At 68.8% G+C, this 56595-nt stretch carries 49 protein-coding genes and 2 pseudogenes (1 of these 51 cut by a window edge); 23 read left to right on the forward strand and 28 right to left on the reverse strand.

The genetic code is table 11. The features are described 5' to 3' along the window. Positions 1-621: the 5' portion of a hydroxymethylglutaryl-CoA lyase gene (locus GT347_RS13170; RefSeq protein ID WP_160552436.1), read on the reverse strand. 384 nt of this gene lie to the left of the window's left edge; the window shows 621 of its 1005 coding nt (coding positions 1-621); the start codon lies at positions 619-621; the stop codon falls past the left edge of the window. Next, complete coding sequence (locus tag GT347_RS13175; protein WP_160552438.1) at positions 618-1823, reverse strand: CaiB/BaiF CoA transferase family protein; 1206 nt, start codon at positions 1821-1823, stop codon at positions 618-620. The genes GT347_RS13170 and GT347_RS13175 overlap by 4 nt, the downstream gene beginning before the upstream one ends. Positions 1824-1937: 114 nt before the next feature. On the opposite strand from GT347_RS13175, the gene GT347_RS13180 reads away from it, so the two are divergent. From GT347_RS13180 to GT347_RS13190, 3 genes are all read left to right on the forward strand, one after another. After that, on the forward strand, positions 1938-2828 hold the full coding sequence (locus GT347_RS13180; protein WP_160552440.1) for a LysR family transcriptional regulator: 891 nt from the start codon (positions 1938-1940) through the stop codon (positions 2826-2828). A 78-nt stretch (positions 2829-2906) separates the two neighbouring features. Beyond that, positions 2907-3185 carry a type II toxin-antitoxin system Y4mF family antitoxin gene (locus GT347_RS13185; protein ID WP_160552442.1) on the forward strand — a complete coding sequence of 93 codons (279 nt, stop codon included), beginning with the start codon at positions 2907-2909 and terminating at the stop codon, positions 3183-3185. Positions 3186-3404: 219 nt separating this feature from the next. Then, entirely contained in the window at positions 3405-3842 is a 438-nt protein-coding gene (locus tag GT347_RS13190) for a hypothetical protein (RefSeq protein ID WP_160552444.1), read from the forward strand. Positions 3843-3879: 37 nt separating this feature from the next. Here GT347_RS13190 and GT347_RS13195 read toward each other — a convergent pair whose 3' ends face one another. Continuing rightward, complete coding sequence (locus tag GT347_RS13195) at positions 3880-5013, reverse strand: metallophosphoesterase (protein WP_160552446.1); 1134 nt, start codon at positions 5011-5013, stop codon at positions 3880-3882. 166 nt (positions 5014-5179) lie between these two features. Between GT347_RS13195 and GT347_RS13200 the strand changes: the two genes are divergently transcribed. The 6 genes from GT347_RS13200 to GT347_RS13225 all read left to right on the forward strand — a co-directional run bounded on the left by GT347_RS13200 (position 5180) and on the right by GT347_RS13225 (position 15333). Next, the gene (locus GT347_RS13200) at positions 5180-6595 is read left to right on the forward strand and encodes an MFS transporter (RefSeq protein WP_160552448.1); all 1416 of its coding nucleotides are present in this window, start codon (positions 5180-5182) and stop codon (positions 6593-6595) included. 194 nt (positions 6596-6789) lie between these two features. Beyond that, positions 6790-8115, forward strand: coding sequence for an HlyD family secretion protein (locus tag GT347_RS13205; RefSeq protein ID WP_160552450.1), 1326 nt, complete (start codon positions 6790-6792; stop codon positions 8113-8115). Continuing rightward, positions 8112-9734, forward strand: coding sequence for a DHA2 family efflux MFS transporter permease subunit (locus GT347_RS13210; RefSeq protein ID WP_160552452.1), 1623 nt, complete (start codon positions 8112-8114; stop codon positions 9732-9734). The genes GT347_RS13205 and GT347_RS13210 overlap by 4 nt, the downstream gene beginning before the upstream one ends. Before the next feature lies 1 nt (position 9735). Beyond that, complete coding sequence (locus GT347_RS13215) at positions 9736-11244, forward strand: efflux transporter outer membrane subunit (RefSeq protein ID WP_160552454.1); 1509 nt, start codon at positions 9736-9738, stop codon at positions 11242-11244. A 63-nt stretch (positions 11245-11307) separates the two neighbouring features. Further along, positions 11308-13536, forward strand: a complete 2229-nt coding sequence (locus tag GT347_RS13220) for a heavy metal translocating P-type ATPase (protein ID WP_160552456.1) — start codon at positions 11308-11310, stop codon at positions 13534-13536. Between the two features lie 138 nt (positions 13537-13674). Continuing rightward, the gene (locus GT347_RS13225) at positions 13675-15333 is read left to right on the forward strand and encodes a methyl-accepting chemotaxis protein (protein WP_160552457.1); all 1659 of its coding nucleotides are present in this window, start codon (positions 13675-13677) and stop codon (positions 15331-15333) included. A gap of 6 nt (positions 15334-15339) precedes the next feature. Here the strand turns inward: GT347_RS13225 and GT347_RS13230 are convergent, their stop codons facing one another. Next, complete coding sequence (locus GT347_RS13230; protein WP_160552459.1) at positions 15340-16641, reverse strand: AsmA-like C-terminal region-containing protein; 1302 nt, start codon at positions 16639-16641, stop codon at positions 15340-15342. 205 nt (positions 16642-16846) lie between these two features. Between GT347_RS13230 and GT347_RS13235 the strand changes: the two genes are divergently transcribed. Together GT347_RS13235 and GT347_RS13240 are read left to right on the forward strand one after the other, a co-directional pair. Then, complete coding sequence (locus tag GT347_RS13235; RefSeq protein ID WP_160552461.1) at positions 16847-17788, forward strand: CysB family HTH-type transcriptional regulator; 942 nt, start codon at positions 16847-16849, stop codon at positions 17786-17788. Positions 17789-17918: 130 nt separating this feature from the next. Continuing rightward, positions 17919-19346, forward strand: coding sequence for an FAD-binding oxidoreductase (locus GT347_RS13240; RefSeq protein WP_160552462.1), 1428 nt, complete (start codon positions 17919-17921; stop codon positions 19344-19346). Here GT347_RS13240 and GT347_RS13245 read toward each other — a convergent pair. From GT347_RS13245 to GT347_RS13270, 6 genes are all read right to left on the reverse strand, one after another. Further along, the gene (locus GT347_RS13245; protein WP_229722864.1) at positions 19343-20116 is read right to left on the reverse strand and encodes a class I SAM-dependent methyltransferase; all 774 of its coding nucleotides are present in this window, start codon (positions 20114-20116) and stop codon (positions 19343-19345) included. The genes GT347_RS13240 and GT347_RS13245 overlap by 4 nt on opposite strands. A gap of 7 nt (positions 20117-20123) precedes the next feature. Further along, positions 20124-21929 (reverse strand): ATP-binding protein, encoded by a 1806-nt coding sequence (locus tag GT347_RS13250; protein WP_160552464.1) that lies wholly within the window; start codon positions 21927-21929, stop codon positions 20124-20126. Positions 21930-21990: 61 nt separating this feature from the next. Next, the gene (locus GT347_RS13255) at positions 21991-22599 is read right to left on the reverse strand and encodes a hypothetical protein (RefSeq protein WP_160552466.1); all 609 of its coding nucleotides are present in this window, start codon (positions 22597-22599) and stop codon (positions 21991-21993) included. Positions 22600-22824: 225 nt separating this feature from the next. Next, entirely contained in the window at positions 22825-23589 is a 765-nt protein-coding gene (locus tag GT347_RS13260; protein WP_160552468.1) for an EAL domain-containing protein, read from the reverse strand. 188 nt (positions 23590-23777) lie between these two features. Then, positions 23778-24155 (reverse strand): hypothetical protein, encoded by a 378-nt coding sequence (locus tag GT347_RS13265; protein WP_160552470.1) that lies wholly within the window; start codon positions 24153-24155, stop codon positions 23778-23780. 38 nt (positions 24156-24193) lie between these two features. Then, positions 24194-24370 (reverse strand): hypothetical protein, encoded by a 177-nt coding sequence (locus GT347_RS13270; protein ID WP_160552472.1) that lies wholly within the window; start codon positions 24368-24370, stop codon positions 24194-24196. Between the two features lie 402 nt (positions 24371-24772). Between GT347_RS13270 and GT347_RS13275 the strand changes: the two genes are divergently transcribed. Beyond that, entirely contained in the window at positions 24773-25432 is a 660-nt protein-coding gene (locus GT347_RS13275; protein WP_229722865.1) for a LytR/AlgR family response regulator transcription factor, read from the forward strand. 7 nt (positions 25433-25439) lie between these two features. Here GT347_RS13275 and GT347_RS13280 read toward each other — a convergent pair whose 3' ends face one another. The 10 genes and pseudogenes from GT347_RS13280 to GT347_RS13325 form a co-directional block, all read right to left on the reverse strand. Then, positions 25440-26378, reverse strand: a complete 939-nt coding sequence (locus GT347_RS13280; protein ID WP_160552476.1) for a ParB/RepB/Spo0J family partition protein — start codon at positions 26376-26378, stop codon at positions 25440-25442. A gap of 19 nt (positions 26379-26397) precedes the next feature. Next, the gene (locus GT347_RS13285; RefSeq protein ID WP_160552478.1) at positions 26398-26994 is read right to left on the reverse strand and encodes an RBBP9/YdeN family alpha/beta hydrolase; all 597 of its coding nucleotides are present in this window, start codon (positions 26992-26994) and stop codon (positions 26398-26400) included. Continuing rightward, a complete protein-coding gene (locus GT347_RS13290; protein ID WP_160552480.1) occupies positions 26991-27794 on the reverse strand; it encodes a ParA family protein in 804 nt (267 codons plus the stop codon). The genes GT347_RS13285 and GT347_RS13290 overlap by 4 nt, the downstream gene beginning before the upstream one ends. 71 nt (positions 27795-27865) lie before the next feature. Further along, positions 27866-28495: a 16S rRNA (guanine(527)-N(7))-methyltransferase RsmG gene (gene rsmG, locus GT347_RS13295; RefSeq protein WP_160552482.1), complete on the reverse strand. Its 630-nt coding sequence runs from the start codon at positions 28493-28495 to the stop codon at positions 27866-27868. A gap of 5 nt (positions 28496-28500) precedes the next feature. Further along, positions 28501-30467, reverse strand: a pseudogene (gene mnmG / locus GT347_RS13300) (tRNA uridine-5-carboxymethylaminomethyl(34) synthesis enzyme MnmG). After that, positions 30464-30934 (reverse strand): type II toxin-antitoxin system VapC family toxin, encoded by a 471-nt coding sequence (locus GT347_RS13305; RefSeq protein ID WP_160552484.1) that lies wholly within the window; start codon positions 30932-30934, stop codon positions 30464-30466. The pseudogene mnmG and the gene GT347_RS13305 overlap by 4 nt, the downstream one beginning before the upstream one ends. Next, the gene (locus GT347_RS13310) at positions 30928-31173 is read right to left on the reverse strand and encodes a type II toxin-antitoxin system Phd/YefM family antitoxin (RefSeq protein ID WP_160552486.1); all 246 of its coding nucleotides are present in this window, start codon (positions 31171-31173) and stop codon (positions 30928-30930) included. Before GT347_RS13310 ends, GT347_RS13305 begins: the two co-directional genes overlap by 7 nt. Before the next feature lie 110 nt (positions 31174-31283). Next, positions 31284-32135 carry a transglutaminase-like domain-containing protein gene (locus tag GT347_RS13315; RefSeq protein ID WP_229722866.1) on the reverse strand — a complete coding sequence of 284 codons (852 nt, stop codon included), beginning with the start codon at positions 32133-32135 and terminating at the stop codon, positions 31284-31286. 108 nt (positions 32136-32243) lie between these two features. Beyond that, entirely contained in the window at positions 32244-32492 is a 249-nt protein-coding gene (locus GT347_RS13320; protein WP_160552488.1) for a hypothetical protein, read from the reverse strand. A gap of 13 nt (positions 32493-32505) precedes the next feature. Continuing rightward, a complete protein-coding gene (locus GT347_RS13325; protein ID WP_160555340.1) occupies positions 32506-32691 on the reverse strand; it encodes a DUF1328 domain-containing protein in 186 nt (61 codons plus the stop codon). Positions 32692-32952: 261 nt separating this feature from the next. Here GT347_RS13325 and gstA point away from each other — a divergent pair, with 261 nt between their 5' ends. Continuing rightward, on the forward strand, positions 32953-33579 hold the full coding sequence (gene gstA / locus GT347_RS13330) for a glutathione transferase GstA (protein ID WP_160552490.1): 627 nt from the start codon (positions 32953-32955) through the stop codon (positions 33577-33579). 7 nt (positions 33580-33586) lie between these two features. Here the strand turns inward: gstA and GT347_RS13335 are convergent, their stop codons facing one another. Then, positions 33587-35413, reverse strand: a complete 1827-nt coding sequence (locus tag GT347_RS13335) for an ABC transporter ATP-binding protein/permease (protein ID WP_160552492.1) — start codon at positions 35411-35413, stop codon at positions 33587-33589. A gap of 165 nt (positions 35414-35578) precedes the next feature. Here GT347_RS13335 and GT347_RS13340 point away from each other — a divergent pair, with 165 nt between their 5' ends. Beyond that, positions 35579-36703 (forward strand): alkene reductase, encoded by a 1125-nt coding sequence (locus GT347_RS13340; RefSeq protein ID WP_160552493.1) that lies wholly within the window; start codon positions 35579-35581, stop codon positions 36701-36703. Here the strand turns inward: GT347_RS13340 and GT347_RS13345 are convergent. The 4 genes from GT347_RS13345 to GT347_RS13360 form a co-directional block, all read right to left on the reverse strand. Further along, complete coding sequence (locus tag GT347_RS13345; protein ID WP_160552494.1) at positions 36682-39363, reverse strand: hypothetical protein; 2682 nt, start codon at positions 39361-39363, stop codon at positions 36682-36684. The two genes, GT347_RS13340 and GT347_RS13345, sit on opposite strands and share 22 nt — an antisense overlap. Then, the gene (locus GT347_RS13350) at positions 39353-39853 is read right to left on the reverse strand and encodes a hypothetical protein (protein WP_160552496.1); all 501 of its coding nucleotides are present in this window, start codon (positions 39851-39853) and stop codon (positions 39353-39355) included. Before GT347_RS13350 ends, GT347_RS13345 begins: the two co-directional genes overlap by 11 nt. Positions 39854-39939: 86 nt before the next feature. Then, the gene (locus GT347_RS13355; protein ID WP_407704155.1) at positions 39940-41406 is read right to left on the reverse strand and encodes a sensor histidine kinase; all 1467 of its coding nucleotides are present in this window, start codon (positions 41404-41406) and stop codon (positions 39940-39942) included. Next, complete coding sequence (locus tag GT347_RS13360; protein ID WP_160552498.1) at positions 41403-42110, reverse strand: response regulator transcription factor; 708 nt, start codon at positions 42108-42110, stop codon at positions 41403-41405. Before GT347_RS13360 ends, GT347_RS13355 begins: the two co-directional genes overlap by 4 nt. Before the next feature lie 145 nt (positions 42111-42255). Here GT347_RS13360 and GT347_RS13365 point away from each other — a divergent pair, with 145 nt between their 5' ends. Genes GT347_RS13365 through GT347_RS13380 form a run of 4 tightly spaced genes read left to right on the forward strand, consistent with a single transcriptional unit; the run spans position 42256 to position 48358 of the window. Further along, the gene (locus tag GT347_RS13365; protein WP_229722867.1) at positions 42256-43578 is read left to right on the forward strand and encodes a TolC family protein; all 1323 of its coding nucleotides are present in this window, start codon (positions 42256-42258) and stop codon (positions 43576-43578) included. Next, entirely contained in the window at positions 43575-44846 is a 1272-nt protein-coding gene (locus GT347_RS13370; RefSeq protein WP_229722868.1) for an efflux RND transporter periplasmic adaptor subunit, read from the forward strand. Before GT347_RS13365 ends, GT347_RS13370 begins: the two co-directional genes overlap by 4 nt. Before the next feature lie 3 nt (positions 44847-44849). Beyond that, the gene (locus GT347_RS13375; RefSeq protein WP_160552502.1) at positions 44850-47957 is read left to right on the forward strand and encodes an efflux RND transporter permease subunit; all 3108 of its coding nucleotides are present in this window, start codon (positions 44850-44852) and stop codon (positions 47955-47957) included. Between the two features lie 32 nt (positions 47958-47989). Continuing rightward, positions 47990-48358 (forward strand): hypothetical protein, encoded by a 369-nt coding sequence (locus GT347_RS13380; RefSeq protein WP_160552504.1) that lies wholly within the window; start codon positions 47990-47992, stop codon positions 48356-48358. Between the two features lie 13 nt (positions 48359-48371). Here GT347_RS13380 and GT347_RS13385 read toward each other — a convergent pair whose 3' ends face one another. Next, positions 48372-48518: a hypothetical protein gene (locus tag GT347_RS13385; RefSeq protein ID WP_160552506.1), complete on the reverse strand. Its 147-nt coding sequence runs from the start codon at positions 48516-48518 to the stop codon at positions 48372-48374. 603 nt (positions 48519-49121) lie between these two features. Between GT347_RS13385 and GT347_RS28070 the strand changes: the two are divergent. Beyond that, a pseudogene (locus tag GT347_RS28070) lies at positions 49122-49238 on the forward strand (PEP-CTERM sorting domain-containing protein); the annotation flags it as partial. 81 nt (positions 49239-49319) lie between these two features. On the opposite strand, the gene yghU reads toward GT347_RS28070, so the two are convergent. Then, positions 49320-50162, reverse strand: coding sequence for a glutathione-dependent disulfide-bond oxidoreductase (gene yghU / locus GT347_RS13395; RefSeq protein WP_160552508.1), 843 nt, complete (start codon positions 50160-50162; stop codon positions 49320-49322). 417 nt (positions 50163-50579) lie between these two features. Here yghU and GT347_RS13400 point away from each other — a divergent pair, with 417 nt between their 5' ends. Next, on the forward strand, positions 50580-51617 hold the full coding sequence (locus GT347_RS13400; RefSeq protein ID WP_229722870.1) for a LacI family DNA-binding transcriptional regulator: 1038 nt from the start codon (positions 50580-50582) through the stop codon (positions 51615-51617). Positions 51618-51648: 31 nt separating this feature from the next. Beyond that, positions 51649-52641 carry a LacI family DNA-binding transcriptional regulator gene (locus GT347_RS13405; RefSeq protein WP_160552510.1) on the forward strand — a complete coding sequence of 331 codons (993 nt, stop codon included), beginning with the start codon at positions 51649-51651 and terminating at the stop codon, positions 52639-52641. 21 nt (positions 52642-52662) lie between these two features. Here GT347_RS13405 and GT347_RS13410 read toward each other — a convergent pair whose 3' ends face one another. Continuing rightward, positions 52663-53367: a Crp/Fnr family transcriptional regulator gene (locus GT347_RS13410; protein ID WP_160552512.1), complete on the reverse strand. Its 705-nt coding sequence runs from the start codon at positions 53365-53367 to the stop codon at positions 52663-52665. A 143-nt stretch (positions 53368-53510) separates the two neighbouring features. Here GT347_RS13410 and GT347_RS13415 point away from each other — a divergent pair, with 143 nt between their 5' ends. After that, positions 53511-55457: an AMP-dependent synthetase/ligase gene (locus GT347_RS13415; protein WP_160552514.1), complete on the forward strand. Its 1947-nt coding sequence runs from the start codon at positions 53511-53513 to the stop codon at positions 55455-55457. A gap of 2 nt (positions 55458-55459) precedes the next feature. Then, positions 55460-56290 (forward strand): ABC transporter ATP-binding protein, encoded by an 831-nt coding sequence (locus GT347_RS13420; RefSeq protein ID WP_407704163.1) that lies wholly within the window; start codon positions 55460-55462, stop codon positions 56288-56290. Positions 56291-56595 lie beyond the last annotated feature (305 nt).

Here is a 56595-nt window from a genome sequence, read left to right on the forward strand (position 1 = left end):
AAAACGCTGGCGGAAGTCCGCGACCAGGGCTCGCACCTGGCTGGGATAGGCCATGCCGGTGGTGTCGCACAATGTGATGCCGGTGGCGCCCTGCTCCAGGAAACGGGCGGCCCAGCCGAGCACCACGTCCGCCGGCACATCGCCTTCCATCGGGCAGCCGAAGGCGCAGGACAGGGAGACGTTGACCGGCACCTTCGCCTGCCGCGCCATGGTGATCACTTCGCTCAGGGCCGCGAAGGATTGCTCGCGTGTCATGCGCAGGTTGGCGATGTTGTGGGTCTCGCTGGTCGAGATCACCAGGTTGAGTTCATCGGCCCGGGCTTCGATGGCGCGCTCGGCGCCGCGCTTGTTGGGCACCAGGCAGGTGTAGACCACGCCGGGCTGGCGGCGGATCTCGCGCAGCACGATCTCCGCGTCGCGCAGTGCGGGGATGGCCTGCGGCGAGACGAAGGCGGTGGCCTCGATCTTGGCCAGGCCCGCGTCGGAGAGCTGGTCGATCAGGGCGATCTTGTCCTCGGTCGGGATGAAGACGGACTCCATCTGGAAGCCGTCGCGTGTTCCCACTTCCTGCAGATACAGGCGTTTGCCAGCGCCGTCCCAGGCGTTCGTTTCGGGCGTCATGCGACCACTCCTTTTTCGCGCAGCAGCGCGATCTGTTGTTCGGTGAGGCCGGCTTCGCGCAGCACGGCGTCGGTGTCTTCGCCCAATCGCGGCGCGGCGGTGCGCAGACCGCCGGGCGTGGCGGAGAGCTTGGGGCAGATGCCCGGCACCGCGATGTCGTGGCCGTCGCGGGTGCGCTGGGTCAGCACCATGTCGCGGGCGCGGTAGTGCGGGTCTTCGGCGATGTCGCGGGCGGTGTAGACCTTGCCGGCCGGCACCTTGGCGGCGCCCAGCAGGTCCATCACTTCGGCGATGCTGCGCGAGGCGGTCCAGGCGCCGATGGCGGCATCGATCTCCCCGACCCGGGCGACGCGGCCGGCGTTGCTCTGCAGGTCGGCCGCGGTGGCCAGGTCGGGGCGGCCGATGGCCTCCATCAGGCGGCGGAAGATGCTGTCGCCGTTGCCGGCGATCAGCACGTAGCCGTCGCTGCATTTGTAGGCGTTAGAGGGCGCGATGCCCGGCAGTGCGCTGCCGGCGGCCTCGCGCACCGCACCGAAGGCGTCGTACTCGGGCAGCAGGCTTTCCATGCAGTTGAAGACGGCCTCGTGCAGGGCCACGTCGATCACCTGCCCCGCCCCGCCATGCACCTTGCGGTGGTAGAGCGCCATCAGCACGCCGAGCGCGCCATGCAGCGCGGCCAGGGTGTCGCCGATGGACACCCCCACCCGCACCGGCACCCGGCCCGGCTCGGCGGTGAGGTGGCGCAGCCCGCCCATGGCCTCGCCGATGACACCGAAGCCGGGCAGGTCGCGGTAGGGGCCGGTCTGGCCGTAGCCGGAGATGCGCAGCATCACCAGGCCGGGGTTCAGCGCCTGCAGCGTGTCCCAGCCCATGCCCCAGGCTTCGAGGGTGCCGGGGCGGAAGTTCTCGATCAGCACATCGGCCTCGGCGATCAGCTTGCGGGCCAGGTCCTGGCCGTCGGCGCTGCGCAGGTCGATGGCGATGGAGCGCTTGTTGCGCGACTGCACCTGCCACCAGACGGAGGTGCCGTCCTGCAGCAGGCGCCAGTTGCGCAGCGGGTCGCCGCTGCCGGGCGGCTCGATCTTGACGACCTCGGCGCCGAAGTCGGCCAGGGTCTTGGCACAGAAGGGGCCGGCGATGAGCTGGCCCATCTCCACCACCTTGAGGCCGGCGAGCGGGCCGGCCGTTGCGATATCCGCCATCGGGCAATGTCTCCTTGTAGGGGCGGCATCTTGCGCAGCGGGGCGTGCGCCGTAAATCGACCATTGGCGAGGCCGCCATCGCAATCGGCGAGGGCGATGCTTTAATGCCCGACCATGCGCATCGACCCGGTCTCGCTCAGGCTCTTCGTCGCGGTGATGGAGGAAGGCACCATCGCCGCCGCGGCCACACGCGAGCATCTGGCGCAGGCGGCGGTGAGCCGGCGCCTGTCGGAGCTGGAAGCAGCGCTCGGCGCCACCCTCTTCCTGCGCAGCAACCGCGGCACGCAGGCGACCGCGGCAGCCCATGCCCTGCTGGGACTGGCGCGTGGCGTGCTCCACGGCCTGGCGGACATCCAGGAGCAGATGGACGGTTTCGCGACCGGCCTGCGCGGCCATGTGCGGCTGTCGGCCAATATCTCCGCGATCACCCAGTTCCTGCCGCAGGACCTGCGCAGCTTCCTCGGCCATGCGCCGCAGGTGCAGGTGCATCTGCAGGAACACATCAGCACCCGGGTGGCGCGGGCGGTGGCCGACAGCACGGCCGATATCGGCATCCTCAATGCCGGCGACTACGGCCAGGACCTGGTGCAGCTGCCCTACCGGCAGGACGAGCTGGTGGTGGTGGCGCCGCGCGGCCATGCCCTGGCGCGGCGGCGTTCGCTGCGCTTCGCCGAAGTGCTGGGCCACGACATCGTCGGACTGCACCAGGGCAGCGCGATGAACGACCTGCTGCACCGCGGTGCGGCCGAAGCCGGCCTGCCGCTGCGCTTGCGCATGCAGGTCACCAGCTACGACGCGTTGTGCCTGATGGTGGATGCCGGCCTGGGCGTTGGTGTGCTGCCGCGCGGCAGCGCACGGCTCTATCTGCCGGCTCTGAAGATCGCTGCGGTGACACTGGCCGAGCCCTGGGCCACACGGCAGCTGATGCTGGCGGTGCGCTCGCTGGAGGCGCTGTCGTCGGCGGCACGCTCGCTGGTGGAACATCTACAGGCTCCGTCAGATTAATTACCGATCGGTCATTTATCTTGAAGAGCGCCGGATATGCGCGTAGAAATTACCGTTCGGTAACTTCGATGCTGCATCATGATCATTGCTTCCGAGAAATTACCGGACGGTAATTTTTTCAAGACGCCCGTTGCCACGCCCGTCCGTACCTCGGCTGAACTCGGCGCCCTGCTGCGCGAGCGCCGCAAGCTGCTGCAGCTCAAGCAGACCGATCTCGCCGGCATAGGCAACACGGGGAACCGTTTCATCGTGGACCTGGAGAACGGCAAACCCACGGTGCAGTTGCAGAAGGTGCTGGATGTGCTGGACCTGCTGGGCCTGGAAGTACTGGTGCGGCCGCGCAAGGGCAGTCTGTGAGCGCCACGAAATGGCGGCCGGACCGGCTGGACCTGTACCGCGAATCTGGCGCAGCGGCTCGCCAGGAACACGCGGTCCACCACGGCCAGGTTCGTTTCGCGCCTGGGGGCCCCTTCGCCCTAGTGCTTCGTGTCGGGCGGCGGCAAAGCTGCCTTCAAATAACGCCCGGCATGGCGCGAAAAAACACATGGCCAAAATCCATTCAGATGGAGTAATTCAATGGCAACTTATTTGAAGTTATTGAACCGCAGCAATTTTTCGTTTTCCGAGCCGATACTGTCCCTCGAAGTGAGCGGAGTGAATCTGCAGATTTCCGTCGGCAAATATGGGGGGAAGCCGGATATCCAGGGGCATATCCAGACCAAGTGGGAAAATCGCCCCATCGTCTACCGGTTCGAACTGAATTACCGAGGTGCGCTGCCAAAAACTGAAACACACGAGGCACTTGCCGGAAAGTTGAAACTCTCCGATGAAAATATCGCCATTCTCAAGGGGATCGCGCGTTTGCCGGTATGGAGGGTGGCGTCCGTTCCCCAACCGATTCAAGTGGAAACCAGGGACCTGGAACTGCAGACGGGGCAGACTCTTCGGCTGTGGCCATTCGAATCGACGCCTCTGCAACACCTGAATCTGGAGTTTGTGCTCCTGAACGAATGAATAAGGGCGCGGAACTGGAGTGTTCCGCGAAACCCCCTCAGCCCTTGACCAGCCGCAACAAAGTGATTTCCGAAGGCGCCAGAAAACGCTTGGGCGGCCCCCAGTAGCCGGTGCCCCGGCTCACGTAGACCCACATCTTCCCCAGCCGGTGCAGGCCGGCCACATAGGGCTGCTGGAAACGCACGAAATGGTTCCAGGGCCAGAACTGGCCGCCATGGGTATGGCCCGACAGCTGCAGGTCGAAACCGGCGGCCTCGGCCGGCTCGGCGCTGCGCGGCTGGTGCGCCAGCAGCACCCGGGCGGCGGCGGTCGCGGGGCTGCCGGCCATGGCGGCTTGAGCATCGCTGCGATGCGCGGGATCGAACTGGCCCGCGCTGTAATCGGCCACGCCGGCCAGCACCAGCGGGGCGCCGCCCTGGCGGTCCGGGATGCTGACATGGCTGTTGAGCAGCACCGTCATCCCGATGCGCCGCAGCTCGGCGATCCAGGCATGGGCGCCGGCGTAGTACTCGTGGTTGCCGGTGACGAAATAACTGCCGTGGCGCGACTTCAGGCCGGCCAGCGGCGCCACATGGGCCGACAGGGTCGGCACGCTGCCATCGACCAGGTCGCCGGTGATGGCCACCATGTCGGCATCCAGCGTGTTGACCCGGTCCACCATGGCCTGCACATAACCCTTGCGGATGGTCGGGCCCACATGCACGTCCGACAGCTGGGCGATGGTGAAGCCCTCGAAGCCGGCGGGCAGGCCGGCGATCGGCACGTCCACCCGCCGCACCCGGGCCAGGCTGCGGGCATTGAAGGTGCCCCAGGCGGTGACCAGGATGGCGATGAGCGGCACGGCCAGGGCCGAGTCGCGCTCGAAGCCGGGCAGGCGTTCGAGCATGGCGCTGTCGGCCAGGCTCCAGGCGGTGCCGGCCAGCAGGGCCAGGTCGCGCAGGAAGGTCAGCACGAAGAGCGAGGAGAACAACCCCATGGCAACCAGCGAGGCCACCTTCAGCACCCGGCTGTGCACGCTGCGCACGGCCATGGGCAGCAGCAGGGCCGACGCGACCAGCCACAGCGCCAGCAGGACGAAACCCGCCGGCGTGGACGACCAGAGCACCGGCAGCAGGCGCCAGGCTACGTAGCAATGGACCAGCAGGGAGATGAAGGGCAGTGGCAATCGCATGGTGGTCGGATGGGAGAGGGAAGAAGACGGCGGAAGCCGGCAATTGAGGCGACGAGTGTGATCTTTCAAGGCGAGGCCTGCCCTCGTCGATGGCGATGACCGGCAGGAAATGGCGGACAAGCGGACAATCCGGCGTTTTCCCCGCACGCCACCGCTTCTTTTGTCCATGCAGGCCAGTCCCCAAGCAACGACCGCACCCGACGGCCTTCCACCTCCCGAACGCCGACGCGCCATGCTGGTGATGATCCTGGGGATCAGCCTGGCGGTGCTGGACGGCACCATCGTCAACCTGGCCCTGCCCGCCATCGCACGCGACCTGCAGGCGCCGGCCGCGCATGCGGTGTGGGTGGTCAATGCCTACCAGGTGGCCTTGCTGGCGCTGCTGCTGCCCTGCGCCACGCTGGGCGATCTGGTGGGCTACAAGCGGGTCTACCTGGTCGGCATCGGTTTCTTCACCGCGGCATCGCTGGCCTGCACCGTGGCCGGCTCGCTGCCGGCCCTGGCCATCGCGCGCGGGCTGCAGGGCCTGGGCGCGGCGGGGCTGATGGGGGTGAATGCCGCGCTGGTGCGGCGCATCTATCCGCGCTCGATGCTGGGGCACGGCGTGGCGCTCAATTCGGTGGTGGTGGCGACGGCCTCGGTGGCCGGGCCCAGCGTGGCGGCCGCCATCCTTTCGGTGGCGGACTGGCCCTGGCTGTTCGCGCTGAACCTGCCGCTGGGCGCGCTGGTGCTGATCCTGGGACCGAAGGCCCTGCCGGCGAACGCGGCGCCGCCGACGGCCGGCGCACGCCTGTCGCCGCTGGACGTGGCCCTGAACGCGGCCATGTTCGCGCTGGTGGTGATGGGCGCCGATGCCCTGGGCGTGGCGGCCGGCGGCAAGGCCGGCAACCTGCTGCACGGCTTCCTGCTGCTGGCCGCCGGCGTGGCGGTCGGCGTGTTCTATGTGCGGCGGCAGCGCCACCAGGCCGTGCCGCTGTTTCCGGTGGACCTGCTGCGCATCCCTGTCTTCCGGCTGTCGATGTGCAGCTCGATCGGCGCCTTCTCCGCACAGATGCTGGCCTTCGTCTCCCTGCCCTTCCTGATGCTGGACGGCCTGGGCCGCAATGCAGGGCAGACCGGCCTGCTGATCAGTTGCTGGCCGCTGGCCACGGTGGTGGCGGCGCCGCTGGCCGGGCGGCTGATCGGGCGGGTGTCCGATGGTTTGCTGGGCGGCATCGGCATGGTGTGCATGGCGCTGGGGCTGCTGGCGATGACGCTGCTGCCGGCCGATCCCGGCAACCTGAACATCGCCTGGCGGCTGGCGATGTGCGGCTTCGGCTTCGGCCTGTTCCAGTCGCCCAACAACCACACCATCGTGACCTCGGCGCCCGCGCACCGCTCGGGCGGCGCCAGCGGCATGCTGGGCACCGCGCGCCTGACCGGGCAGACGCTGGGCGTGGTGCTGCTGGCCGGCGTGTTCAGCCTGTTCGATGCGCATAACGGCCACGGGCCGGTGGTGGGCCTGGCCCTGGCGGCTGGCTTCGCGACGGCGGCGGCGATCTTCAGCACGATGCGGGTGCGGCATCCGGTCAAGGGCCACTGACCGGGCGGGGATCGGTCGGGCGGCATCGCCGCAGTCCTACATCTGGGAGCGCTAGCACGGCACAGACAGGCGGCCGGGCAGCCGGCATTCTTGGCGGCTTATGCGTTCCTGGACGTCCGCCATGCAGCCCACGCCGATACCGGCCTCCCATCCGCCCGCGCGCCAGCGCAGCGCCCCCGAAACAGCGAGGCGCCATGGCTGAAGACCAGGACCAGGACACCGCATCCAACAACACCAAGAGCGGCGACCGAGATCCTCCAGCCCGCGAAGACGACAGCTCGTCCTCGCAGAAGGGCCAGGACGAGCAGGACGGCAAGAAGGACCAGGACGGCAAGGGTGGCGACGAGCCTGCCAAGCCCTCCCCGCTCAAGAACCCCAAGGTCCGCATCGGCCTGGCTGTCGTCGGCCTGATCTTGCTGGTGGTGGGCACCCTCTGGTTCATCCACTACTGGCGCCACGGGCGTTTCGTGCAGAAGACCAACGACGCCTATCTGCAGGCCGACCAGGTGGCGATCTCCTCCAAGGTGCCGGGCTATGTGGAAGAGGTCTACGTCAGCGACAACCAGACGGTGGACGTCGGCACGCCGCTGGTGCGCATCGACCCACGCGACACCCGTGCCCGTGCCGAGCAGGCACAGGCCCAGGTGGACCAGGGCCTGGCCTCCATGGCCCAGGCCGATGCGCAGATCGCCCAGCAGCGCTCGCAGGTGGCGGTGGCCGATGCGCAGCTGCAGGGCGCGGTCTCCAATCTGAAGCATGCGCAGGAAGAGGTCGACCGCTACCGGCCGCTGGTGGCCGAAGGCGCGCACAGCGCCGAGCAGCTCGACCGCCTGCTGCAGACCCGCGACCAGGCGGCCTCGCAGCTGGCGGCCAGCCGGGCGCAGCGGGAGTCCGCATTGCGCCAGGACGGCACCCTGCGCGCCCAGCGCCAGGTGGCGGCGGCGCAGGTGGAGCAGGCGCGTGCCCAGCAGCGCCAGACCGAGTCCGATCTGGCGTCGACCATCGTGCGCAGCAGCATCGCCGGGCGTGTGGGCGACCGCACGGTGCGGGTCGGCCAGTATGTGCAGCCGGCCACGCGCCTGATGTCGGTGGTGCCGATCGACCAGCTCTACCTGGTGGCCAACTTCAAGGAAACCCAGATCGGCCTGATGCGCATCGGCCAGTCGGCCGACATCCAGGTCGACGCCCTGCCCGGCAGCGTGCTGCACGGCGAGGTGCAGAGCTTCTCCCCCGGCACCGGCGCGCAGTTCGCGCTGCTGCCGCCGCAGAACGCCACCGGCAACTTCACGAAGGTGGTGCAGCGGGTGCCGGTGCGCATCCAGATCGATGCCGGCCCGGAGGCGCGGCGGGTGCTGCTGGCCGGCCTGTCGGCCACCGTCGAGGTCGATACGCTGGGCGCGAAGAAACAGCGCGAACGGGCCGAGGACGAATCCGACGACAGCAAGGACCGGCGCAAGGACACGCATGAGCAGGATGTGGAGCGCGACCGCCGGACGCAGCAGCCGGGACCCGGCAAATGAGCGCCGCGACGGCGGATGGCGGCGGCGCCGGCAAGGCTTCCGGCGATTCGAAGGCCAAGACATCTTCCGGCAAGGCCGATGCCGGCGCCTGGCTGGCGGTGGCGGCCGGCACCATCGGCTCCTTCATGGCGCTGCTGGACGTCTCCATCGTCAATGCCTCGCTGCCCACCATCCAGGGCGAGATCGGCGCCACCGGCACCGAGGGCACCTGGATCTCCACCGCCTACCTGGTCTCCGAGATCGTGATGATCGCGCTGGCCGGCTGGTTCCAGCGCATGCTGGGGCTGCGGCGTTTCCTGCTGGCGGCGACCATCCTGTTCATCGGCTTCTCGATGGTCTGCGGCCTGTCGTCCAGCCTGGCGCAGATGGTGATCGGCCGGGTCGGCCAGGGCTTCACCGGCGGGGCGATGATTCCCACCGCGATGACCATCGTCAGCACCCGGCTGCCGCCGAAACAGCAGCCGGTGGGCGTGGCGCTGTTCGGCATCACGGCGGTGCTGGGGCCGGTGATCGGGCCGCTGCTCGGTGGCTGGCTCACCGAGAACATCAGCTGGCACTACGCCTTCTTCCTGAACCTGCCGGTGAGCATCGTGCTGATCGCCCTGCTGGTCATCGGCCTGCCCGCGCAGAAAGGGCGGCCGGAGCTGCTGGCCAACGCCGACTGGTGGGGCATCTTCGGACTGGCGATCGGCCTGGGCTGCCTGACGGTGGTGCTGGAGGAGGGCCAGCGCGAGCGCTGGTTCGAGTCCGATCTCATCATCAAGCTGACCGTGTGTTCGGTGATCGGCTTCATCGCGCTGGCCATCGGCCAGTTCACCGCCGAATCGAAGCAACGCGAGCCGGTGGTCTACCTGCGCATCCTGCGCCAGCGCACCTTCGGCATGGTGTTCCTCATCAGCCTGGTGGTGGGTGGCGCGCTCTACGGCCTGCTCTACCTCATACCGCAGTACCTGGCGATGGTGGCGGGCTACAACTCGCTGCAGGCGGGTTATGTGGTGCTGATCAGCGGCATTCCGGCGATCTGCATGATGCCGCTCTTCCCCTTCCTGGCGCGCACGGTGGACATCCGCCTGCTCATCGCGCTGGGCCTGCTGTGTTTCGCCGGCAGCTGTTTCCTGAATGCCCACCTCACGCCCGATACGGTGGGCGAGGACTTCATCGGCCCGCAGATCCTGCGCGGCTTCGGCCAGTACTTCTGCATGCTGTTCCTGAACCAGGCGGCGACGAGTTCGGTGTCCAAGGAGTTCGCGGAGGATGCCTCGGGCCTGTTCAACGGCGCCCGCAACCTGGGCGGCTCCTTCGGGCTGGCGGTGGTGGCCACCTTGCAGGACAGGCGCACCACGCTGCATGTGCAGCAGGTGGGCGAGTCGATCACGGCCAATGCGCCGCGCGGGCAGGACTACATCGCGGGGCTGTCGGCGCAGCTGGGCTTCGGCGACACGGCCAGCGGCTTGCAGCGCGCCATCCAGACCTTCGGCCGCGAGGTGGAGCGGCAGGCGACGGTGATGGGTTATTCCGATCTCTTCTGGGTCTTCGGCATGGTGCTGCTGTGCACCATCCCGCTGGTCCTGTTCCTGAAACCGCTGCCCGGGCAGCAAGGCGCCGGTCCGGCGGGTTGACATGGCTGCGTTTCGATTCCTCCTGAGTACCCTGTCGCTGGCCGCGCTGGCGGGCTGCATGATGGGGCCGGACTACCGTGGTGCACCCGACGCGGCGCCACACGCCTCGGCCGCCGCGGCCTTCCAGCGGGCGGATGCCGCGCTGGAGACGCCGGCGCCGCCGCCGTCGCGCTGGTGGGAGGCGCTGGAAGATCCGCAGCTCACCCGGCTGATCGACCAGGCGCTGGCCTCCAGCCCCAATCTGCAGGCGGCCGAGGCGCGCATCCGCCAGGCGCGGGCCACGCTGCAGCAGCGGCGTTCGGCGGCCCTGCCGGGAGCGACTGCGACCGGCGCGGCGATCAAGGCCTCGGTGCCGGGCAACAGTCCGCTGGCGGCGCTGGGGGGATCGTCTTCCTCCTCCTCGTCTTCTTCTTCTTCGGCCGAGACCTCCAGCGGCCACCGCACCATCGACTTCTACAGCGCCGGCTTCGACGCCATGTGGGAGATCGACCTCTTCGGCGGCGTGCGGCGCGGCATCGAAGGCGCGGCGGCGCAGACCGACGCGGCCATCGCCCAGTACCAGGACGCCCAGGTGCAGATGGCGGCCGAGGTCGGCCAGGCCTATGCCAGCTTGCGCGGCCTGCAGCGGCAGCTCGCCCTGGGCCGCAGCAATGCCGAACTGCAGCAGCGCATGCTGGCCCTGACCGAGGCCCGCCGCCGTGGCGGCACGGCCGACGAGCTGGACCTGGAGCGCGCCCGCGCCCAGCTCACCAGCACCCAGGCCGACATCGTGCCCCTGCCCGGCCGCATCCAGGAGACGCTGGACCAGCTCGCCCTGCTCACCGGCCAGGAGCCCGGTGCGCTCGATGCCGAACTCGGCCCGCCCGCGCCGCCGCCCCGGCTGCCGGCCACGGTGGCGGTCGGCGATCCGGCCGCCATGCTGCGCCGCCGGCCCGATGTGCGGGCGGCCGAACGCACGCTGGCGGCGGGCAATGCGGCCATCGGCCAGGCGATCGCACAGCGCTTTCCCAAGGTCACGCTGTTCGGCAACATCGGCTTCAGTTCGAGCAGCGCCTCGGACCTGTTCCACCACGACAAACTCGCGGTGCTGGGCGGGCCCATCCTGCAGTGGAACTTCCTGGACTTCGGCGCCAACCGGGCGCGGGTGAACCAGTCCCGCGCGGCCTACGACGAGGCCGATGCGCGCTACCGGCAGGCGGTGCTGGCGGCGCTGCAGGATGCGGAGCAGGGCATCTCGCGTTTTCGCAGCCAGCGCGACACGCTGGAGCAGCTCGTGGCCTCGCGCGACTCGGCCACCCGCGCCGCGCGTCTCGCGCAACTGCGCTGGCGCGGCGGCACCATCAGCCAGCTCGATGCGCTGGATGCCGAACGCCAGCGCCTGCAGGCCGAGGACGGACTGACCCAGGGCGCGACGGCGCTGCTGACGCAGTATGTGTCGCTGCAGAAGAGCCTGGGCCTGGGCTGGTCCGAGCCGCCGCAGCGGCAGGGCGAGCCGGTGGCGGCCCGCTGAGTCCCCGGGCGACGATGTCCCCTGCTTGACTTTGCAGCGGGTTGAAGGGCTAGTCTCGGGGCCATGAAGACTTCTGCCCTGGCTGTCGATACGCCGCTGGACCTGTCGGTCGGCGGCATGACCTGCGCCTCCTGCGTGGCGCGTGTGGAAAAGGCTTTGCGCGCCGTGCCCGGCGTGGCGGATGCCAGCGTCAATCTCGCCACGGAGACGGCGCGCATCCGCATCGGCCCCGATGCACCGGCCGATACCGACTGGCCGGCGCGCCTGCGCCGGGCGGTGCGCGATGCCGGCTACGAACCGCGCACCGCCCAGGAGGTGGCGCTGGCGGATGCGGCCTCGCCCTGGGCCGGGCTGTGGCCGGTGGCGGTGGGCGGGGTGCTCAGCCTGGCCCTGATGCTGCCGATGCTGGCGGAACTGGCCGGCCAACACCTGATGCTGGCGCCGGTCTGGCAGCTGCTGCTGGCCGCGCCGGTGCAGTTCTGGCTGGGCGCGCGTTTCTACCGGGCCGGCTGGGCGGCGCTGCGGGCGGGCAGCGGCAATATGGATTTGCTGGTGGCGCTGGGCACCTCGGCGGCCTTCGGGCTGTCGCTGTGGCTGTGGTGGCGTGCGCTGCCCGGGCAGATGCCGCATCTGTACTTCGAGGCCTCGGCCACCGTCATCACCCTGGTGCTGCTGGGCAAGTGGCTGGAGGCGCGCGCCAAGCGCCAGACCGGCAGCGCCATCCGCGCCCTGCAGGCGCTGCGGCCGGAGACGGCGCGGGTGCTGCGCAAGCGCCGCGAGGTGGAGATGCCGGTGGCCGAGCTGCTGGTGGGCGATACGGTGGTGCTGCGGCCGGGCGAGCGGGTGCCGGCGGATGGCCGGGTGATCGAGGGCCGCTCGCAGGCCGACGAATCCCTGCTCACCGGCGAGCCGCTGCCGGTGGACAAGGCGCCGGGCGACAGCGTCACCGGCGGTTCGGTCAACGGCGACGGGCGGCTGCTGGTGCAGGTGTCGGCTATCGGCGCCGAGACGGTGCTGGCCCAGGTGGTGCGCCTGGTGGAGGACGCGCAGGCGGCCAAGGCGCCGATCCAGCGCCTGGTCGACCGGGTGGCGGCCGTCTTCGTGCCGGTGGTGCTGCTGATCGCCGCGCTGACCCTGCTCGGCTGGCTGCTGGCCGGGGCCGGCGTGGAGACGTCGCTGGTGCATGCGGTGTCGGTGCTGGTGATCGCCTGCCCCTGCGCGCTGGGCCTGGCGACGCCGGCGGCGATCATGGCCGGCACCGGCGTGGCGGCGCGCCACGGCATCCTGGTGCGCGATGCCTCGGCGCTGGAGCAGGCGCGCGGCATCGTGACCGTGGCCTTCGACAAGACCGGCACACTCACCAGCGGCCGGCCGCGGCTGTCGGCCTTCGAGGCGGTGGATGGCGGCGCGACCGAGGGCTGGCTGGCGATCGCCGCGGCGCTGCAGTCGGGCAGCGAGCATCCGCTGGCGCGGGCGGTGGTGTCGGCGGCCGGCGAACGCCAGCTGGAACTGCCGCTGGCCGAGGGCCTGCGCGTCGAGCCCGGCCGCGGCCTGATGGCACAGGTGGCGGGACGGGAATTCCTGCTCGGCAGCGAGCGCTGGATGGCGGAGCTGGGTGTGGTCCTGCCCGCATCCGCGGCCGGCGGCGAAAACGCCGGCGCGACCGTCTCGCTGCTGGCCGAACGCATTGACGACCGGGTCGAGCCACGCGCCCGGCTCTATTTCGAGGACAGCGCCCGGCCCGGCGCCCGTGCGGCCCTGCAGGCCCTGCGCCAGCGCGGCCTGAAGCTGGCGCTGCTGTCGGGCGACCGCGCGGCCGCCGTCGCCGCGATGGCGCTGCAACTGGGCCTGCGGCCGGACGAATGCCATGCCGAACTGCTGCCCGCCGACAAGGTGAGCACGCTGCGCAAGCTGGCCGCCACGGGCCCGGTGGCCATGGTGGGCGACGGCATCAACGACGCGCCCGCGCTGGCGGCCGCCGACCTGGGCATCGCCATGGGCAGCGGCACCGATGTGGCGCTGCAGGCCGCCGGCATCACGTTGATGCGGGCGGACCCGGCGCTGGTCGGCGCGGCGCTGGACATCGCCCGGCGCACCGGCGCCAAGATCCGACAGAACCTGTTCTGGGCCTTTGTCTACAACCTCGCCGGCATTCCGCTGGCGGCTTTCGGGCTGCTCAGCCCGGTGGTCGCCGGAGCGGCGATGGCCCTGAGTTCGGTCAGCGTGATGGCCAATGCGCTGTTGTTGCGGCGCTGGTCCACGGATTTGAGTCTGACTAACGAGAAACCATAAGCAGTAGTCAAACTCAAAAACGTCGGAAAAGGCCACAGGGCAAAATACGCAATTGCTTACAAGCACTGGCCAGGGCTGGCCGTCGAAGCAGCCTTGGCTATCGCTCTCATGTCGGGAGCGATCACCCAAGGAGTAGACATGTCCCTGTTTTCGTTGCGCCGTTTCACCATCCGGATGCGCATGTATGGCGCGATCGTGCTGGTGGTCGGACTGGTCGCCCTGCTGGGCGGCGGTGGTTACTGGGGCATGGGGTCGATCCAGCGCAACGCCGAGTTCTTCGTCTCCACCTCCACCTCGGCCACCGGCACCATGGCCGAGCTGCGCGATTCGCTGCAGACGGCCCGGCGCGCCGAGAAGGACATGATCATCCAGTACGAGAAGCCCGAAGGCGTGCGGGCCGCCCGCACCCGCTGGACGACCGCGCTGGACAAGGCCAACGGCACCGCCAAGCGCTTCGCCGATGAGCGTGGCGGCGACGATGCCGGCGCGATGGGCGAGGTGATGGCGCTGGTCGGCAAGTACCGCGATGCGTTCTCCGCCACGGCCAACCAGCTCGAATCCGGCGGCTACGAGTCGGCCACCACCGCCAACCGCATGAGCGCACGCGCCGTCGGTGTGTTCGAGGAAGCCGAGAAGAAGCTGGGCGCGCTCGACGACAGGCTGCGCGCCCAGACCCAGCAGGCCCTGGCCGACCAGGCCGGCATGGCGCACCGCATCCAGATGCTGTTCGCCATCGTGGTGCTGGTGGCGGTGCTGACGGTGGTGCCGCTCACGCTGATGAACATGCGCTCGATCTGCCAGCCGCTGGAGCAGGCCCGCCACACCGCGCTGGCCATCGCCCGGGGCGACCTGTCGCAGCCGATCGCGGTGGAAGGCCGCGACGAACTGGCCGACCTGCAGCGGGCCCTGGCCGGCATGCAGGACGGCCTGGGCGCCATGGTCTCGCAGGTGCGCAACGCCAGCGAAAGCATCGCCAGCGCCAGCCAGCAGATCGCCGCGGGCAACCAGGACTTGTCCAACCGCACCGAGAGCACGGCCGGCAATGTGCAGGAGACGGTGGCTTCCATCACCGAACTCGGCAGCAACGTGCAGCAGACGGCCTCCTCGGCCCAGACCGCCCATGCGCTGGCCACGACCGCCAGTGGCGCGGCCACGCGCGGCGGCGAGGTGGTGCAGCAGGCCGTGGCCAGCATGCAGGACATCGCCACTTCGAGCCGGCGCATCAACGACATCATCGCGCTGATCGATTCGATCGCCTTCCAGACCAACATCCTGGCGCTCAACGCCGCGGTGGAAGCCGCACGCGCCGGTGAACAGGGCCGCGGCTTCGCGGTCGTCGCCAGCGAAGTGCGCAACCTGGCGCAGCGCTCGGCGCAGGCGGCCCAGGAGATCAAGGGCCTGATCGAGACCAGCGTGACCGCGGTGGACGGCGGCGTGAAGCTGGTGCGCGATGCCGGCGCGGCCATGGACGAGATCGTGGCCGGCGTGAAGCGCGTGGGCGGCATCATCGGCGAGATCAGCAGCTCGGCGAACCTGCAGACCACCGGCATCGGCGCGGTGAGCGATGCGGTCAACGACATCGACCGCATGACCCAGCAGAACGCGGCACTGGTCGAGGAATCGGCCGCGGCGGCCGAGTCGCTGCGCGAGCAGGCGGTGCGCCTGGCGGGTGTGGTGGGCCAGTTCCAGCTGTCCACCGCGCTGGTGGGCCAGGGGCAGCGTCCGGCCGGTCCGGCGGCTGTGGCGGCCAAGCGTGTCGGCGGCAAAGCCGAGCCCCGGCTGCTGGCCGGGACCTGATCCAGCTTATCGGCCGCCCGGCGGGCCCGCGGGCGCGGCCGGCCGCGCGGCTTGATTCGGCCCGCCGAAGATGCGGCCGATGGCATCCCCGATACGCGCTCCCAGCACCGTGCCCACGCCGGGCAGCACCGCGGTGCCCACCGCGGCACCGGCGATCGCAGAGGCCGGCACCGAATAGCTAGGCCGGTCGACCGGCCCGGTGATCTTGAGCGGCACACCCACCACGCCGTCCACCAGATCGACGGCGACATCGGCATCCACCTGGCGGTTCTTCAGCACCACGCTGCCCCGCGCGCTCAGCTTGCCGGAGCGGGCGACGAGGTCGTGGTAACGCATCTCGATGCCGTCCGCGCCGTTCTGCGTGTCGAGTACGCCGGTGAGCGAATCCAGCGGCGTGGTGCCGGCGTGTTCCTTGCCCAGCGTGCGGATGGTGCGGTCCAGGTCGAAACGCAGAATGGTGGCGGGCGCGACCGAGAAGCGGGTGCTGGTGCGCAGCGACTGCACGATCTCGCCGAGCTTGCCGCCTTCGGCCTGCAGGGTGCTGTGGCCGGATGCGCGGCCGGCCAGCACGGGGCGGCGTTTGAAGGCTTCCAGCAGCTGGCTCAGGTCGATGCCCTTGGGGTCGAGTTCGCCGGTGATGCGGAAGGTCTCGGGGCTGGGCTGCTGCATTGCCAGGGTGCCGTTCCAGGTGCCGCTGGCGATCGCGACGTCGGCTTGCCAGCGGTCCTGGCCGTCCAGGCGCTGCAGGTCCAGGCGCGCGGGCGGGCTGGTTTCGGTGCGCCAGACGGCGGCGCGGCGCGGGCGCCACTGGGTGTCGAAATCGGCATCGCCGTCGAAGCTGAGCGGGACGGGGCGCTTGCCGGTCCACACCACATCGCTGAATTCGACCCGCGCGACCGGCAGGTCGCCCAGGTGCAGCGGCCCTGTCGGCGTGGGCTTCGATTCGGCGCCGTGCAGGGCATGCAGCGAGGGCTGGGGCAGGCTGGCGCCCGCCAGGCGCACCCGGCTGAAGGCGATCTCCAGGTGCAGCAGCCGGCCCAGGCGCGGCCAGGCCTGCAGGTGCTTGAGTTCGATGGGGCGGTCCTGTTCGGTACGGGCATCGCGCACCTCGATCAACGGCGTGGGCAGCAACTGCCAATGCAGCTGGCCGATATGCACCGGCACGCCGAGCTTTTCGCCCAGCGCTTTTTCGGCCTTGCGGGCGAGTTGCTCTTCGCTGGGGATGGCCACGGCCAGGCCGATGGCCAGCACCGCGACAAGGGCCAGGACGGCGAGGCTGGCGCGTAGGGCGGTTCGGCGGTGGGGCATGGAGTCTGGATGGGGACGGCGGCGCGGGCGAAGCTGTGTTTTTGCCTCAAAACGCCCGGGCCGGACGTCGGCCGACACCGCTTCTTCCCGCTTTGGCGATCGCTGCATAAGAAACCAACTTTTTATTCGTTCTGATTAGAACGATCGGCGCCGAATAATGCGGCGCGGCCGGATCTCCCGGCCCTGCTTTTTTGGTTCCCCGCCCATGAACTTCCAGCAGTTGCGCTCCGTGCGGGAAGCCGTGCGTTGCGGCTTCAACCTCACCGATGTCGCGCATGCCCTGCACACCTCGCAGCCGGGCGTCAGCCGCCAGATCCGCGAACTCGAGGACGAGCTGGGCATCGCCCTGTTCGTGCGCTCCGGCAAACGCCTGACCGGCATGACCGAGCCCGGCGCCCATGTGCTGCCGGTGATCGAACGCATCCTGCAGGACAGCAGCAATCTGCGCAGCGCCGCGCAGGAGTTCGTGGCGCAGAAGAGCGGCCGCCTGGTGATCGCCGCCACCCACTCGCAGGCACGTTACGCCCTGCCCGGCGCGGTGCAGGATTTCCGCCGCCAGTTCCCCAACGTGCGCCTGCACCTGCACCAGGGCTCGCCGCAGCAGGTGGCCGAGATGCTGATGGCCGGCGAGGCCGACGTCGGCATCGCCACCGAGGCGCTGGACCGCTACGAGGGCCTGGTCGCCCTGCCCTGCTACCGCTGGACCCATTCGGCCATCGTGCAGCCGGGCCATGCGCTGCTCGACGGCGGCATCACGCTGGAGCGGCTGGCGCGTTATCCGCTGATCACCTACGACACCGGCTTCACCGGCCGCCCGCATATCGACGGCGCCTTCGCGCAGCAGGGCCTGGTGCCGGACATCGTGCTCTCGGCCATGGATGCCGACGTGATCAAGGCCTATGTGGAGCTGGGCATGGGCGTGGGCATCGTGGCCTCGATCGCCTACGAGGCCGAGCGGGATACGGGCCTGCGGGCGCTGGATGTCGGCCACCTGTTCGGCATCAACCTCACCAAGCTCGCGCTGCGCCGCGGCAGTTATCTGCGGGGTTATGTCTACGCCTTCATCGAGTGCTTCGCGCCGACGCTGGTGCGCTCGGTGGTGGAGCAGGCGCTGGGCGACGAATCCGGCGAGCACTACGACATCTGAGGCCGGCGCGCTTTCTGGATTCGCCGGGCCGCCATCGCCACTAGGCAGGGATGGCGATCTGCGCCGGGCGGCTTCCCATGGCATGCTTGCCGGCTTTTCCCGATTTCGCTCCATCGAAAAAAGCCTCGCCATGAACGCTCCCGCCGCCTCCTCCCATCTGCTGCCCGCCGTCGCGCCGCGGCCGGTTCCCCAGGTCTTGCTGGATGCGCTGTCGGCACGCTTCGGCCCCAAGCAGTATTCGGTGGCGCAGGCGGTGCGCGAGCAGCATGGCCGCGACGAATCCTCCTTCGACGTGCCGCCGCCGGTGGCCGTGGTATTCGCAGAGAGCACCGAGGACGTGGCCGATGCGGTGCGCCTGGCGGCCGCGCATGCGGTGCCGGTGATCCCCTTCGGCAGCGGCTCCTCGCTCGAAGGCCATCTGCTGGCGGTGCAGGGCGGCATCAGCCTGGATGTGTCGCGCATGAACCGCCTGCTGCGCCTGGATGCCGACGACCTGACGGTGACGGTGCAGCCCGGCCTGACGCGCAAGCAGCTCAACGAGCAGATCAAGGACAGCGGCCTGTTCTTCCCCATCGATCCGGGCGCCGACGCCTCCCTCGGCGGCATGGTGGCCACGCGGGCATCCGGCACGAACGCGGTGCGCTACGGCACCATGCGCGAGAACGTGCTGGCGCTGGAAGTGGTGACCGCCTCCGGCGAGACCCTGCGCACCGGCACCCGTGCCCGCAAGTCCTCGGCCGGCTATGACCTGACCCGGCTGATCGTCGGCAGCGAAGGCACGCTGGCGGTGGTCACCGAGGTGACGCTGCGCCTGTACCCGCTGCCCGAGGCGGTGTCGGCCGCGGTCTGCTCCTTCCCCAGCATCGAGGCGGCGGTGCGCACCACGATCCAGACCATCCAGATGGGTGTGCCGATCGCGCGCTGCGAACTCATCGACGTGAACACGGTGCGCATGGTGAACCGCCATTCCAACCTCACCCTGCCCGAATCGCCGATGCTGCTGATGGAGTTCCACGGCTCGCCCACCGGCGTGGCCGAGCAGGCCGGGACGGTGCAGGAGATCGCAGCCGACCACGGCGGCAAGGGCTTCGAATGGGCCACCACGCCCGAGGAACGCACCCGGCTGTGGACGGCCCGGCACAACGCCTATTTCGCGGCCGTGCAGTCGCGCCCGGGCTGCCGGGCCGTGGCCACCGATACCTGCGTGCCGATCTCGCGCCTGGCCGACTGCCTGCTCGACTCGGTGCAGGAAGCCGACGCCAGCGGCATCCCCTACTTTCTCGTCGGCCATGTGGGCGACGGCAATTTCCACTTCGGCTATCTGATCGATCCCAACTCCGCCGAGGAACGCGCCACCGCCGAGGCGCTGAGCGATGCCCTGGTGGCCCGTGCGCTGGCCCTGGAAGGCACCTGCACCGGTGAGCACGGCATCGGGCTGCACAAGATGGGTTTCCTGGTGGACGAGGCCGGTGCCGGCGGCGTGGAGATGATGCGCACGCTCAAGCGGGCGCTGGATCCGCTGAACATCCTGAACCCGGGCAAGATCTTCGTGCTCTAGGCGTTCGGGCCTCTGCGGTAGGCCCAGACGGGTTTGCCGCCGGTGTCCGGCACCGCATGGGCCTCGAGGTCGGCATGCTCGTCGGGCAGCGGGAATTCCAGGCTGACCAGCCAGGCGCCGGGCCGCAGCTCCACCACCGCCTTGCTGGCGGCGCGTCCCATGCTCTCGGGGCGCTGGAAGAGGTAGACCATGTCCACGGCGCTCCAGTCGTCCTGCCAGATGTCGCCCTGGCGCACCCGCGCCCAGGGGCAGCGCAGCGCGCAGCCCAGGCGCAGCGGCCAGCTCCATTCGGTGCCGCGCAAGGCGGCGCGGGGATAGGCGGCACGCAGCGCGATCAGTCCGTCGCCCAGGCCGCAGCCGGCGTCCAGGACCACGGCGCCGTCGGCCAGGGACACGGTTTTCGGCAGCATTTCCAGCGCGCGCGGCGGCGTGGGAAACAGCGGTGCGTCGTGCCAGGCCCGCACCGGATAGACCAGCGCCAGCAAGGCCAGCGGCAGCAGCCAGGCCCAGGCCGGCACGCTGGCCGCGCCCAGGGCCGCGAAGGACAGCGGGTAGCCCGCCGCCACCATCAGCCGGCGCGAGCGGCGCGGCTGCGGAAGCGCGCACAGCACGCCCAGCAGCGTGGTGGTGAACAGGGCGATCAGCGGCGTCACGTCCACCGAACGCAGGCCGAGCCAGCAGACCCAGCAGCTGGCCCATGTCAGCAGGGCCGGCAGGGGCCAGGGCAGGCGGATGGAGCTTTTATGGCGGGATGGCGGGCGGATCGGCATCGGCCGATCATCGCGCCCATTTCTTCAGGACGGAAGCCACGGTCTCCAGCCGCACCGGCTTGAGCACATAGTCGTTCATGCCGACGTCCTGGATGGCGGCCACCCGGTCGACCGAGGCGAAGCCGGTCACGGCGACGATGGGCATGTGGCCGCTGCCGTTGGGCAGGGCGCGGATCAGCCGGGTGGCGGCGATGCCGTCGAGCTCGCCCAGTTCCAGGTCCATGAAGACCATGTCGTAGCGGTGTTCGCCGCACAGCCTGACGGCCTCCTCGCCGTCGGAGGCGACCGCCACCCGGCAGCCGAGCGCCTGCAGCATCTTGCGCAGGATGAGCCGGTTGGCGGCGGTGTCGTCCACCACCAGCACCTGCAGGGCGCCGAAGTCGGCCGGGCGGCGGGCGGCGATCATCGGCACCTTGCTGCTCTCGCCGCGCGGCAGGCGCCGGCGCTCCTCGTGCAGCGGCAGGCGGATGGTGAAGGCCGAGCCCTGGCCGACTTCGCTGACCACCCGGATATCGCCGCGCATCAGCTCCACCAGCGCCGCGCAGATGCTCAGCCCCAGCCCCCAGCCGCCGACGGTGGGACCGGTGGAGGACGGCACTTCCGAGACCCGCGAGAAGCGGTTGAACAGCGTCTTCTGGCGTTCGCTGGGAATGCCCGGCCCGTCGTCGCTGATCGCGATCTCGAGCAGCGGATTGAAGTTGCCCCGGTAGCGCGCCTGGATCACCACCGTGCCGCTCTCCATCACCTTGAGCGCATTGCCGACCAGGTTGAGCAGGATCTGCTGCAGCCGTGCCGCATCGCCGATCAGGATCTCGGGCACGGACGGATCGATGTCGGTGCGCACCACCAGGTCGCGGCCGTTGATGGCCGACGATGCGGAGACCACGGAGGTCCGCACCAGGTGGCGGAAGGAGAACGGCGCCAGGGCCAGGCGGGTGCGGCCGGCGTTGAGCCGGCCCACATCCAGCAGGTCGCTCAGCAGCACCTGCAACAGGCCGCCGGTTTCCCGGGCGTGCTCGATCATCTCCAGGTGTTCCTGCTGCGAGAGTTCGGGGTTGGCGGCGATGTCGAAGTAGCCGATGACCGAGGTGAGCGCGTTGCGCATCTCGTGGTTGAGGTTCTCGACGAACTCCTCCTCCGCACGCCGCACCGCCTGCGCCTCGTGCAGCAGCTGCGACTTCTCCTGGATCAGCCGCACCACCTCGCGGAAATTGGCCCAGTTGGCGCGCAGCACACCCAGCGTGGAGGCGCCCAGCACCGCCACCAGCGCGGTCATGATGGCGGCCTCGGGAGAGCTGACCTGCAGGCTCACACAGAAGGCGGACAGCAGCACCGGCACGGCGTAGGCCAGCGCGGCCAGCGGCAGCACATAGAGCATGGCGGCCGCGCCCAGCGCCAGGAAGGCCGCGCCGAAGCACAGCAGCGCGGTCGGCATGCAGCCCAGGCCGGGCACATAGAGCACCAGGCAGACCGCCCAGAAGCAGCCCAGCACGCCCGAATAGCCGATCTGCCGATGCAGATGCTGCAGCGACACGCTCAGCGGCCGCGGCCGGCGCCGCAGCCGCCACCAGCTCAGGGCGATGGGCGCCAGCAGGTAGGCCATGCCGATCAGCATGGGCGAGAGCTTCTGCCAGCTCATGAACTGGTGCAGCACCAGGGCGGTGAACACCATGCCCAGGCCGTTGCCGACGATCACCATCGGCATGTGCCGCACCAGGGCCACCGATTGCGCCACCCGCAGGTCGTTGACGGCCTCGGCCAGCCATTTGTGGTCGGCGTCGGCGGTGTCCGGAGCGTGTCCGGTATCTGTCATGCGACAGCCCTTCGGAAGTGGGTTTGCACGGAGGGTGCAGGCGCTGCCCGGCCGGGCAGGATCAGCTCGATTTGACGGGCCGTGCGATGGCCGTGAATCGCCCGCGGCAGAAGCAGCCCTCGCCCTTGTCCAGCGCGGTCCAGCCCTGGGGCACGGTGCCGGGCTGGCCCGGCTGGTTCATCACGGTCAGCGTCAGCTCGATCTTCCACAAGGCCAGGCGCTTCAGGGCGAAGAACACACGCGGCGTATAGCCCTCGAGCAGGGAGTCGACAGCGCGCTGCACGAAACGCACCATCTCCGCGGACTGCTCGGTGCGCAGGCTGACGTCGCCCTCGTGGCATTCGAATCGGGGCTCGATCGCATCGGCCATCAGGTAGCGCATGGCGGCGTAGCTGCGCGCCAGCTCGCAGAGACCGGCCAGCGTGGTGCCGCCGGCGCCCTGCACCCGGCTGGAGGCGGCGAGGTATTGCGCCAGGCGGCTGACCAGTTCGTCGCGAAAGTCCGCGTCGTCCGTGCCGACGCAGCGGTTGAGCAGATTCAGCACCGCATGCACGTTGAGCGATTCGCGCTCCTGCTGCACGGCGCCCAGCGCCAGGCACATGGCGGCGCGTGGCCCGGTGAGATAGGCCGGTACGGCGTAGCTGGAGTGGTGGCTGGAGCCGGATCTCATGAATCGCTGCCCTCGGGACTCGTGGCCGTGCAGTGCTGCGGCCGAGGCGCGGGACCAGGACCGCCTCGGGACGCCAGCCTCGATTGCAAAAGCGCGTTTTATACCGCAGCGCTCGCGCTTGCGGATTGAGGATTGGGTAAGCAGGCGGGGGATTCTGAATAAGGGCGGACCGGAGCAGGTGCCGACGGTCTGGATGGTGCCCTGGGCGGGAAGGGTCGGCCCGGGTCATTCGCTGCGTGCGGCGTGCTGCGGCCGGGCGGCCCAGGCCTGGGCGCCGGGCAGCGGCAGGGACAGGGCATTGCCCTGCAGCCGGATGCCCTGCAGCGGCAGCGCTGCGATCCAGTCCAGTTGCGCGACGGACTCCACCCCTTCGATGACGACCTGCTTGTGCAGCGCCCTGCACAGGTCCACCACCCGCGCCAGCAGGGTGCAGGCGACGGCGTCCTGCGGAATGCGCGCGAGGAAGGACTTGTCGATCTTCACCACGTCGAAGGGCAGCTCGGCCAGCTGCGACAGCGCCGAATGGCCGGTGCCGAAGTCGTCCATGGCCAGCCGCACGCCCGCACCGCGCAGCTGCGTGATGTTGGTGCGGCTGGTGTCACAAAGCTCCAGGAAGCGGCGTTCCACCAGTTCGAATTCGAGCTGGCCTCGGTGGACCTGGTGTTCGGCCAGCATCCGGCACACGCGGGGGGCGAACAGGATGTCTGCGAGGTCCTCGCATTCGATGTTCACCGAGATGAAGACCGGCGGATGCCCGAGTTCCCGCCAGGCCTTGAGCGTGCGGCAGGCGGTCTCCACCATGAAGAGCGTGAGCGCGCCCATCAGGCCGGCATGGGCCGCCAGGGGCAGGAAATGCTCGGGCGCGATGCTGCGCTCATCGGCCATGTTGAGGCGTACCAGTGCTTCGAAACCGCAGAGCGTCGTTCCCGGCAGCAGGTACTGCGGCTGGAACACGATGCCCAGGTGCTGTGCGCGCAGCGCGTCGATCATCGCGGGCTCGTCGGCTCCGCGGCGTTCGATGTCCCCGGGGGGTGGCCTGATGACGCGGCGCAGGTAACGGTGTGCATGGTGGCGCCTGTTGGGTGATGGCTGGGCCAGGAGAACGGTGTGGCGCTGGCTTGCAGCAGCCATGAGCGTGCGCGCCGCGCGAGGCGGCGAACACGTGGTTAGAACAGCGCTCAGCCACGCGAGGGGTGTTTGAGGAAGTGTTTGACCTTCACGCTGATTTCCGTGAAGTTGGCATGGGCCGGATCCATGATCAGCGCCATGCCTTCCGGCGTGATGGAGGTCGGCACCCAGGCGCCGAGGTACTTGTGTTCACGCAAGCGGGCGAGCAGGTCCGGCGACACGGTCTCGTTGCTGCCCAGGTCGAGGATGACGCCGTTCGCCGGCAGGGTCAGTTTCTCCCAGAGCATTTCCTCGGGCTCGATGCCGGCGCTCAGGAATGCGCTGCACATCGCCGCGAGTTCCGGCCTGCTCCAGGCGTAGACCACCCGCTCCCCGGCCCTGTGGAAGAGTCCGTCGTAGGTAGCGGGTTCGGCGCCGGCATGTTCCAACGCTTGCGTCGGGTGGATGCGACGGAAGGCGTATCGACTCATATGGGCCAGCCTTTGGCAAGTGCCTCGACCAGCGCGCCGAGCTGCTGCGCCTTGGCCGGGGAGGACTGCGCGTGCTTGGGCGACGCGCCCAGCAGGGGGTGATTAGCTTCGAACCAACGCTCGGCCTTTCGGTATGAGCCCATCACCAGGCAGGTGCGCTGGAACAGGACCATGGGTGTTTCCTGAATCGAGACGGTTGGTCGGCGGCGGGGGGGCAATGCGGTTGTCATGGTTTTCGGCCGGCTCCAGGTCAGGTGGATGAAATACGGCTACAGCCGTTACGTTTTCTGCCGACCGACTGACATGTGATGTACGTCGGTTTGCATTGAAACGAAGCATCACAAATGTTGGGTGCCTTGGAGGCGTTATGCGACGAAACCCTGTTTTCGCGGGATGAACCGGCGTATGGCGCGACGAAATGAGAAAGTGCTTGGATGCTTACTTTTTTGATCGGTCACCTCTCGGTATTTGTGAGAGTGTGTCCTAACATGCGTAAGAGATGATAAAGACAAAGGTTGTGGATGAGGGTCGTGGTAGGCGAGGACGACCGGGTGCAAAGAGAGCGTGTCGGGCGCATGATTGCCCGGCTGCGGCCGCAGTGGAGGCAGGTCGCGCATGCGGCGACGCCGGAGGGCGTGCTGACTGCCATCGCCGACTTCCGGCCTGAGCTCGCCGTGCTCGACATTCACATGGGCGGTGAGGGCCCGCGCTGGATCCGCCGCCTGCCGTCCGGCCTGGCGGTGGTCTTCACCACGGTGGACCCCTCGCTCGCGGTGGACGCGTTCGAGCTTTCGGCAACCGACTATGTCCTCAAACCCCTGAAGCCGCAGCGCATGGAGATCGCCTTCGATCGGGTGCAGGCACTCCAGCAGTTGCAGCAAGCTGTTCGATTAGAGCCGGGCGATCAGCTGCCGCTGGAGACCATCGTGGCCTCGCGCGGGTCCGATGTGCTGCTGTTGCACACCGACGAAATCTGCTACCTGCAGTCGGACCACAAATACACACGGGTGGTGACGGCCCGTGAGCAGGGGCTGGTGCGTACTTCGATCACGGATCTCGAGCAGCGGCTCGATCCGCGGTATTTCCGGCGCATCCATCGCGCCACGCTGGTCAATCTGCGCATGGTGCGGCGCATCTCCCGCAGCGCCTCCGGCCGCATGCAGGTGGAGCTGCGCGGCTCGGCCGACGTGCTCGACGTCAGCCGGGCCTTCGAGGGGGTTTTCCGGCCCCTCTGAGGCCGCCTCAGGCCGAGGCGGGCCGCAGGCGCTCGATCAGGCCGTTGAGTTCGTCCAGCGATGCGAAATGGATCGCCAGCTCACCGCTCTCCTCCGCCGCGCCGCCGCGTTTCTGGCGCTTCTTGATGCGCACCTCGACCTGCGCGGTGAACAGGTCGGAGAGTTCTTCCTCGACCCGCCGCAGATCGCGCGATTTTTCCGGCTTGGCCGCAGCCACGGGCTTCTGCGCCCCCAGGCCGAACTCGGCGCCCACCCTGCGGGCCAGCGATTCGGCCTCGCGCACCGACAGCTTGCGCGCGGCGATCTGGTGGGCCGCGGTGATCTGCGCGGCCTTGTCCAGCGGCAGCAGGGCGCGGGCATGGCCCATGTCCAGGTCGCCGGCCATCAGCATGGTCTGCACCGGCTCAGCCAGGGCCAGCAGGCGCAGCAGGTTGCTGGCCGCGCTGCGTGAGCGGCCGACCGACTGCGCGGCCTGCTCGTGGGTCAGGCCGAACTCCTTGACCAGGCGCTGCAGCCCTTGCGCTTCTTCCAGCGGATTGAGGTCCTCGCGCTGGATGTTCTCGATCAGCGCCATGGCCGCGGCGGCTTCGTCGGGCACGTCGCGCACCAGCACCGGAACGCTGTCCAGGCCGGCCAGGCGTGCGGCCCGGAAACGTCGCTCGCCCGCGATGATTTCGTACTTGCCGGCGTTCTCGCCCGTCGCCAGCCGGCGCACGAGGATGGGCTGCATGATGCCCTGCGCCTTGATGCTCTCGGCCAGCTCGTAGAGGGCGCCCTCGTCCATGCGAGTGCGGGGCTGGTACATGCCGGCCACCATTGCATCGAGCGTCAGGCTGTGCGGCAGGCTGCCTTCGGCTGCGGGATCGGTGCTGCTCGTCTCCACGGCCTTGGGGCCGAGCAGCATTTCGAGGCCGCGGCCCAGTCCCTTGGATTTCTTGGTAACCATGATGGAAAAATGAGGTAGTTCAGTTGAGCGGCGTCGATGCGGTCGACACCGGCGCGGTGGGCAGGGCCACGGCGGCGGCGCCGGCTGCTTCGCGCAGATAGGCGTGCGCCCGGGGCCAGTCGCCCAGGCCCGAAGCCGCGTTGAGATGGCCCTGGGCTCCGACATCGACCAGCGCCGCGCCCCAGGCCGCCGCGAACTCGCGGCTACGGGCCAGGCTGGCATAGGGATCGTCGCTGCTGGCGATCACCGTGCTGATGAAGGGCAGGCGCTGCAGGACCAGCGGCGACCAGCCGTGCAGCTGGGCACGCAGGTCGTCACGCTCCAGGTCCGGCGGCGCCACCAGCAGTGCGGCCCGCACCAGGCGGGTATTACGCGAATGGGCAGCCCAGGCGGCCACCAGGGCGCATCCCAGGCTGTGCGCGACCAGCACCGTGGGTGCACCCGCCCCGGCCAGGATTTCGTCTTCCAGGCGCGCATTCCAGTCGCCGCGCAGGGGGCGGTCCCAGTCGTGCTGTTCCACGCGCCGATAGCCGTACAAGGCTTCCCAGCGGCTTTGCCAATGCTCGGGGCCGCTGCCGTGCCAGCCCGGGACGGTCAGGACACGTGCGACCGTCATGCCGTCACCGCATTGGCGGGGTTCTTCGCGCGGTCGACCATTTCGGTTGCGAAAGTCACAAAGGCTTGCGCGCCCTTGGAGGCCGGGTCGAACACCACGCCAGGAAGCCCGTAACTCGGCGCTTCCGCCAGCCGCACATTGCGGGGGATCACGGTGTTGAAAACCTTGTCGCCGAAGTGATCCTTGAGCTGCTCGCTTACCTGCTGCTGCAGCGTAATGCGCGGGTCGAACATCACACGCAGCAGGCCGATGATCTTCAGGTCCTTGTTGAGGTTGGCATGCACCTGCTTGATGGTGTTGACCAGATCGGTCAGGCCCTCTAGCGCGAAGTATTCGCACTGCATGGGCACGATCACGCCATGGGCGGCGCAAAGCCCGTTGAGGGTCAACAGGGACAGGGATGGCGGACAGTCGATGAGCACGAAGTCGTAGTCGGCATCGACTGCCTTCAGCGCCGTCTTGAGCAGCCGTTCACGGTTCTCCATTTCGACCATCTCGAGTTCCGCACCGGCGAGTTCCCGGTTGGCGCCGAGGACGTCATAGGCGCAGCCGCTGGCTTCGAGCCGCTCCGCGCGCACCCGGGCCTGTGCCACCGGCGTGGCATCGACCAGGACTTCATACAGGGATGCTTCCAGGGCGCGTTTGTCCACGCCCGACCCCATGGTCGCATTGCCTTGGGGGTCGAGGTCAACGAGGAGCACGCGCTGGCCGATCTTCGCCAGCCCGGCTGCCAGGTTGACGGACGTGGTGGTCTTGCCGACGCCGCCCTTTTGATTGGCGACACAAAAAATTTGGGCCATTTTGGAGATGTGATGCGAGGAAGGCCGGACCGCCGTTCTTGGCAAGTCCATGGCGGGAGAGGCGTGCGAGTTTAAGTCGAAGCGCGCATCCAGACGATGCACCGCTCGGCCTGCAGTCCAGGCACCTGGATTTGTTCCACGTGAAACACCTGAACGCCCTGCCCTATCGCGGCGATTTCGTCCGCTGGATGTTTGCCTTTGAGCGCCATCCAGACGCCGTCAGCTGCCAGCGAGCTGCGGGACCAGGTTGTGAAATCCACCAGGGAGGCGAATGCGCGTGAGCACAGCACGTCGAATGGTTGCGTCAGTGTTTCCACGCGAGCATGCACGCCTCGCAAATTCGGCAGGCGCAATTCCAGCGCCACCTGCTGCTGGAACGCCGCTTTCTTGGCCACTGTATCGACGCAGGCCACCTGGGCCTGGGGGCAGCAAATGGCGATGACGGCACCGGGCAAGCCGCCGCCGGAACCGACATCCATCAGGCTGAAAGGCTTGTCGTCGCCTCGCTGCCGCACCAAGGCGGGGATGACGGCCAGGCTGTCCAGCAGGTGGTGGGTCAACATCTCGGCGGGGTCACGCACCGCGGTCAGGTTGTAGACCTTGTTCCATTTCTGGAGCATGCCGAGGTAGCGCTGCAGCAAATCCAGCTGGGTGGCGCTCAATTGCAATCCGATGCGCTGCGCGCCTTCTTCCAAAGTCATCGTGTTCAAGCCGGCACCGCCTCGTTCTCCGCCGCGCTCGGTCCCTTGAAGCCACGCTTCTTCAAATGCACCATCAACAGCGAAATCGCCGCTGGCGTGATGCCGGAAATGCGCGACGCCTGTCCCAGGGTTTCCGGTCGTTGGCTTTGCAGTTTTTGCCTGACTTCGATGCTCAGGGCATTGACCTGCATGTAGTCGATGTCAGCGGGAAGCTTCATCTTTTCATGGTGGGCGGAGCGTTCCACGTCGTCTCGTTGGCGTTCGATGTAGCCCGAATACTTGGCGGAGATCTCGATCTGCTCGATCACCACGTCCATCACCTCCCCAGTGTTTCACGTGAAACATCGGGCGAAACAAAGCGACCACCGTCCAGCGACATCAATTCTGAATAATTGACATCCGGTCTTCTGAGCAGGTCTGCGAGGTTGTACTCGTGCTCGATCGCCTTGCCCAGCACGCGCTCCGATTCTTCGGCCGGCAGGCTGCGGGGATTGACCCAGATGGAGCGTAGGCGCTCTGTTTCACGTGAAACAGCATCACGCTTGCGGCTGAAGGCCTCCCACTGGGCGTCGCTCACCAGGCCCATCTTGCGGCCGGCTTCGGTGAGGCGTGCGTCCGCGTTGTCTTCCCGCAGCTGCAGGCGGAACTCCGCACGGCTGGTGAACATGCGGTAGGGCTCGGTCACGCCCTTGGTGATCAGGTCGTCGACCAGCACGCCCAGATAAGCTTCGTCGCGCTGCGGCAGCCACGGGCCATCTCCCCGCACCTGCAAGGCGGCGTTGATGCCGGCGAACAGGCCCTGGGCCGCAGCCTCCTCGTAGCCCGTGGTTCCGTTGATCTGGCCAGCGAAAAACAGGCCCTGGATCTGGCGGGTCTCGAAGCTGGAAGTCAGCGACCGGGGGTCGAAATAGTCGTATTCGATCGCATAGCCCGGCCGCAGGATGTGTGCGTTTTCCAGCCCTTTCATCGAACGGACCAGTTCGTACTGGATGTCGAATGGCAGGCTGGTGGAGATGCCGTTCGGGTAGATCTCGTGCGTGCTCAGCCCTTCCGGTTCCAGGAAGATCTGGTGGCTGTCCTTGTCGGCGAAACGGTTGATCTTGTCTTCGACGCTGGGGCAGTAGCGTGGGCCGATACCTTCGATCTTGCCGGTGAACATGGGGCTGCGGTCGAATCCGCTGCGGATGATGTCGTGGGTCTTCTCATTGGTGTGGGTGATCCAGCACGGCATCTGGCGCGGGTGCATCGCTGCCGAACCCATGAAGCTGAAGCTGGGCACCCGGCCTTCGTTCACGCCGCCGGGCATGCCGTCGCCCGGCTGCACCGCGCATTGGCTGAAGTCGATGCTGCGGCCGTCCAGGCGGGGCGGTGTGCCGGTCTTGAGGCGGCCCTGCGGCAGCTTCAGTTCCTTGAGGCGCGCCGACAAGGAGGTGGCTGGCGGGTCCCCTGCCCGGCCGCCCGCATAGTTGTTCAGGCCGACGTGGATCTTCCCGTCCAGGAAGGTGCCGGCCGTCAGCACCACGGCACGTGCGCGGAAGGTGATGCCCACCTGGGTCACGGCGCCCACGACCCGGTCCCCTTCGACCACCAGGTCATCGACTGCCTGCTGGAACAGCCAGAGGTTCGGCTGGTTCTCCAGCCGCTGGCGGATGGCGGCCTTGTAGAGGACGCGATCGGCCTGCGCCCGGGTGGCCCGCACGGCAGGCCCCTTGGAACTGTTGAGGATGCGGAACTGGATGCCCGACTCATCGGTGGCGATGCCCATCGCACCACCCAGCGCATCCACCTCCTTGACCAGATGGCCCTTGCCGATGCCGCCGATGGACGGGTTGCAGCTCATCTGCCCCAGCGTCTCGATGTTGTGGGTCAGCAGCAAGGTCTTGCTGCCCATGCGGGCGGCCGCCAGTGCGGCTTCGGTGCCGGCATGGCCGCCACCGACGACGATCACGTCGAATTCCTGGGGATAGATCACGATGCTTCCTCTGGTGCGCTGGGCACGTATTCGGTTCTCAGGCCCAGTTGCCGGGCCGCGTTCGCCTGCATCTGGTCGCAGGTCACAAAAAGATCGACGCGCGCCGAGAGGGCGCTGCCGATGTGCAGGGCGTCGGTAGCGCGCAGGGGCGCGTGTTCCATGGCGGCGAAGGCGAAGCGTTCGACATGGGCGTCGAGCGGCACCCGCTCCATGTCGGCGACGTCCTGCTGCGCCATGGTCCAGGCACGGTCGAATTCGGTCGCCGACAGGCTGCCTTGCTGGCGCCGCCGCAGCAGCATGGAAGCCACCTCCGCCTGGCAATGCGCAGCGACGAAGGCGGCGCCGGTGGCGGCGAACAGGTCCAGGATGCGCTGGCGGCCGGCTTCGGCCACATAACGCTTGCTCAGGGCGGAGGTGTCGAAGAGCACCCGCGGGCTGCCCTCGCGTGGTGTGACCTGGCTCACCATGCCGCCCTCGCCCGGTCCTCGATGACCGCATCCGCCAGCGACTGCCCCGCGGGCAGTACAACCGGATCGAAAGGCCGTTTCCAGCTTGGCAGACGCTCGGGGCCGGCGCTGCCGGAGGGTGGAACCAAATCAGCTACGGGCTTGCCGTGCCGCATGATGCGTACGGTCTCGCCCTGCTCGACCAGATCGAGCATGGCCGAGGCATTGGCGCGGAACTCACTCAGGGGAAGAATGTGCATGATGTACAAATCGCTTGGGATTTGTACATTTTATCGGCGAGGGTCCGAATCCCCTTCCCCATGAAAAAAGCCCTGCGCGGGCAGGGCTTGTCGAAGTGCGAAGCAGGCTCTCAGGCCATGACCAAGCGCTGTACCGTGGCCTCGATCGGATCGGGGTTCTCACTGGGCGGCTGCCCGTCGTGGTTCACCTGGATGTGCATATAGGTCATGGTGACCGAGCCGAACATGGTGGCGAAGGCGGTGTCCTTCGCATCGCGCCCGTTGCCGACCCGCACTACCGCCTCGACCGGTGCCAGATGCGTCGGATCGAACATCACCCAGCGGCCGCCGAGCCAGGCTTCGAAAGTGGCATGGAAGTCCTGCGGCGGATCGTTGAAATGCACATAGCCCACCACCAGGCGCGCCGGGATGTTGAGCGCGCGGCAAAAGGTGATCGCCAGGTGAGCGAAGTCGCGGCACACGCCGGCGCGCTGCAGATAGACGTCCTGGGCGCTGGTGGTGGGCGTGCTCACGCCGAGCTGGTAGGCGATGTTGTCGCGTATCCATTCGCAGATGTGCTGCACCCGGGCATAGCCGCGGGGAGCGCCGGAAAACAGGTGCTGCGCGGCGCGGCTCATCACGTCGGACTGGCAATAGCGGCTGGGCAGCAGGTAGTGCAGCACCTCGTTGGGCATCTCGGTGATGCTGCTTTCCTGCAGCGAGCTGTCGGGGCTGCTGCGCAGCATCTCGATCTGGGCGTCGTAGCGCAGCTTCAGGGTGCCGGGGATGCCGTCGCAGCGGAAGAAGCGGTTGCCGTTGTTGGGGTCCTCGAACTGGCGCACCTGGATGCCAGGGGTGACCACCAGGGATTCGTCGAGGATGCGCTGGTCATCGCGCCGCGAGGCCTGGATGTTGAAGCAGAAATGGGTGTCCGCATGGATCGCATATTCGAGATCGCAGCGGAGGCGGGTGATGTTGTTCACGATGGAAGGGAAGTTCTGTTGGCACGAAAGGCGGTCAAAAAAGATCGCAAAAAAAGGCCGCGATGCATCGCGGCCTGATGGCTGGGCGGCGGCAGCGCCGCGCGGGTATCAGTCGCCGTGGCGCACCACGTGCAGACGGCGCGCCATGCCCGCAGCCGCATGCGCCATGGCATCGGCAGCACGCTGGCGGCGTTTGCGCGCGGGCGGCACGCCTCCTTCCCACCAGCTGTTGGCCGAAGTGGCCATCACCTTGGTGGCGTACCAGAGCGGTGTGTACATCGGCACGACCTGTGCGGCCGAACGTTCGAAAGCGGCGGTGCGCGCAAGCGGAAAAGCGGTCGAGGGAAAGAAATTCATGTCTGCCGGATCCTCAGTCGATCGCCTTGCGCACCGCACCCACTCCGAGGGCGGCCAGCACGATGAAAACGATGGCGATCAGCAGGAACAGGCCGAAGAGGATCTTGGCGATGCCGGCCGAGCCGGCGGCCACGCCGGTGAAACCCAGGGCACCGGCGATGAGGGAAATGATGGCGAAGATGATGGCGTACTTGAGCATGTCGTTCTCCTGTGGCGACAAACGCATGGGCCGGATCGGCTGAGCAGCGTTTGCCTCGATGGTGCGACTCTAGGCAGGCCGTCCATCGGCCCGGGTGAGGCTGTCCCGCTTTGGCCTGTAGGACGGATTCCAGGCAGTCGGGACCGGCGAAGCGCAAGGCGCCGACTGCCGCTAGCATGCGTTCGCTACAGCAGAAGGCGACAGCGTCTCCTGCAACCCCCACTTCTCCCGAACCCCCAACTCCAGCCCAGAAAGCCCTCCATGAAGCTCTATTTCAGCCCCGGCGCCTGCTCCCTCTCCCCGCACATCGTGCTGCACGAAGCCGGCCTGGCGCACGAGGCCATCCCGGCGCCCACCAAGACCCACAAGCTGCCCGACGGCACCGACTACTACAGCATCAACCCCCTGGGTTATGTGCCGCTGCTGGAACTCGACGACGGCACCCGCCTGCGCGAGGCCGCGGTCATCGTGCAGTACATCGCCGACCTGGCGCCGCAGAAGAACCTGATCCCGGCGCACGGCACCATGGCCCGCTACCGCATGCTGGAGTGGCTGAACTTCATCGCCACCGAGCTGCACAAGGGTTTCGGCCCGCTCTTCAATCCCAATGCGCCGGAAGAGTTCAAGCAGGCCGCCAAGCTCAAGCTCAAGTCGCGCCTGACCTGGCTGGACAGCCAGCTCGAAGGCCGTGACTACCTGGCCGGCGACAGCTTCAGCGTCGCCGATGCCTATCTGTTCACCATGCTGACCTGGGCGCAGCGCATGGCGCTGGACATCAACGGCCTGGAGCGGGTGAACGGCTTCTTCAGCCGCACCGCCGCGCGGCCCGCCGTGAAGGCCGCGCTGGCGATGGAGCAGCAACAGCAACAACAACAGCAGCAGCAGTAAGCCGCCTTCAGCCGGCCTGCAGCGGCACCTCGGCCGGCGCGAAGGGCGCCGTGCCGCCCTCCTGCGGCAGGTAGCGCAGCTGCCGCTCGTGCCAGCGCGCCACGGTGCTGCGGTGGGCGATGCTCACCACGGCCGCCTGCGGCAGGCGCTCGCGCACCAGGGCGTACATGGCGGCTTCGGACTCCTCGTCCAGCGCCGAGGTGGCTTCGTCCAGGAACAGGTAGTCGGGCTTGTGCAGCACCGCCCGGCCAAAGGCCAGCCGCTGCTGCTCACCGGGCGACAGGCGCAGCGACCAGTTGTCCACCTCGTCCAGCCGCGGCGCCAACGCGTCGAGCCGGCAGTCGTGCAGCAGGGCGCGCAGCAGCTCCGGCGCATGGGCCGATGCGGGCTGCGGATAGGTCAGCGCCTCGGCCAGGGTTCCGCTGGGCACATAACTCTTCTGCGGCAGGAACAGCAGCCGTTTGCCGGCCGGATGCTCGATGCGGCCGCCGCCGTAGGGCCAGATGCCCGCCAGCGCGCGGAACAGCACGCTCTTGCCGGAGCCGGACGGCCCCGAGACCAGCCAGCGCTCGCCCGGGTTGAGGCTCAGGTCGACTGGCGCGGTCAGCGGTGCATGGTCGGCATGTCCGGGCACGTTGAGCACCAGGCCCCGGGCCGTCACCGCGCCCTCGGCGCTGTCCGCCACCGCGATGCCCTGGCGGCCGTCGCGCGTGGCCTCGTCGTGCTCGGCCTGTGCGATGGCCTGTTCCAGGTCGAGCAGCCGGTTCGCCGAGGCCTGCCAGTTGACCAGGCTGGCATAGCTGTCCACGAACCAGGACAAGGCACCCTGCACCTGCCCGAAGGCCGAATTGATCTGCATCAGCCCGCCCAGCGTCAGCTGGCCCGAGAAGTAGCGCGGCGCCGCCACGATCAACGGGAACACGATGGCCGCCTGGCTGTAGCCCGAGTTGACGAAGACCAGCCGCCGCATGTACTTCACCAGCCCGTGCCAGTTCTCCCGGATCAGCTCGAAGCGCTCGCGCAGCTGCGACTTCTCGGTGCCCTCGCCGTGGTACAGCGCCACGCCTTCGGCGTTCTCGCGCAGCCGCACCAGCCCGTAGCGGAAACTCGCCTCGGTCTGCTCCTGGCGGAAGTACAACCCGATCAGCGGCTTGCCCACCTTGTGGGTGATCCAGGAGCCTGCCACCGCGTACAGCAGCGCCACCCAGACCATGTAGCCCGGCACGGTCACCGCATGGCCGCCGAGCGCGAAGGACAGCGGCCCGGAGAGCGTCCAGAGGATGGCGATGAAGGACAGCAGCGTCACCACCGAATTGAGCAGGCCCAGCGAGAGCGTCAGGCTGTCGCTGGTGAGGCTGCGGATGTCCTCCGAGATCCGCTGGTCGGGGTTGTCCGCGCTGCCGCCCTGCTCGATGCGGTAGTAGGCCTGGTGCGCCATCCAGCGGTCCAGGAAACGGTTGGTCATCCAGGTGCGCCAGCGCATCTCCAGCCGCATGGTGGCGAACTGCTTGAGCACCGCCACCACGATGAAAACCGCCGCGATCGCGCAGAACTGCGCCAGCGCCGTCTTGAAGCCGGGAAAGTCGCGCGACTCCAGCGTGTTGTAGAAGACCCGGTTCCAGTTGTTCAACCAGACGTTGACGGCCACCACCGCCAGGTTCAGCCCCACCACCACCGCCAGCAGCGAAAGCGCCGCCTTGCGGTCTTCGGAGACCCAGTAGGGCTTGAGCAGGCGCCAGCTGTCGGCCAGGCGCAGCCGGCCGCGGGGATCGGCCGTGCCCGGTGTGCCGGGGGCCGCGGGCAGGGCCGGGGACGCGTCGTTCTGTGTCGTCATGGGGAGTCGTGGGAAAAGAGTCCTGGAAACTGAAACAACCGTGCACAGTCCGTGCCGCGGCCGCGTGCATCCTGCCATTCTTCCTCGGGCGGCCGGATACCTCGCGTTCCATCGTCTCCTCCCTTTCTTAACCGGCTCTTAGGCGAACAACCTGGGCGCTCCTGCATGTCCACTTCCAGCACCACCCTTTTCGAACCGCTGCGGGCCGGCGATCTGCTCCTGTCCAACCGCATCGTGATGGCGCCGCTGACGCGCAACCGCTCGCCCGAGGCGATCCCGCGCGACATCACCGCCATCTACTACGCCCAGCGCGCCAGCGCCGGCCTGCTGATCACCGAGGCCACGGCGATCAGCCACCAGGGCCAGGGCTATGCCCAGGTGCCGGGCCTGTACGGCACCGAGCAGCTCGACGGCTGGAAGAAGGTGACCGGCGCGGTGCACGAGGCCGGCGGCCGCATCGTGGTGCAGCTCTGGCATGTGGGCCGCATCTCGCACACCTCGCTGCAGCCCGACGGCGGCGCGCCGGTGGCGCCCTCGGCCATCACCGCCAAGGCCAAGACCTACCTGGTGCATGCCGACGGCAGCGGCGAGATGGTGCCCACCTCCGAGCCGCGCGCGCTCGACGTGGGCGAGCTGCCCGGCATCGTCAAGACCTACCGCGCCGCCGCCCGCAACGCGGTGGAGACGGCCGGCTTCGACGGCGTGGAAGTGCACGGCGCCAACGGCTACCTGCTCGACCAGTTCCTCAAGACCGGCAGCAACCAGCGCCGCGACGACTACGGCGGCAGCATCGAGAACCGCGCCCGCCTGCTGCTGGAAGTCACCCGCGGCATCGCCGACGATCTGGGCGGCGGCAAGGTGGGCATCCGCCTGTCGCCGGTCACGCCGGCCAACGATGCCAGCGACGAGGATCCGCAGGCCCTGTTCGACTACCTGGTGCGCGAACTCGCGCCGCTGGGCCTGGCCTACATCCACATCATCGAAGGCGCCACCGGCGGCCCGCGCGAGATCGCCGAACGCCCCTTCGACTACGCCGCGCTCAAGGCGGCCTACCGCGAAGCCGGCGGCAAGGGCGCCTGGATGGTCAACAACGGCTACGACCGCGCCCTGGCCGAGCAGAAGATCGCCAGCGGCGAGGCCGACCTGGTCGCCTTCGGCAAGGCCTACATCGCCAATCCCGACCTGGTGCGCCGCCTGAAGGAAAAGGCACAGCTCAACCAGCCCGACCCGAGCACCTTCTACGGCGGCGGCGAGCACGGCTATACCGACTACCCGGCCCTGCGGTCCTGAGCCTGCCGGTCGCGCAGCGCCTGCTGCGGGACCTTGAGCTGCAGCCAGTCGCGCTCCGACTGCAGCTGCAGCCGGCGCTGCAGCTTGGCGCCGAAATCGATGCCGGCGCGGCGGAAGGCCGAAGCGCTTTGCCGCACCTTCAGTTCGGCCTCGATCCAGCTGTCGCGGTCCTGCAGCAAGGCTTCGTTCTGCGCTTCCATCTGCTCGCGCAGCGCGGCGTCCACCAGGTCGCCCAGGCTGTCGACGATGGCGCGGTTGAGGTTGATGCGATCGGCCACATCGGCACGCATCTGGTAGCGCAGCAGATAGCCATCGAAATCGCGCTGATTGCGACGCACGGCCCGCACGAAGGCGCTGATGCGGGCCTGCGCCTGCCGCGCCGCGCCGGCATCGCCCTTGCGTCGCTCCTCGGCCTCGAAGCTGGCGATCCAGCCGCGCAACTCCCGGCGCAGCGCCCTCGCCCAGTCCTCCAGGTCCTGGTACTCGACATCGAAGATGCTGGCCGAGGCGTCGATGGCGCCATGCTCCTGCACCAGCCGCAGCTTGCCGGCGCGCATGTGGTTGCGGTGGTCGGCATGAAGCGGCAGGTTCAGTGTCGACATCGTGATGTTGATGCGGGACATCGCCGATGAGCCGACCTGCGGTGCGGTGACATGGCCTGCCGGGGCTGGCGGCGGCGGTGCGACGGGCAGCGACGGCATGGCGGGCGTGACGGGCGGCCCGTATGGCATCCCCACCGGCTCGGCCGTCGTGCGGTCATCGGGCAGCATGTCGATTTCGCCATTGACGATGCCCCCGCGGTAGCGCAGGCCGGTGCTGGCGACCGATTTGATCTCGTGACCCGCGGCATGCTGGCGCTCCAGCACCCGGCGCCTGCCGCTTTCATGCTGCTCGTGCCGGCCGCGGTAATGCAGATTGCCTTGCACCGAGACTTCCGGCCCGACGGTGCAGTGCAGCACATCCGCCGCCAGGCCGGCCGACGCCTGGACGCTGCCGGAGCAGGCCGAAGCGTGGGCGCTGAACCAGTTGAAGGACAGGTCCGGCTCGTCGTAGTAGCGCTCGGCGAGGTGGCGCCAGTCCTGCTCCGGCGTGTCGCCCGCGACGCCGTCGAACAGGTGGTCGATCAGCTCCAGGGCCTTGCGGTACATGGTCGGGTCGTCGAAGCCCGTGCCGTCGGTGCTCGCCCGCCGGGCCACGCGGATGACCAATCCCTCGGGGCGCCTGCTTTCGTGGTGGATGGGAGTCGCCGAGACACTGGCGCCGGCCCGCAACTTGAGACCGGGCGCCTGCAGATGCCAGCCCACCGCGGCATTGACACGCAGCTGTTGCATCCGGCGCATGTCGGTGCCGATGAAGATGCGGATGCCGTCCTGGCTGCGCGACAGCTCGAAGACACTCTCGCCGCCCTGCTGGGCCGCCGCATCGATCTCGACCGTGCCGCAGGCCCCGCCCAGCGTGGCCACCGTGCCCGCCGCCCGGAACAGCTGCCTGGTGCCGACGCCATAGACGTGGCCATCGACCAGGCGGATGCGCGACAGCACCGCGAGGCCTGCGACCAGCTTGCGCACGAGCTCCTGCATGTGGTCCCGCTGCACCGTCGCGTCCGAGCCTGGCAGCCCTGCCGGATCGTTGAGCATGGCGGCGCGCAGCGGGCCCTGGCGTTTGCCGAAGAGGCGCGGCAGGCCGTTGCGTATCGAATCCGCGCTGCCCCAGCGGTGCACGGTCTTGTGCTTGAACTTGTGCAGCACGGCCTGCATCCGCAGACGCGTGTGGTCGGCGTCGTCGTCGGCGATGCCCAGCGACCAGTCGAACAAGGCCTGCTTCTGCGCGGGCGACAGCTGCGCGCCGCGATACCAGGCCGCGCTGGCATGCCAGGCGGCGTGCGCGGGATGGCGGGCATCTTCGGCCTGCACGGGATGGGTGCGGATGAAATCGGCGGCCTGCAGATGGATGCGCATCGCCGCATCCGGCACCGCATGGCCGTCCGAGATCGTCCGCAGGGTCTCCAGGCCGATCTCGGAGCGCGCCAGGGTCTCGGCCAGCCGCAGCGCCTGGCGGTCGATCCGGTCGAGCGGCTCCAGCCACGCGCCGTTCCACCACCAGCGCTGCCGCAGCCGCTCCAGCACCTGCGGCGTGGCGCTGGCCGGCAGGCCGGTCGATGCCAGGGCGGCCACCGTCAGCAGTCCCTGAACGTCCGTCGCCGTCGACGCGCCCGTGAAATCGCTCAGCCGCCGCATGACCGCCGTGCGATGTGTCAGTGCGCCGGCCCAGGTGTGGCGGCGCCCTTGGGTGGCGTCCTCCTGGATGAAGCGGTCCAGCCGGTGCAGGCCTGGCGGCAACGCGGCCGGGGTCGGCACACCGGGTTGCGCGCCTCCATGGCTCAGCGTCTCGCGCATCAGCTCCTCGGAACGCCGGCGCGGGCGGACATCGCCGCCGGGGCGCAGCAGCTCGCCGCCGGGCGCCGGCTCGCTGAACGCACGGGACCGGGCATAGACCCGGCCATGCATGCCCACGCTCAGCAGCCCGAGCGGTGCATGGACCTCATAGCAGGGCCGGGCCAGCAGATCCGCGGCCTGCAGCCTTGCCTTGTCGAGCTGCTGCCCGATAGAGGCGGTCCCGCCCGCCTGCGCGGTGCCAGGCCTGGTCGCGTCAGGCAGCATCGTCCGGCATCGACGGACCACGGGCGGCCGGCTCCGCGTTCTTCCTGCGCCAATGGCCGATCAGCAGCGATACCGGGCCCCGCGCCGCCACCCTGACCGCCAGGCGCACGCGCGGGTGCGCCTGCAGCGCCTGCTCACCGCGCTGGAACGGCGTGCTGCCGGTGACCGGCGCCCAGACCGCGCGGCGCAGCCGGTCGAGATCGTCCGCGGCCGCCAGCAGCCGACGGGGGGTGGGCCGGATGGCGGCCTGCGGCAGGGACTGCGCCGCCTGCGATGCCGCGGCACGGAAGTCGCTCCTCCTGTGGCTGCCGTGCGGCTGTTCCAGCAGCGCCCGATGCGCCGGTGCCGTGGTGGTACCGGACGCCGTCGGCGGAGGGTCTTGTGGGGGGCGAGGCGGTCCTGCCGCCGGGGTACTGTCGAACCAGCCGGGGCGGCGGGAGGGGGGACGGGGGAAAACATCGGTACTTCTTGGCTTCAAGCCATCAGTCATCACGACGTCAGCATTCCTTTTGAAGATTGATTAAAACGAAGCGAAGCCGCAGCCATCGGCTTGCGGCCGAAGTTGCGCGTATGTCCTCAGGGCACTGCCGGTGGCTCGGCGCGAGTCAGCGTGATCGATGCCGCCAGCCCGGAATGCCCGGTGGCCGACTCCAGCATCAGCCGGGCATTCAGCAGCCGCGCATAACGCGCCACGATGGACAGCCCCAGCCCCGCGCCCTGCTTGAGCCAGGCGCCCTCGGGTCCCTGCGCCCAGCGCTGGCGCAGCCGTCCCTGCTGCTCGGGCGAGATGCCCGGGCCGTTGTCGACCACCGTCAGCCGGACCTGCTTGCTGTCGGGCAGCGGCGTCAGCTCCACCGTGATGCGCGGCTGCGAGCCGTCGGCGGGTTTGCCGTAGCGCAGGGCGTTGTCGATCAGGTTGTTGACGATGCCCTCGACCAGCGCCGCATGGCCCATCACCTCGACCGGCTCGTCGAGCCCGCGGGCGCCCAGGTCCACGCCGGCCTCGTCGGCGCGGGAGAGGAAATGCAGCACCGCGTCGCGCGCCAGCTGGTCGAGCGCGATCGGCTCGAAACGCATGGCCGGGGCCTCGTCGGCACGCGCCAGGGCCAGCAGCTGGTCGACCAGGCGGCTGGCGCGTTCCTCGCTGCGGGCGACGCGTTCGAGCTGCTCGCGCCAGACGGCGGGATCCTGCTGCGCCAGGCCGTACTCGGCCAGGGCGCGGATGCCGGCCAATGGCGTGCGCAGCTCGTGCGCCACGTTGCCGGCGAATTCGCGCTGGGCCCGCACGCCGGCACCGACACGGGCGAACAGGCTGTCGAGCGCCACGCCCAGGCGCCGCACCTCGCGGGTGGAGCCGCCCACACGGGTCGGCGAGAGATCGTCGGCATTGCGTTTGTCCAGCGCCTCCTGCAGCTCCAGCAGCGGCTGCACGTCCCGATGCACGGCGCGGCCCATCCAGATCGCCAGCAGCAGCAGCAGGAAGATCTGCGGCACGGCGGCATACAGCAGCAGGCTGCGCAGCAGGGTGCTGCGCGACTGGGTGGTCTCGGCCATCACCACGTCGAAGGGCTGCGGCCGGTTGGTGCGCAGCAGCACCGCGCGCAGCGCGCGGCCCTGGTAGGAGATGTCCGAGAAGCGGTAGCGGTTGCCCGGCTCCGGCTCCGGCGCATGCAGGCCGCCGTGGCCGGCCAGCAGCGTGCCGTCCGGCCAGAGCACGGCGAAATAGATGCGCTCGGACTGGTCGAACAGCACCGCGCCGACCTCGCGCGGCGACAGGCCCAGCTCCAGCTCCTCACCGGTGGTGTGCACATTGGCGGCCACCGAATAGGCGTCGTCGAGCAGGGCACGGTCGAAGGCCGCCTGGGTGAAATTGGTCGCCACCCCGATCGACACCAGCACGCCCAGCAGCCAGGCCAGGGCCAGCGGCACCAGCACATGCTGCAGCACCCGGGTGCGCAGCGAGGGCAGGCCGGGCGCGGGCAGCGGCGCCGGGCGCTCCATGAGGCCGTCGTCGCCCGCCGCGCCGGCCTGCGCGGTGCTCATCCGGGATTTCCTTCTGCGCCTTCGGGCTCCAGCAGATAGCCCAGGCCGCGCAGGGTGCGGATGTTGGCGCCGCTGCCGCCGAGTTTCTTGCGCAGGCGCGAGATGAAGGCCTCCAGCGCGTTGTCGCCCAGGTTGTCGTCGAAGGTGGACAGCTTGTTCGACAGGGTGCGTTTGCTGACCACCCGTCCCGGCGGGGTCATCAGCTCCCAGAGCACTTCGAATTCCCGCGCCGGCAGCTCCAGCAGCTGGCCGGCGAGCGCGAAACGCCGCGCCTTGCGGTCCAGCGACAGCTGGCCCACCTCCGACACGTCCTGCGTGCCCTGAGCGCGCCGCACCAGGGCGCGCAGCCGCGCCTCCACCTCGGCCAGCTCGAAGGGCTTGCCGAGATAGTCGTCGGCACCGGCATCCAGGCCGGCGATGCGTTCCTCGGTGCGATGGCGGGCGGTGAGCACCAGCACGGGGGTGCGGTCGCCGCGGCCGCGGGCGGCGCGCAGGACTTCCAGGCCGCTGCCCTGCGGGCTGGCGCTGTGGTTGGTGGTGGGCAGGTTCAGGTCGAGCAGCACCGCATCGAAGGGCTGCACCCGCCAGAAGTGGTCCGCCTCGGCCACGCTGTGGGCCTCGTCCACACGATGGCCGGCATCGCGCAGGCTGCGCACCATGACGTCCCGCAGGACGGAATCGTCTTCGACAACAAGGATGCGCATCGGCGGTGTTTTCTCAACGGGGGTGACAAAGGGATGACCGGGAGCATAAAGCCCCCGGTCAGGCAATGGTCAGGCGATGGTCAGGCCCGCACCCCGATAAACAACGACCATGAGCATACGACAGTTACTTTGGACGGGCACCCTCGTGTTTGCCCTTCCAGTGGCGGCGCAAGCGGCAGGGCCGGCGCCGGCCCCGCAGGTGCCCTCTCCCCTGGTGCCCCAGACCCTGACCGCGCAGGCCGCTTCGGCCAGCGCGGGCGCCCGCGTGATCACGCTGAACCAGGCCCTGGCGGCTGCCCGCGACAACCTCGACGTGGCGATCTCCCAGGGCAACCTGGCCGCCGCGCGCGCCGACATCCTGGCCGCCGACCATGCGCCGCTGCCGGTGCTGTCGGCCGAGGCGCAGAGCATCGACCTGAAGAACGGCGTGGGCCAGGGCAACGCGCTGCGCGACAAACGCATCGACAAGACCATCGGCCTGGACTGGACCTACGAGCGCGGCGACAAGCGCCGCCTGCGCACCGCCGCGGCCGAACGCGCAGCTGTCGCCGCCGGCGCCGATGTCGAGGATGTGCGCCTGCATGCCCTCGTCACCGCCCTGGCCGCCTACTACGACCTGCTGGCCGCCCAGGACCGCGCGGTGGAGATCAACGAGATCGCCGGCAGCGCCGACGAGATCTCGCGCGCCTCCGACCGCCGCGTGCAGGCCGGCGACCTGCCCGCCCAGGACGCGGCGCGCACCGCCATCGAAGCCCAGCGCGCCCGCGCCGATGTGCAACAGGCCCTGCTCGACCGCATCCAGGCCGCGACCACGCTGACCCAGGCCATCGGCGCCCGGGGCGCCGGCCGTGCCCTGCCCACCGACCTGCGCGCCGACGGCTACGCCGCGCTGCCGCCGGTCGATGCCGCGCCGCTCGACCTCGCCTCGCTCGCCGAGAACCGTCCCGACGTGCGTGCCGCCCTGGCGCGGGTGCAGTCCGCCCAGGCCAGCCTCGACGGCGCCCTGGCGCTCAAGAAGGGCGACGTCACCATCGGCGCCGGCTTCGAGCACTACCCCGGCGTCTCGACCCGCATGATCCAGTTCCGCGCCTCCATCCCGCTGCAATGGGGCTACGGCTACGAGGGCGAGATCGGCCGTGCCCAGGCCAGCTACACCCAGGCCGAGGACGCCCTCGACAAGGCCCGCCGCGACGCCGTGCTGGAGCTGCAGGGCCTGCAGCAGTCCGCCCTGACCGCCCAGCGCCGCACCCAGGGCTACGAGGCCGAAATCCTGCCGCGCGCTCGCCGCGTGGCCGAAGGCGCCGAGATGGCCTTCAAGCGCGGCGCCATCCCCCTGGTGGATTTGCTGGATGCCCGCCGCACCCTGCGCGCCACCCTGCTCGAAGCCATCGACGCCCGCACCGACTACGCCAAGGCCGCCGGCGCCTGGACGCTGCAGACCCAGCCCGGCCTGCTGTTCCCGCAATGAAGACACCGCAGCGCACCGACATGAACGCCCACGCTTCCCGCACCGCCTCCGGATCCGCCATGCAGCCCATCTTCCCCCGCCGTCCCCTCGCTGCGCTGCTCCTGGCCGGCGCTCTCTCCAGTGCCGCGCTGATCGCCGGCTGCGGCGAGTCGTCCGAGAAGAGCACCGAGCCGCCGCCGCCGCCCGCACCCATCGTGCAGGGCAAGCAGCTGCGTTTCGTGGCCGGCCATCCGCAGCTCGCCCTGCTGGCGGCCACGCCCGCGAAGGCCGCCACCGACATCGTCGCCGAGCTGCCCGCGCGCCTGGTCTGGAACGAGGAGCGCACCCAGCGCATCTACCCGGCCTTCGGCGGCCGGGTGCTGTCCATCGGCGCCGACATCGGCGCCGCGGTCAAGCCCGGCACCGCCCTGGCGCGCATCGCCTCGCCCGACTTCGGCGCCGCCCAGAGCGACACCACCAAGGCCGGCGTTGATGTCGCCCTGGCCCGCAAGAGCCTGGCGCGCCAGCGCGAGTTGTTCGACGCCGGCATCATCGCCCGCAAGGACCTGGACCAGACCGAGGCCGACCTGGCCCGCGCCCAGGCCGAGTCCGCCCGTGCGGCCGCCCGCACCACGCTCTACGGCAGCGCCACCGGCGTCAACCAGCAGCTGGGCCTGGCGTCCAACATCGCTGGTGTCGTGGTCGAACGCAACATCAACCCCGGCCAGGAAGTCCGCCCCGACCAGAGCGGCCCCGGCACCCCGGCGCTCTTCGTGGTGACCGACCCGACCTCGCTGTGGGTGCAGATCGATGCCAAGGAAACCGACGTCGGCAGCCTGCAGCCCGGCGCATCCTTCGAGCTGCTGGTGCCGGCCTATCCGGGCGAGGTCTTCCGCGGCAAGGTGGCCGCGGTGTCGGATGCCATCGACCCCGGCACTCGCACCATCAAGGTCCGCGGTGTCATCGCCAATGTCGACCGGCGCCTGAAGAGCGAGATGCTGGTCACCGCCCGGGTGCACGAACAGCTCAGCGGCGTGGTCGTGCCCGCCACCGCCATCGTGCTCGACCGCACCCAGCACTTCGTCTACGTGCAGGTGCAGCCGGGCGTGTTCGAGCCGCGCCGCGTCACCCTGGCCCACATGGGCAGCAAGGAAGTCGTGCTCGGCTCCGGCGTGCAGGTGGGCGAGCAGGTGGTGGCCGACAACGCCCTGCTGCTGGCGCGCGAATTCAGCAGCGCCACCGAGGACGCCCGCATCGGCGCCCAGAACGCAGACGGCAAGGCCAAGTAAGACATGAAGCGCCTCATCCACTACGCGCTGCACCAGCCGCTGTTCATCGTCCTGGGCACGCTGCTGTTCGCGCTGGCCGGCGTCTTCGCCTTCAAGAGCCTGTCGGTCGAAGCCTTTCCCGACGTGACCGACACCCAGGTCACCGTCATCTCGCTCTTCCCCGGCCGTGCCGCGGAAGAGGTCGAGAAGCAGGTCACCCTGCCGATCGAGGTCGCGCTCTCGGGCCTGCCCAACGCGATCCGGGTGTTCTCGCACACCCAGTTCGGCCTGTCCTTCACTGTCGTCACCTACGACGACAACGCAGAAGTGAACCTGGCGCGCCAGCAGGTGGCCGAACGTTTGCGCGGCATCGACCTGCCCGATGGCGTGGAGGCCGACATCGCCCCCAATGCCACCCCGGTCGGCGAAATCATGCGCTACCGTTTGCGCGGCGATGGCCGCAGCACGACCGAGCTGCGCTCCGAGGAAGACTGGGTCGTCGAACGGGCCCTGCGCCAGGTGCCCGGCGTGGCCGACGTGGTGGCCATGGGCGGCGCGATCAAGCAGTACGAAGTCCAGCCCGACCTCGACAAGCTGCGGGCCTACAAGGTCACCTTCCAGAACCTGCTTGATGCGCTGGGCCGCGGCAACTCCAACGCCGGCGGCAGCTATGTGCGCCAGGGCGCGCAGCAGTACACCATCCGCGGCATCGGCCTGCTGCAGTCGGCCGACGACATCGGCAAGGTGGTGGTCGCCGCACGCAACGGCACGCCCATCCTGATCCGCGACATCGCCGACGTGCGCATCGGCGCCGTGCCGCGCCTGGGCGTGGTCGGCCAGGACAACGACGACGACATCGTCACCGGCATCGTCATCATGCGCAAAGGCGAGAATCCCACGGTGGTGCTGAAGGCCGTGAAGGAGAAGATCGCCGAGATCAACGCCCGCGGCCTGCCGCCTGGCGTGCAGATCGTGCCCTTCTACGACCGCACCTGGCTGATGGACAAGACCCTGTCCACCGTGTTCCGCAACCTGGTCGAGGGTGCGCTGCTGGTCTCGCTGGTGCTCTACATCTTCCTGTCCAACCTGCGCGCCAGCCTGGCCGTGGTGGTGGTGATCCCGCTGGCCCTGCTGTCGACCTTCATGGGCCTGAAGATCATGGGTGTGCATGCCAACCTGCTCAGCCTGGGCGCGATGGACTTCGGCATCATCGTGGACGGTGCGGTGATCGTGATCGAGAACGTGCTGCACCGGCTCTCGCAGAGCAAGGAGAACATGCGCGAGAACGAGCGGCGCGAGACCATCATCAGCGCCGTCAACGAGGTGGGCCGCCCCACCCTGTTCTCGATGCTGATCATCATCGCGGCCCACATCCCCATCTTCGCGCTGCAGCGCCACGAGGGCCGGATCTTCCAGCCGATGGCGCTGTCGGTGACCACCGCGCTGATCGGCTCGCTCATCTTCTCGCTCACCCTGGTGCCGCTGCTGGCCTACTGGATGCTGCGCAAGAAGCTGCCGCACGGCGACAACCGCGTGGTGCGCGGCGCCAAGCATTTCTACGGCCCCGTGCTCGACTGGGCCCTGCGCAGCCGCAAGACCGTGGCCATCGCCGCCGTCATCGCCTTCGGCCTGACGACCGTGGTCGCCTCGCGCCTGGGCTCGGAATTCCTGCCCGAGTTGAACGAGGGCACCACCTGGGTCAACTTCACGCTCTCGCCCAACGTCTCCACGCAGGAGGCCTCGCGCATCCTGCACATGGCGCGCAAGCAGCTGCTGACGGTGCCCGAGGTGCGCACGACGGTCTCCAAGGCCGGCCAGCCCGAGGACGGCACCGATCCCAAGACGATCTCGATGGCCGAGATCTTCGTGGACATCAAGCCCGAGAACGAATGGCGCAAGGGCATGACCCGCGAGAAGATCACCGAGGAGATGAGCCGCGCCCTGCAGGCCATCCCCAGCATCGACCCGGCCTTCTCGCAGCCGATCCGCGACAACGTGCTCGAATCGATCTCGCAGATCAAGGGCCAGATCGTCATCAAGCTGGCCGGCGACGACCTGGCGCTGATGAAGCAGGTGACCGACCAGATCGCCTCCGAGGTCAAGCAGGTCGAGGGCGTGGCCCGCGCCGAGATCGACCGCGACGGCCAGGTGCCGCAGCTGGTGCTGGCCATCGACCGCGACCGCGCCGCCCGCTTCGGCCTGAACGTGGGCGACATCCAGGACGTGATCGAGGCCGCGCTCGCCGGCAAGGCGGCGACCAGCCTGTGGGAGGGCGAGCGCAAGTTCGCCGTCGCCGTGCGCCTGCCGGCCGAGGAACGTGTGATCGCCAACCTGCGCCGCACGCCCATCGCCACGCCCGACGGCGGCTACGTCACCCTGGGCGACGTGACCAACATCCAGGAGACGGTGGGCGCCATGAACATCGCCCGCGAGGCCGGCCGCCGCACCACGGCCATCGGCATCTTCATCGCCGGCCGCGACATGGGCTCGGTGGTGGCCGACATGAAGGCGCGCGTCGAGAAGAATGTGAAGATCCCGCAGGGCTACGTGGTGAACTGGTCCGGCGAATTCGAGAACCAGGAGCGCGCCATGAAGCGCCTGGCGGTGGTGGTGCCGATCTCGCTGCTGCTGATCTTCGTGCTGCTGTTCGACGCCTTCAAGTCCTTCAAGATGGCCGGCCTGATCCTGATCAACGTGCCCCTGGCGCTGATCGGCGGCTTCGTGGCGCTGTGGGTCTTCGGCATCCCGCTGTCGGTGTCGGCGGCGATCGGCTTCATCGCGCTGTCGGGCCAGGCGGTGTTGAACGGCGTGGTGATGCTGTCGGTGTTCCAGCAGCTGCGCCATGCCGGCATGACGGTGACCGAGGCCGTGCGCGAAGGCTCGATGCAGCGCCTGCGCACCGTGCTGATGACGGCCATGCTGGCGGCGCTCGGCCTGCTGCCGATGGCGCTGTCGCACGAGATCGGCTCCGAGACCCAGCGGCCCCTGGCCATCGTGGTGATCGGCGGCCTGTTCACCGCCACGCTGCTGACGCTGGTGGTGCTGCCGGCGCTCTACGTGGCCTGGTTCGGCCACGAGAAGCCGGGCCGCACCGGCGAGGAAGACAGCGAGCAGACCATGGCCGTGGTCTGAGGCCGCTTGCGGCTGCGCCGACAATCGGTCGGATGCAGCTGCAGTACCTCGATTTCGACATCAGCGAAGACGCCGACGGCTCGGTCGTCTTCGACGCCATGGCCACCGTGGCGGCCGAGCGCCTGCCCGCCCTGCACGGCGAGATCGCCGCCCTGCTCGGCTGGGCCCACGCGCAGTTCCCGGATGCCCGGGCGCCGCTGGACGAGGGCGGCGAATGGGACTACCTGCTGGAGGGCGCGCAGGAGGTGCGCATACCGCTGGCCCTGCACTACGACCCGCAGGCCGCGCACATCTCCAGCACCGCCGGCGCGCCCGGCCCGGCACGCCACACGGTGCAGCTGTCGCTGGCGGGAACGGCCGCCTTCGCCGAGGCCCTGCGCGAGGCCTTCGAACTGGGCTGAAGCGGCCCGGCGGCTAGCCCGCGAAGTAGAAGCAGGACGCCACCAGCGCACTCAGCACGGCCAGCGCCAGCATCATCACGACGATCTGCAGGCCGGCCTGTACCACCAGCGAGCGCTCGTAGCGGCGCTGTTCCTCTTCGGAAGTTTGATGCGAATCCATGCGGGGCTGTACGGCGCTCGACCTGGTTTGGATTCAAAAGGTTACACCGCTGCGCACTATCGTCCTCGCATTCGAGCCTTCAGGCACTGGGGCCTTTGCGGGCTCGTGGCGATAGGCTTTTTCAATCGACTGGGGCGTTTACTTAGTCTGTGTGGACTATTGAGCAGAAGTTACAAAAAATAAACAATGAATTGAAACATCAACAGAAGGCTCCTCATGCACGTTCTTCGCCGCACCGCCGCCACCGCCGCAGTCTTGTTCGCAGGCATCGCCGCCACCACCGGCGCGCGGGCGGCCTCGGAGACTTTTTTTGTTTTCACGCCGCTGACTGACACCTTCAGTGTCTCGGCCTCGGGCAACTACTCCATTTCCACCTGGGCTGCCGCCTTGGGCTACACCAGCCAGCTGTTCCTGGGCACCGGCACCGGCGGCACCGCGCTGGCCAGCGCCAGCAGCAGCGTCATCGGTACCGCGACATTCAATGTGGGCCTGGTCACGGGCACCAACTACACCTACAAGCTGACCAGCACGCTGCCGTCCACGACGTTCGCCACGATCACGCTGACCGGCCCTGGCTCCAGGATCGCACCCGTCACCATGGCACCGGTGCCCGAGCCGGAAACCTACGCCATGCTGCTGGCCGGCATGGGCCTGGTGGCCGCCATTGCTCGCCGTCGCAAAGGCGGCACCACCGCGCCTCAGGCGCCGGCTGCAGCCTGAAGCGGGGTCTTCCCCGCTTGCAGAACAAAGGGCGCATCAGGCGCCCTTTTTTGTGTCCGCTCCTACGACGAGGCCCCGCGATCAGTCGAGATCGCGGGCCGAGTGCCGCTCGGGCACCTGGTCGGCCGCGGGGCCGGTCAGCCGGTTGACCTTGCGTCCGCGGATCACCGCCGGCCGGGCCGCGATCTGCGTGGCCCAGCGCAGCACGTTCTGATAGGACGGCGCATCGAGGAACTCGGCCGCGCCGTAGAGCTGGCCCAGCACCAGGCCGCCGTACCAGGGCCAGATCGCCATGTCGGCGATGGTGTAGTGCTCGCCCGCGACGTAAGGCGACTCGCCCAGCCGGCGGTCCAGCACGTCGAGCTGCCGCTTGGATTCCATGGCGTAGCGGTTGATCGGGTACTCCAGCTTCTCCGGCGCATAGGCATAGAAATGCCCGAAACCGCCGCCCAGGAAGGGCGCGCTGCCCATCTGCCAGAACAGCCAGGACAGGCACTCCGCCCGCGCCGCGCCGCCTTCGGGCAGGAAGGCGCCGAACTTCTCGGCCAGGTACTGCAGGATCGCGCCGGATTCGAAGATGCGCACCGGCTCGGCGCCGCTGCGGTCGACCAGCGCCGGAATCTTCGAATTGGGGTTGATGCCGACGAAGCCGCTGCCGAACTGCTCGCCCTCGCCGATGCGGATCGGCCAGGCGTCGTATTCGGCGCCCGCATGGCCCAGGGCCAGCAGCTCCTCCAGCATCACGCCCACCTTCACGCCGTTGGGTGTCGCCAGCGAGTAAAGCTGCAGCGGATGCCGGCCCACCGGCAGTTCGCGCTGGTGCGTCGGGCCGGCGACGGGGCGGTTGATGCTGGCGAATTTGCCGCCGCTGTCCTGGTTCCAGGTCCAGACTTTGGGCGGGAGATAGGCAGGGGAGTCGCTCATCGGATGGCTGTTTGAGGGAGATCGTTTGGGCCGCCACCTTAGCGTTTTCCGCCGAAAACCGCCGGCGCACGGTCTTGCCAAAGCCTTCAAACCGCGCCATCTTTATTTAATTTTCATTTGATCGCGCGGCCATTGAATATGAGAGCGCTTTCATATTCGGATTATAAAATAATGCATAGGCGTCCCCGGAATATATGCGCGGCGCGACAACAAGAAATAGAATAGACGGAATCGCTTTCATAACCATAAGCGTGGCCGAGCCCCTACACTCCGGGGCTTGCGGCGGCCGCATACTGCCGCGCTGCTCGCTGAATCCAGCCGGGCCTTCGCCGCGTAAAGACGAGAGGAAGCGCTTCCTTCGTCGACTTTCAAGCACTTTTTTTCCATCCCCTGCTGCTGCATTTCGCTCCCATCACCGTGACTTTGACAGCCCAACCGAACCGCCGCCGCCTGGCGGCCGCCTCGTCCGGCGCCGCCCGCATGTCGGACGTCGCGGCGACGGCGGGCGTCTCGCTGGTGACGGTGTCCCGGGCGATCAACACACCCGACCAGGTGGCGGCCGGCACCCTGGCCGCGGTGCGCGCCGCGGTGGCGCAGCTGGGTTATCTGCCCAACACCACGGCGGGCAGCCTGGCGTCGCGGCGCACCCGCATCGTCGGCTGCCTGGTGCCCTCGATCTCGCATCCGGCCTTCTCCGAAACCATAGAGGCGCTGGCCCGCACCCTCGGCGATGCCGGCTACCAGCTGCTGCTGGCCCAGACCAACTACCGCCACGACGACGAGGCGCGCCTGGTGGACAGCTTCCTGGCCCGCCGGGTCGATGCCATGGTGCTGACCGGCAGCACGCATGCCGCCGGCCTGCGCACCCGCCTGCAGCGCAGCGGCATCCCGGTGGTCGAGACCTGGGAGCTGGCGGCCGCGCCGATCGACCTGAGCGTGGGGTTTTCCAACCACGACGCCGGCCGCGCCGCCGCCGAACACCTGTTCGAACGCGGCTACCGCACGCCCGCCTTCATCGGCTCGGACGAGGACCGTTCGCGCCAGCGCCTGGCCGGCCTGCGCGCCGTGGCCCGCGAGCGCGGCGCCTGCGACGTGCCGGTCGAACTCATTCTGCCGCCGGCCTCCATCGAGGAAGCCGGCGCCCGGCTGGCCGCGCTGCTGGCGCGCCGGCCGCAAATAGACGCTGTTCTCTGTCATACGGATACGCTGGCTGCCGGCGTGCTGTTCGAATGCCACAGAAGAGGATGGGATGTCCCGGGCCGCATCGCGGTGATGGGATTCGGCGATCTGCCGATTGCCCGCGCGGGGTTTCCGCGTTTGTCCACCGTCAAGGTACGGGGTAGCTCCATCGGCGAACGTGCGGGGCAACTGCTCCTGGCGCGACTGAGCGGCCAGACGCAGGCGGACTCCATGGTGGATATCGGTTTCGAGGTGGTGCCACGTGAAAGCACCTGAATTTCCGGACAACTCGTCCGGTCCGGTCCGCATGTCGGACGTCGCCCGTGTCGCGGGTGTCGCGCGCGTGACTGTGTCGCGCGTATTGAGCAATCCCGCCAGCGTCGCGCCGGCCACCCGTGCCGCGGTGCAGGAAGCGATCGCCAAGCTCGGCTATGTGCCCAACCTCAACGCCGGCACGCTGGCGTCGAGCCGCTCGCGCATCGTCGGCTGCATCGTGCCCACGCTGTCGAACGCCTGGTTCGCGGAAACCATAGACGGCCTGTCCGAGGTGCTGGCAGACGCCGGCTACCAGCTGCTGCTGGGCCAGTCCGGCTACAACGCGAGCGGCGAAGAACGCCTGGTGGACACCTTCCTCGGCCGCCGGGTGGACGCCATGGTGCTCACCGGCTCTGAACGCTCCGATGCGGTGCGCCATCGTCTGGCCGCCGCCGGCATTCCGGTGGTCGAGACCTGGGACCTGGGCCTGGAGCCGCTGGACATGGCCGTGGGCTTTTCCAACTACGCCGTGGGCGAGGCCGCGGCCGAGCACCTGCTGGCGCGCGGCTGCCGCTTCCCCGCCTACATCGGCGTGCAGGAGCCGCGCGCCTGCAAGCGGCTGGACGGCTTCACCGCCACCCTGGCGCGCCACGGCATGACGCCGATTTCGGTGGTGTCCGGCCCGCCGCCGTCGAGCTTCGACAGCGGCGCCCTGGCCCTGCACGAACTGCTGAGCCTGGATGCGCGCATCGACGGCATCTTCTGCAGCAACGACACCCTGGCCGCGGCGGCGCTGTTCGAATGCCACCGCCAGGGCTGGGCGGTGCCGGACAAGATCGCCGTGGTCGGTTTCTCGGACCAGCCGCTGGCCGCCGCCATCGTGCCTTCGCTCACCAGCGTGCAGATCCGCTCGCGTGAACTGGGCGCAGAGGCCGGCCGCATGCTGCTGCGCCGTCTGGGCAGCGCGTCGGCGGGCAAGTCGGACACCGGCGAGCACCGCATCGCCGACATGGGCTTTCGAATAGTCGCCCGAGAAAGCGCCTGAACGGGTGCGGCCCGAAAGCCGCTACCCCTCGCGCAGCGCGGCCAGGTCCAGCACCCGCAGTCCGCCGTACTCGATGCTGATCAGGCCGCGCGCCTGCAGCGTCGACAGCGCCTGGTTCACCCGCTGGCGCGACAGCCCTACCAGATACGCCAGCTCCTGCTGCGTGATGCGCAGCATGTCGCCGACGGCCGGATAGAGCACCGGATTGAACAGCGCCGCCAGGGTGCGCGCCACACGGGCGTCCGGATTGGTCAGCCGGTCGGTCTCCACCGCCACGATGAACTGCGACAGCCGCTCGCTGAGCTGGCTCATCACGAAGCGGTTGAAGCCGATGGAATGGTCGAGCAGCCAGTGGAAGCTGTCGATCGGCAGCCCCGCCACCACGCTGCGGCGCAGCGCCTGGATGTTGTAGCGGTAGGGCTCGCGCTTCAACACCGTACCCTCGCCGAACCAGCCGCCGGGCGCCAGGCCGGCATAGGTGACGGTCTGGCCGCGGTCGCTGTCGGTGCTCATCTTGAGCAGGCCCTCCACCACGCCGAACCAGTAGGTGGGCGCCCGGCCCAGCCGGCAGATGTAGTCGCCGGGCTCGGCCTGGCTGACCTGCAGCATCTCCACCGCCCGTTCGCGCTCGGCCGGCTGCAGCTTCTGCAGCCAGGGCACCACCGCCAGCTCGGCCTGCAGCGGTGCGCGGCGGCGCTGGTGCAGGGGTGAATCGATCAAGGCCATGTGGCGCGGATTCTGGCGTCGGATGCCGCGCCCCCGCCCCGGACTGCACCTGATAGGACATTCCCTAGGAATGTCGCCAGGGCGACAGCTGGACGTCAAACCCAGGCCTAGCATGCCCGGCAAAGAGACAAGCCGAGGACCGCATGACGAGTACCTTTCCCCAGTTGCTGGCCCAGCATGCCCAGGCCCGGCCCGAGGCCATCGCCGTGCGTGAAAAAGAGTACGGCATCTGGCAGACCTGGACCTGGCGCGAGGTCGAGGACGAGGTGCGCGCCATCGCCTGCGGCCTGCTCTCGCTGGGCTTCGCCCGCGGCGACAACCTGGCCATCGTCGGCGACAACCGGCCGCATCTCTACTTCTGTTTTCTGGCCGCCCAGGCCGCACGTGGCGTGCCGGTGCCGCTCTACCAGGACTCGGTGGCCAGCGAGATGGCCTTCGTGCTGCAGGACGCCTCGGTGCGCTTCGCCTTCGCCGAGAACCAGGAGCAGGTCGACAAGCTGCTGGAGCTGCGCGCCACCGTGCCCGCGCTCGAAGGACTGCAGCACATCTTCTACGACGACCCGCGCGGCCTGCGCAACTACGCGCAGCCCGGGCTGCTGTCCGTGGAGGCCCTGATGGAGGCCGGCCGCCGCTGGCAGCAGGCGCATCCGGGCGGCTTCGAGGCGGCGCTGGCCGTGGTGCTGCCGGAAGACGTCAGTGTCATCCTCTACACCTCCGGCACCACCGGCAAACCCAAGGGCGTGTGCCAGACGCACCGCAGCTTCATCGCCGCCGCGCTCGGCAGCATGGCCACCGACAAGCTGGGGCCCCGGGACAACGTCATCTGCTACCTGCCGCCGGCCTGGGTCGGCGACCACCTCTTCTCGCTGGCGCAGTGGCTGGCGGCAGGCTTCACCATCAACTGCCCCGAATCGCCGGCCACCGCGGCGATCGACCTGCGCGAGGTCGGCCCCAGCTACTACTTCGCGCCGCCGCGGGTCTTCGAGGCCATGCTCACCTCGATCTCCATCCGCATGGAAGACGCCGCCGCGCCCAAGCGCTGGCTGTATGCCCGCTGCATGGCGCTGGCGCGGCGCGTGGGCGCGGACATCCTCGACGGCCGGCCGGTGGGCCTGGCCGACCGTGCGCTGTACGCCCTCGGCAATGCCCTGGTCTACGGCCCGCTGCGCAACGTGATGGGCTTGTCTCGGGTGCGGGTGGCCTACACGGCGGGCGCGGCCATCGGCCCGGACCTGTTCCGCTTCTTCCGCTCCATCGGCGTCAACCTCAAGCAGTTCTACGGCCAGACCGAGACCTGCGCCTATGTGTGCCTGCAGCAGGACGGCCGGGTCAAGCTGCACAGCGTGGGCGAGGCCGCGCCCGGCATGGAGATCCGCATCGCCGACAACGGCGAGGTGCTGGTGCGGGGTGTCTCGGTGCTCAAGGAGTACTACAAGCGCCCCGACGCGACCGCCGAGGTGATCGATGCCGAGGGCTTCTTCCACACCGGCGACGCCGGCGTGCTCGATGCCGACGGCCACCTGCGCATCATCGACCGCGCCAAGGACGTGGGCCGCCTCACCGACGGCTCGCTGTTCGCGCCCAACTACATCGAGAACAAGCTCAAGTTCTTTCCACAGATCAAGGAGGCCGTCTGCTTCGGCCATGGCCGCGCCGAGGTCTGCGCCTTCCTCAACATCGACTTCGACGCGGTCGGCAACTGGGCCGAGCGCCAGGGCCTGCCCTATGCCGGCTATGTGGACCTGGCCGGCAAGCCCGAGGTGCTGGAGCTGCTGGCGCAGTGCGTGTCGCAGGTCAATGCCGACCTGGCCGCCGAGGCCGGCATGGAGGCCACGCAGGTGCGGCGCTTCATCGTGCTGCACAAGGAGCTGGACCCCGACGACGACGAACTCACCCGCACCCGCAAGGTCCGCCGCGGCTTCATCGCCGACAAGTACCGGGTGCTGGTGGAGGCGCTGTACTCCGGCGTGCGCCGCCAGTACATCGAGACCCAGGTGAAGTTCGAGGACGGCCGCAGCGGCAGCGTGAGCGCCACGCTCAACATCGTCGAGGCCCGCGGCTTCGATCCGATCTCGCAGAGGGCGGCATGAACATGATGGCCGAACCGCTGGGCATGCCCGCCGACGACAACGCTGCCGCCCAGCCGGCGGTGGGCGAGGTGATCCTGGATGTGCGCAACATCTCCCTGTCCTTCGGCGGGGTGAAGGCGCTGACCGACATCAGCTTCGACGTGCGGCAGCACGAGGTGCGGGCGATCATCGGGCCCAACGGGGCGGGCAAGAGTTCGATGCTCAACTGCATCAACGGGGTGTACCAGCCGCAGCAGGGGCAGATCACCTTCCGCGGGCAGACCTTCCGGCATATGAACAGCCGGCAGGTGGCGCAGATGGGGGTGGCGCGGACCTTCCAGAACCTGGCCCTGTTCAAGGGCATGAGTGTGCTGGACAACATCATGACCGGGCGCAATCTGCGGATGCGGCGCAATCTGCTCTGGCAGGCCTTGCGGGTGGGGCCGGCGGCCCGGGAGGAGATGGAGCATCGGGAGGCGGTCGAGAAGATCATCGACTTTCTGGAGATCCAGGCCTGGCGCAAGACGCCTGTCGGGCAGCTTCCCTATGGGCTGCAGAAGCGGGTCGATCTGGGGCGTGCTCTTGCCATGGAGCCGCAGGTGCTGTTGCTCGATGAGCCGATGGCGGGGATGAATGTCGAGGAGAAGCAGGACATGTGCCGGTTCATCCTCGACCTCAACGAGGAATTCGGGACCACGATCGTGCTGATCGAGCATGACATGGGGGTGGTGATGGATATCTCCGATCGGGTTGTCGTGCTCGACTATGGGCGCAAGATTGGGGATGGCTTGCCTTCTGAGGTTCGTGCTAACGAGGAGGTTGTGCGGGCTTATCTTGGGGGGGCTTCTTCATGAGCCCTTCTTCTTGCTTTGGTTCTTCTCCTTGGCGGAGGGCGGAGCTGGGGCTGCGCGCCCCAGACCGCGCTCACTTTCTTTGCTTCGCCAAAGAAAGTAAGCAAAGAAAGGCGACCCGGCTGCGGGAGTCCCCCTCCTTCGGAGGGGGCACGCTGCGGTGCTCGCAAAAGCGGGGTCCACGACAACTCGCTTCGCTCAAACAGGTCGTGGCCCTGATCCGCTTTTGCTGCGCTCCTCACTCACCCGCAGACGGGACCCGGGGCGGGGACAGCGGCTGCTTCGCAGCGCGACGGGCCATCGCTGCG

It is taken from the genome of Xylophilus rhododendri, assembly GCF_009906855.1.
Lineage (GTDB): Bacteria > Pseudomonadota > Gammaproteobacteria > Burkholderiales > Burkholderiaceae_C > Xylophilus > Xylophilus rhododendri.

Coding starts and splice junctions, on each gene's coding strand:
- GT347_RS13175 (WP_160552438.1), bottom strand. CDS start 1,823: ATGGCGGATATCGCAACGGCCGGCCCGCTCGCCGGCCTCAAGGTGGTG.
- GT347_RS13180 (WP_160552440.1), top strand. CDS start 1,938: ATGCGCATCGACCCGGTCTCGCTCAGGCTCTTCGTCGCGGTGATGGAG.
- GT347_RS13185 (WP_160552442.1), top strand. CDS start 2,907: ATGATCATTGCTTCCGAGAAATTACCGGACGGTAATTTTTTCAAGACG.
- GT347_RS13190 (WP_160552444.1), top strand. CDS start 3,405: ATGGCAACTTATTTGAAGTTATTGAACCGCAGCAATTTTTCGTTTTCC.
- GT347_RS13195 (WP_160552446.1), bottom strand. CDS start 5,013: ATGCGATTGCCACTGCCCTTCATCTCCCTGCTGGTCCATTGCTACGTA.
- GT347_RS13200 (WP_160552448.1), top strand. CDS start 5,180: ATGCAGGCCAGTCCCCAAGCAACGACCGCACCCGACGGCCTTCCACCT.
- GT347_RS13205 (WP_160552450.1), top strand. CDS start 6,790: ATGGCTGAAGACCAGGACCAGGACACCGCATCCAACAACACCAAGAGC.
- GT347_RS13210 (WP_160552452.1), top strand. CDS start 8,112: ATGAGCGCCGCGACGGCGGATGGCGGCGGCGCCGGCAAGGCTTCCGGC.
- GT347_RS13215 (WP_160552454.1), top strand. CDS start 9,736: ATGGCTGCGTTTCGATTCCTCCTGAGTACCCTGTCGCTGGCCGCGCTG.
- GT347_RS13220 (WP_160552456.1), top strand. CDS start 11,308: ATGAAGACTTCTGCCCTGGCTGTCGATACGCCGCTGGACCTGTCGGTC.
- GT347_RS13225 (WP_160552457.1), top strand. CDS start 13,675: ATGTCCCTGTTTTCGTTGCGCCGTTTCACCATCCGGATGCGCATGTAT.
- GT347_RS13230 (WP_160552459.1), bottom strand. CDS start 16,641: ATGCCCCACCGCCGAACCGCCCTACGCGCCAGCCTCGCCGTCCTGGCC.
- GT347_RS13235 (WP_160552461.1), top strand. CDS start 16,847: ATGAACTTCCAGCAGTTGCGCTCCGTGCGGGAAGCCGTGCGTTGCGGC.
- GT347_RS13240 (WP_160552462.1), top strand. CDS start 17,919: ATGAACGCTCCCGCCGCCTCCTCCCATCTGCTGCCCGCCGTCGCGCCG.
- GT347_RS13245 (WP_229722864.1), bottom strand. CDS start 20,116: ATGCCGATCCGCCCGCCATCCCGCCATAAAAGCTCCATCCGCCTGCCC.
- GT347_RS13250 (WP_160552464.1), bottom strand. CDS start 21,929: ATGACAGATACCGGACACGCTCCGGACACCGCCGACGCCGACCACAAA.
- GT347_RS13255 (WP_160552466.1), bottom strand. CDS start 22,599: ATGAGATCCGGCTCCAGCCACCACTCCAGCTACGCCGTACCGGCCTAT.
- GT347_RS13260 (WP_160552468.1), bottom strand. CDS start 23,589: ATGATCGACGCGCTGCGCGCACAGCACCTGGGCATCGTGTTCCAGCCG.
- GT347_RS13270 (WP_160552472.1), bottom strand. CDS start 24,370: ATGGTCCTGTTCCAGCGCACCTGCCTGGTGATGGGCTCATACCGAAAG.
- GT347_RS13275 (WP_229722865.1), top strand. CDS start 24,773: ATGATTGCCCGGCTGCGGCCGCAGTGGAGGCAGGTCGCGCATGCGGCG.
- GT347_RS13280 (WP_160552476.1), bottom strand. CDS start 26,378: ATGGTTACCAAGAAATCCAAGGGACTGGGCCGCGGCCTCGAAATGCTG.
- GT347_RS13285 (WP_160552478.1), bottom strand. CDS start 26,994: ATGACGGTCGCACGTGTCCTGACCGTCCCGGGCTGGCACGGCAGCGGC.
- GT347_RS13290 (WP_160552480.1), bottom strand. CDS start 27,794: ATGGCCCAAATTTTTTGTGTCGCCAATCAAAAGGGCGGCGTCGGCAAG.
- rsmG (WP_160552482.1), bottom strand. CDS start 28,495: ATGACTTTGGAAGAAGGCGCGCAGCGCATCGGATTGCAATTGAGCGCC.
- GT347_RS13305 (WP_160552484.1), bottom strand. CDS start 30,934: ATGGTGAGCCAGGTCACACCACGCGAGGGCAGCCCGCGGGTGCTCTTC.
- GT347_RS13310 (WP_160552486.1), bottom strand. CDS start 31,173: ATGCACATTCTTCCCCTGAGTGAGTTCCGCGCCAATGCCTCGGCCATG.
- GT347_RS13320 (WP_160552488.1), bottom strand. CDS start 32,492: ATGAATTTCTTTCCCTCGACCGCTTTTCCGCTTGCGCGCACCGCCGCT.
- GT347_RS13325 (WP_160555340.1), bottom strand. CDS start 32,691: ATGCTCAAGTACGCCATCATCTTCGCCATCATTTCCCTCATCGCCGGT.
- gstA (WP_160552490.1), top strand. CDS start 32,953: ATGAAGCTCTATTTCAGCCCCGGCGCCTGCTCCCTCTCCCCGCACATC.
- GT347_RS13335 (WP_160552492.1), bottom strand. CDS start 35,413: ATGACGACACAGAACGACGCGTCCCCGGCCCTGCCCGCGGCCCCCGGC.
- GT347_RS13340 (WP_160552493.1), top strand. CDS start 35,579: ATGTCCACTTCCAGCACCACCCTTTTCGAACCGCTGCGGGCCGGCGAT.
- GT347_RS13345 (WP_160552494.1), bottom strand. CDS start 39,363: ATGCTGCCTGACGCGACCAGGCCTGGCACCGCGCAGGCGGGCGGGACC.
- GT347_RS13350 (WP_160552496.1), bottom strand. CDS start 39,853: ATGACTGATGGCTTGAAGCCAAGAAGTACCGATGTTTTCCCCCGTCCC.
- GT347_RS13355 (WP_407704155.1), bottom strand. CDS start 41,406: ATGAGCACCGCGCAGGCCGGCGCGGCGGGCGACGACGGCCTCATGGAG.
- GT347_RS13360 (WP_160552498.1), bottom strand. CDS start 42,110: ATGCGCATCCTTGTTGTCGAAGACGATTCCGTCCTGCGGGACGTCATG.
- GT347_RS13370 (WP_229722868.1), top strand. CDS start 43,575: ATGAAGACACCGCAGCGCACCGACATGAACGCCCACGCTTCCCGCACC.
- GT347_RS13375 (WP_160552502.1), top strand. CDS start 44,850: ATGAAGCGCCTCATCCACTACGCGCTGCACCAGCCGCTGTTCATCGTC.
- GT347_RS13380 (WP_160552504.1), top strand. CDS start 47,990: ATGCAGCTGCAGTACCTCGATTTCGACATCAGCGAAGACGCCGACGGC.
- GT347_RS13385 (WP_160552506.1), bottom strand. CDS start 48,518: ATGGATTCGCATCAAACTTCCGAAGAGGAACAGCGCCGCTACGAGCGC.
- yghU (WP_160552508.1), bottom strand. CDS start 50,162: ATGAGCGACTCCCCTGCCTATCTCCCGCCCAAAGTCTGGACCTGGAAC.
- GT347_RS13405 (WP_160552510.1), top strand. CDS start 51,649: ATGTCGGACGTCGCCCGTGTCGCGGGTGTCGCGCGCGTGACTGTGTCG.
- GT347_RS13410 (WP_160552512.1), bottom strand. CDS start 53,367: ATGGCCTTGATCGATTCACCCCTGCACCAGCGCCGCCGCGCACCGCTG.
- GT347_RS13415 (WP_160552514.1), top strand. CDS start 53,511: ATGACGAGTACCTTTCCCCAGTTGCTGGCCCAGCATGCCCAGGCCCGG.
- GT347_RS13420 (WP_407704163.1), top strand. CDS start 55,460: ATGATGGCCGAACCGCTGGGCATGCCCGCCGACGACAACGCTGCCGCC.